The 42,392-nt window shown below is 68.9% G+C and carries 40 protein-coding genes (1 of these 40 only partly in view); 20 read left to right on the top strand and 20 right to left on the bottom strand.

The features are described from left to right. The first annotated feature begins 64 nt into the window (after window positions 1-64). The 3 genes from AC1DU4_RS07765 (at window position 65) to AC1DU4_RS07755 (ending at window position 3,848) form a co-directional block, all read left to right on the top strand. Window positions 65-1,012, top strand: a complete 948-nt coding sequence (locus tag AC1DU4_RS07765; protein ID WP_477838611.1) for an ABC transporter substrate-binding protein — start codon at window positions 65-67, stop codon at window positions 1,010-1,012. A gap of 169 nt (window positions 1,013-1,181) precedes the next feature. After that, on the top strand, window positions 1,182-2,330 hold the full coding sequence (locus AC1DU4_RS07760) for an acyl-CoA dehydrogenase family protein (protein ID WP_477838609.1): 1,149 nt from the start codon (window positions 1,182-1,184) through the stop codon (window positions 2,328-2,330). A gap of 207 nt (window positions 2,331-2,537) precedes the next feature. Continuing rightward, window positions 2,538-3,848, top strand: coding sequence for a plasmid pRiA4b ORF-3 family protein (locus tag AC1DU4_RS07755; protein ID WP_477838608.1), 1,311 nt, complete (start codon window positions 2,538-2,540; stop codon window positions 3,846-3,848). Window positions 3,849-3,861: 13 nt separating this feature from the next. On the opposite strand, the gene AC1DU4_RS07750 is transcribed toward AC1DU4_RS07755, so the two are convergent. After that, window positions 3,862-4,422, bottom strand: coding sequence for a dihydrofolate reductase family protein (locus AC1DU4_RS07750; protein ID WP_477838606.1), 561 nt, complete (start codon window positions 4,420-4,422; stop codon window positions 3,862-3,864). Window positions 4,423-4,499: 77 nt separating this feature from the next. Between AC1DU4_RS07750 and pepN the strand changes: the two genes are divergently transcribed. The 6 genes from pepN to AC1DU4_RS07720 all read left to right on the top strand — a co-directional run bounded on the left by pepN (window position 4,500) and on the right by AC1DU4_RS07720 (window position 12,528). Further along, window positions 4,500-6,983, top strand: a complete 2,484-nt coding sequence (gene pepN, locus AC1DU4_RS07745) for an aminopeptidase N (RefSeq protein WP_477838604.1) — start codon at window positions 4,500-4,502, stop codon at window positions 6,981-6,983. Window positions 6,984-7,310: 327 nt separating this feature from the next. Beyond that, complete coding sequence (locus tag AC1DU4_RS07740; RefSeq protein WP_477838602.1) at window positions 7,311-8,570, top strand: hypothetical protein; 1,260 nt, start codon at window positions 7,311-7,313, stop codon at window positions 8,568-8,570. A gap of 283 nt (window positions 8,571-8,853) precedes the next feature. Continuing rightward, entirely contained in the window at window positions 8,854-9,393 is a 540-nt protein-coding gene (locus AC1DU4_RS07735; RefSeq protein ID WP_477838600.1) for a DUF8176 domain-containing protein, read from the top strand. 536 nt (window positions 9,394-9,929) lie between these two features. Continuing rightward, window positions 9,930-10,988 carry a 2,3-butanediol dehydrogenase gene (locus tag AC1DU4_RS07730; RefSeq protein WP_477838598.1) on the top strand — a complete coding sequence of 353 codons (1,059 nt, stop codon included), beginning with the start codon at window positions 9,930-9,932 and terminating at the stop codon, window positions 10,986-10,988. A 41-nt stretch (window positions 10,989-11,029) separates the two neighbouring features. Next, a complete protein-coding gene (locus AC1DU4_RS07725) occupies window positions 11,030-11,563 on the top strand; it encodes a 2,4'-dihydroxyacetophenone dioxygenase family protein (protein ID WP_477838596.1) in 534 nt (177 codons plus the stop codon). A gap of 56 nt (window positions 11,564-11,619) precedes the next feature. Continuing rightward, the gene (locus AC1DU4_RS07720; protein ID WP_477838594.1) at window positions 11,620-12,528 is read left to right on the top strand and encodes a LysR family transcriptional regulator; all 909 of its coding nucleotides are present in this window, start codon (window positions 11,620-11,622) and stop codon (window positions 12,526-12,528) included. 85 nt (window positions 12,529-12,613) lie between these two features. Here AC1DU4_RS07720 and AC1DU4_RS07715 read toward each other — a convergent pair whose 3' ends face one another. Next, window positions 12,614-13,240, bottom strand: a complete 627-nt coding sequence (locus AC1DU4_RS07715; RefSeq protein ID WP_477838592.1) for a helix-turn-helix domain-containing protein — start codon at window positions 13,238-13,240, stop codon at window positions 12,614-12,616. Window positions 13,241-13,409: 169 nt separating this feature from the next. On the opposite strand from AC1DU4_RS07715, the gene AC1DU4_RS07710 reads away from it, so the two are divergent. Continuing rightward, a complete protein-coding gene (locus AC1DU4_RS07710; RefSeq protein ID WP_477838590.1) occupies window positions 13,410-14,738 on the top strand; it encodes an MFS transporter in 1,329 nt (442 codons plus the stop codon). A gap of 240 nt (window positions 14,739-14,978) precedes the next feature. Here AC1DU4_RS07710 and AC1DU4_RS07705 read toward each other — a convergent pair whose 3' ends face one another. Continuing rightward, window positions 14,979-15,881 carry a LysR family transcriptional regulator gene (locus AC1DU4_RS07705; protein WP_477838588.1) on the bottom strand — a complete coding sequence of 301 codons (903 nt, stop codon included), beginning with the start codon at window positions 15,879-15,881 and terminating at the stop codon, window positions 14,979-14,981. Window positions 15,882-15,989: 108 nt separating this feature from the next. Here AC1DU4_RS07705 and AC1DU4_RS07700 point away from each other — a divergent pair, with 108 nt between their 5' ends. The 3 genes from AC1DU4_RS07700 (at window position 15,990) to AC1DU4_RS07690 (ending at window position 18,146) form a co-directional block, all read left to right on the top strand. Beyond that, complete coding sequence (locus AC1DU4_RS07700) at window positions 15,990-16,574, top strand: cupin domain-containing protein (RefSeq protein WP_477838586.1); 585 nt, start codon at window positions 15,990-15,992, stop codon at window positions 16,572-16,574. Continuing rightward, window positions 16,575-17,357, top strand: a complete 783-nt coding sequence (locus AC1DU4_RS07695) for an SDR family NAD(P)-dependent oxidoreductase (RefSeq protein WP_477838584.1) — start codon at window positions 16,575-16,577, stop codon at window positions 17,355-17,357. 180 nt (window positions 17,358-17,537) lie between these two features. After that, the gene (locus AC1DU4_RS07690) at window positions 17,538-18,146 is read left to right on the top strand and encodes a TetR/AcrR family transcriptional regulator (RefSeq protein WP_477838582.1); all 609 of its coding nucleotides are present in this window, start codon (window positions 17,538-17,540) and stop codon (window positions 18,144-18,146) included. Between the two features lie 76 nt (window positions 18,147-18,222). On the opposite strand, the gene paaK is transcribed toward AC1DU4_RS07690, so the two are convergent. From paaK to AC1DU4_RS07645, 9 genes are all read right to left on the bottom strand, one after another. Continuing rightward, window positions 18,223-19,518 carry a phenylacetate--CoA ligase PaaK gene (gene paaK / locus AC1DU4_RS07685; protein ID WP_477838580.1) on the bottom strand — a complete coding sequence of 432 codons (1,296 nt, stop codon included), beginning with the start codon at window positions 19,516-19,518 and terminating at the stop codon, window positions 18,223-18,225. A gap of 66 nt (window positions 19,519-19,584) precedes the next feature. Beyond that, window positions 19,585-20,682, bottom strand: coding sequence for a 1,2-phenylacetyl-CoA epoxidase subunit PaaE (paaE, locus tag AC1DU4_RS07680; protein ID WP_477838578.1), 1,098 nt, complete (start codon window positions 20,680-20,682; stop codon window positions 19,585-19,587). 2 nt (window positions 20,683-20,684) lie between these two features. Beyond that, window positions 20,685-21,209: a 1,2-phenylacetyl-CoA epoxidase subunit PaaD gene (paaD, locus tag AC1DU4_RS07675; protein WP_477838576.1), complete on the bottom strand. Its 525-nt coding sequence runs from the start codon at window positions 21,207-21,209 to the stop codon at window positions 20,685-20,687. Between the two features lies 1 nt (window position 21,210). Continuing rightward, complete coding sequence (gene paaC / locus AC1DU4_RS07670; protein WP_477838574.1) at window positions 21,211-22,128, bottom strand: 1,2-phenylacetyl-CoA epoxidase subunit PaaC; 918 nt, start codon at window positions 22,126-22,128, stop codon at window positions 21,211-21,213. 48 nt (window positions 22,129-22,176) lie between these two features. Then, window positions 22,177-22,482, bottom strand: a complete 306-nt coding sequence (gene paaB / locus AC1DU4_RS07665) for a 1,2-phenylacetyl-CoA epoxidase subunit PaaB (protein WP_477838572.1) — start codon at window positions 22,480-22,482, stop codon at window positions 22,177-22,179. Next, entirely contained in the window at window positions 22,479-23,432 is a 954-nt protein-coding gene (gene paaA, locus AC1DU4_RS07660) for a 1,2-phenylacetyl-CoA epoxidase subunit PaaA (RefSeq protein WP_477838570.1), read from the bottom strand. The genes paaB and paaA overlap by 4 nt, the downstream gene beginning before the upstream one ends. Before the next feature lie 81 nt (window positions 23,433-23,513). Then, window positions 23,514-24,305: an enoyl-CoA hydratase/isomerase family protein gene (locus tag AC1DU4_RS07655; protein WP_477838568.1), complete on the bottom strand. Its 792-nt coding sequence runs from the start codon at window positions 24,303-24,305 to the stop codon at window positions 23,514-23,516. A gap of 43 nt (window positions 24,306-24,348) precedes the next feature. After that, window positions 24,349-25,203, bottom strand: a complete 855-nt coding sequence (locus AC1DU4_RS07650) for a 3-hydroxyacyl-CoA dehydrogenase family protein (protein ID WP_477838566.1) — start codon at window positions 25,201-25,203, stop codon at window positions 24,349-24,351. Then, complete coding sequence (locus AC1DU4_RS07645) at window positions 25,200-25,928, bottom strand: enoyl-CoA hydratase/isomerase family protein (protein WP_477838564.1); 729 nt, start codon at window positions 25,926-25,928, stop codon at window positions 25,200-25,202. The genes AC1DU4_RS07650 and AC1DU4_RS07645 overlap by 4 nt, the downstream gene beginning before the upstream one ends. 274 nt (window positions 25,929-26,202) lie before the next feature. Between AC1DU4_RS07645 and paaZ the strand changes: the two genes are divergently transcribed. Genes paaZ through paaI form a run of 3 tightly spaced genes read left to right on the top strand, consistent with a single transcriptional unit; the run spans window position 26,203 to window position 28,986 of the window. Beyond that, on the top strand, window positions 26,203-28,254 hold the full coding sequence (paaZ, locus tag AC1DU4_RS07640; protein WP_477838562.1) for a phenylacetic acid degradation bifunctional protein PaaZ: 2,052 nt from the start codon (window positions 26,203-26,205) through the stop codon (window positions 28,252-28,254). A gap of 1 nt (window position 28,255) precedes the next feature. Next, window positions 28,256-28,585 carry an EthD family reductase gene (locus AC1DU4_RS07635; protein WP_477838560.1) on the top strand — a complete coding sequence of 110 codons (330 nt, stop codon included), beginning with the start codon at window positions 28,256-28,258 and terminating at the stop codon, window positions 28,583-28,585. After that, window positions 28,582-28,986: a hydroxyphenylacetyl-CoA thioesterase PaaI gene (gene paaI / locus AC1DU4_RS07630; protein ID WP_477838558.1), complete on the top strand. Its 405-nt coding sequence runs from the start codon at window positions 28,582-28,584 to the stop codon at window positions 28,984-28,986. Before AC1DU4_RS07635 ends, paaI begins: the two co-directional genes overlap by 4 nt. On the opposite strand, the gene AC1DU4_RS07625 is transcribed toward paaI, so the two are convergent. The 5 genes from AC1DU4_RS07625 to AC1DU4_RS07605 all read right to left on the bottom strand — a co-directional run bounded on the left by AC1DU4_RS07625 (window position 28,970) and on the right by AC1DU4_RS07605 (window position 35,917). Next, on the bottom strand, window positions 28,970-29,743 hold the full coding sequence (locus AC1DU4_RS07625) for a hypothetical protein (RefSeq protein WP_477838556.1): 774 nt from the start codon (window positions 29,741-29,743) through the stop codon (window positions 28,970-28,972). The two genes, paaI and AC1DU4_RS07625, sit on opposite strands and share 17 nt — an antisense overlap. Before the next feature lie 85 nt (window positions 29,744-29,828). Continuing rightward, window positions 29,829-31,352, bottom strand: coding sequence for an acyl-CoA synthetase (locus AC1DU4_RS07620; protein WP_477838554.1), 1,524 nt, complete (start codon window positions 31,350-31,352; stop codon window positions 29,829-29,831). A gap of 57 nt (window positions 31,353-31,409) precedes the next feature. After that, window positions 31,410-33,002, bottom strand: a complete 1,593-nt coding sequence (locus AC1DU4_RS07615) for a GMC family oxidoreductase (RefSeq protein WP_477838552.1) — start codon at window positions 33,000-33,002, stop codon at window positions 31,410-31,412. Window positions 33,003-33,056: 54 nt separating this feature from the next. Beyond that, a complete protein-coding gene (locus AC1DU4_RS07610; protein ID WP_477838551.1) occupies window positions 33,057-34,775 on the bottom strand; it encodes an aldehyde dehydrogenase family protein in 1,719 nt (572 codons plus the stop codon). A gap of 140 nt (window positions 34,776-34,915) precedes the next feature. Next, complete coding sequence (locus AC1DU4_RS07605) at window positions 34,916-35,917, bottom strand: MBL fold metallo-hydrolase (protein ID WP_477838549.1); 1,002 nt, start codon at window positions 35,915-35,917, stop codon at window positions 34,916-34,918. Window positions 35,918-36,111: 194 nt separating this feature from the next. On the opposite strand from AC1DU4_RS07605, the gene AC1DU4_RS07600 reads away from it, so the two are divergent. Genes AC1DU4_RS07600 through AC1DU4_RS07590 form a run of 3 tightly spaced genes read left to right on the top strand, consistent with a single transcriptional unit; the run spans window position 36,112 to window position 38,989 of the window. Further along, window positions 36,112-36,858: a (Fe-S)-binding protein gene (locus AC1DU4_RS07600; RefSeq protein ID WP_477838547.1), complete on the top strand. Its 747-nt coding sequence runs from the start codon at window positions 36,112-36,114 to the stop codon at window positions 36,856-36,858. Then, on the top strand, window positions 36,855-38,369 hold the full coding sequence (locus tag AC1DU4_RS07595) for a lactate utilization protein B (RefSeq protein ID WP_477838545.1): 1,515 nt from the start codon (window positions 36,855-36,857) through the stop codon (window positions 38,367-38,369). The genes AC1DU4_RS07600 and AC1DU4_RS07595 overlap by 4 nt, the downstream gene beginning before the upstream one ends. Continuing rightward, the gene (locus AC1DU4_RS07590) at window positions 38,366-38,989 is read left to right on the top strand and encodes a LutC/YkgG family protein (protein WP_477838543.1); all 624 of its coding nucleotides are present in this window, start codon (window positions 38,366-38,368) and stop codon (window positions 38,987-38,989) included. The genes AC1DU4_RS07595 and AC1DU4_RS07590 overlap by 4 nt, the downstream gene beginning before the upstream one ends. A gap of 218 nt (window positions 38,990-39,207) precedes the next feature. On the opposite strand, the gene AC1DU4_RS07585 is transcribed toward AC1DU4_RS07590, so the two are convergent. The 3 genes from AC1DU4_RS07585 to AC1DU4_RS07575 all read right to left on the bottom strand — a co-directional run bounded on the left by AC1DU4_RS07585 (window position 39,208) and on the right by AC1DU4_RS07575 (window position 41,794). Continuing rightward, the gene (locus AC1DU4_RS07585; protein WP_477838541.1) at window positions 39,208-39,801 is read right to left on the bottom strand and encodes a hypothetical protein; all 594 of its coding nucleotides are present in this window, start codon (window positions 39,799-39,801) and stop codon (window positions 39,208-39,210) included. Window positions 39,802-39,883: 82 nt separating this feature from the next. Beyond that, window positions 39,884-40,717, bottom strand: a complete 834-nt coding sequence (locus AC1DU4_RS07580; RefSeq protein WP_477838540.1) for a hypothetical protein — start codon at window positions 40,715-40,717, stop codon at window positions 39,884-39,886. A 396-nt stretch (window positions 40,718-41,113) separates the two neighbouring features. Then, entirely contained in the window at window positions 41,114-41,794 is a 681-nt protein-coding gene (locus tag AC1DU4_RS07575; RefSeq protein ID WP_477838538.1) for an NUDIX hydrolase, read from the bottom strand. A gap of 60 nt (window positions 41,795-41,854) precedes the next feature. Between AC1DU4_RS07575 and AC1DU4_RS07570 the strand changes: the two genes are divergently transcribed. Then, window positions 41,855-42,392 carry the 5' portion of an ADP-ribosylglycohydrolase family protein gene (locus tag AC1DU4_RS07570; RefSeq protein ID WP_477838536.1) on the top strand. Its footprint extends 449 nt past the window's final position, so only the first 538 of its 987 coding nucleotides appear in the window; the start codon lies at window positions 41,855-41,857; its stop codon lies beyond the right edge, outside the window.

Raw genomic sequence — 42,392 nt, 5'->3', positions numbered from 1 at the left:
TCTCGGTAGTCCCCCTGCCGAGAAGGCGCACCGGCACTTCCAGTCTCGACTCAGGAGCAATCCCATGACCATTCGCGTCGGCTACTTCCCGCACAACAACTCTCTGTTCGTCCTGCGGCACCGCGGGATCCTCGAGCGCGCCCTGCCCGACGTGGAATGGGTTGACCTGCGCGACCTTCCGGAGCGCGCGCCGGTGGACGTCAGGACCGCGCTGCCGAGCCTGCACTCGGACTGGTTGTTCACCGAGGGTGGCTACGACGTCATCGGCACCGGCTTCACCCCGCCGCTCACCGCGCTCGCCAACGGTCGCGACGTGGTCTACGTCGGGATCTCGGGGCCGCGGATCGAGAACGGCCGCCTGGTCACCCTCGCCGGTTCCGGCATCGATACCGTCGCGGACCTGAAGGGCAGGCGCGTCGGCATCGCGCACGGRTCMTGGCAGACCAGCCTGCTGCTGCTCGCCCTCGACCGGGTGGGGCTGACGTGGGCGGACGTCGAGCCCGTGGACACCGGTGTGCACGAGGGCGGGGCCGCGCTGGTCGCCGGGGAGCTGGACGCCTGGGTCGGCGCGTACCCGGGCCTGGCCGCGGTCGAGAACGCCCACGACGTGCGCACGCTGGTCGACACGGAGTCGCTGTTCGGTCACCAGTCGCTGTGGTTCACCAGTCGCGACTTCGCGGAGCACAACCGCGAGGCGCTGGGGGCCGTCGTCGAGGCACTGCAGGAGTCCGACGCCTGGATCGAGGCGAACCCCCGCGAGGCCGCCCGGTACTTCGTCGACGACGCCGTCGCCCGCGGCGGGCAGGCCGACCTGGACACCTGGGAGCGGGCACTGCGCGGTCGCCCGTGGGGCATCGACCCGGTGAGCGAGTCGTTCCTCGACGAGCAGCAGCACACCGCGAACCTGTTGGCCGCCAACGGTCTGCTGCCGCGCACCGTCGACGTGCGGTCCGCGGTGGTGCCGTGGATCGGCGAGGCGGTGCAGGCCGGCAGGGCGGGCGCGACCGTCTGACGCGGTGGCCGGTTCGACGGAAGGGCAGACCGCACCGCCCGTCGAATCGATCTCGCCGAGGCGCGCCCGAGGCCGGCGTCGGTACCGTCGTGTGTAACGGTAGTGATCAGGCGCGCGCCCGTCGGCGGCACGCCATTGGTCCGGGCACAGCGGAGAAGGCGGTCAGTTCATGAAGAAGTACGTCCCCACCTGGCACGACGACGAGGTCCGTGCCCTGTCCGAGCTCGCGCTCGGGTTCTTCGAGCGCGAGGTGGTGGCGCACAACGAGAAGTGGGACGCCCAGCACCGCATCGACCGCGACGTGTGGCGCACGGCCGGTGAGCTCGGCCTGCTGCTCTGCTCGATCCCGGAGGAGTACGGCGGCGGGGGCGGCACCTTCGCGCACGACCTCGCCGTCTTCGAGGCCCAGGGCTACGCCGGCGACCTCGCCTTCGGCGTCTCGGTGCACAGCGGCATCGTCGCGCACTACATCGCCGAGTACGGCTCGGAGGAGCAGAAGCGGGCGTGGCTGCCGGGGATGGCGACCGGCGAGATCCTCGGCGCCATCGGCATGACCGAGCCCGGCGCCGGCTCCGACCTCAAGGCGATCAAGACCACCGCCATCCGTGACGGCGACGACTACATCGTCAACGGGTCCAAGACGTTCATCACCAACGGCTCGTCCGCCGACGTGATCGTGCTCGCCGTCAAGACCGATCCGAAGGCCGGCGCCAAGGGCGTGTCCCTGCTCATCGTCGACCTGCGGGACTGCCCCGGGTTCGTGGTGGGGCGGGTGCTGGACAAGGTGGGCCAGCAGGGCGCCGACACCTCCGAGCTGTCGTTCACCGACGTCCGGGTGCCGGCCTCGAACCTGCTCGGCGACGCCGAGGGGCAGGGCTTCGGGCAGCTGATGACGCAGCTGGTGCAGGAGCGGCTGATCATCGGCGCGCAGGCCGCCGGCGCGATGAAGCGCGCGGTCGAGGAGACCGTCGCCTACACCAAGTCGCGGCAGGCGTTCGGGCAGAGCCTCTTCGAGCTGCAGAACACCGCGTTCGAGCTGGCCGAGTGCCAGACCATCGCCCGCACCTGCGAGGTGTTCCTGGACCACTGCGTCCAGTCGCACCTGGCGGGCGAGCTCGACCCGTCCGAGGCGGCGATGGTCAAGTACTGGCTCACCGACAAGCAGTGCGAGGTGATCGACCGCTGCGTCCAGCTGCACGGCGGCTACGGCTACATGCGCGAGTACCTGATCGCGCGGATGTACCAGGACGCCCGCGTGCAGCGGATCTACGCCGGCGCCAACGAGGTGATGAAGTCGATCATCGCGCGGTCTCTGTAGGACGGACTTGTCGCACCCCAGGCTTAGCCTGGCGACATGGACGGCTACGGCACGCAGAAGCCCCCACACCGACGAGAACGCCCGCGCCTTCGGGCGGTACCCGCCACGCCCGAGGAGTTACGCCGATTCCTCGAGGACACGAAGGGCTATCGGATTGAGGACCGTCCTCGCCGGAGTACCCGCCCGCGCGGGGCGGTGGGCTATCAATTGCATGTCGAGCTCGACGGACTCGTTCCGAGGCTGTGGCGACGCATCGCGGTCCCGTCGAATCTGACGCTGGGCGAGCTGCATCCGCTGCTGCAGGCGACGATGGGCTGGGACGACACTCATCTGCACGAATGGCGGGGTGTCGACCGGCGTGCGTTGCTCGCAGACGCGCCCGAGAATCGGGAGACATTTGCGATGCGCGCGAACTGCGAGGACGTGTTCACGGCCGACGAGTTCGACCGCTGCGAGGACGAGGTGAGCCTGGACGACGTGCTCGTGGTGCCCGGCGACACGCTGATTTATCGGTACGACATCGGCGACGACTGGACGCACACAGTCGAGTTGGAAGCCGTCTTCGACGACGCGTCGCCGGTCTCGGCGGTCTGTCTCGCCGGTGCGCGTGCCTGCCCGCCTGAGGACTGCGGCGGCGTCCCCGGTTATCGGCAGCTGCTCGCCTCGCACACCGACTCGGACCATGACGAGGCGCGGACTCGGACGGGGCCCGACTTCGCGCCGGAACGGTTCGACCTCGCCGCCGTCAACGTCGACCTGGCTCGGCGGAGTGCCCTCGTCTGGCATCCGCCGGTGCTGGACTCGCATTTCGCGGCACTGTTGACGAGGATTCCGTATCGCGATGCACCGCAGCTGTATTCGATGATCCCCCGTGCCGACTTGCAGGGTGGCGTGGGCGTGAGCGACGAGTTCAGGAGATCCTGGGTCTTCCCTCGACTGCGGTGGCTGGTGCGACGCACCGGGCCGAGCGGCATCACGCTCACCGACACCGGGCACCTCCCGCTGTCCGATGTCGCGGCCGCTCACGACGAGCTCGACTGGCGTGGCGAGTGGCGCGAGCCGCGGTCGGCCAAGGTCGAGAACCCGCAGATTGCGGCGCTGCTGGCGGCGGGCCGGGCACTCGGGCTCACACGCAAGCATCGCGGCCGACTCGTCCTGACCAAGATCGGCAGGTCGGCGTTCCACGGGCACCTGGACTACTGGGTGCATGTGGTGACCGCGATGCCGCTGGGTGCGGGGCGCACCGAGCAGGAGGCCGGTCGGATCCTGCTTCTCGCCCTCGCAACCGGGGCGACGGAGCACGAACGTGGCGCGACGATGGCGGAGGCGTCGGCGGCCCTCGGCTGGCGCGGCCGCGACGGCCTACCGTGTACCGGGGACGCGGCGTTCGCGCTCGCAGGGCCGACATTGCGTTTCCTAGCCGCGATGGGGGCACTCGTCTCCGACGAGCGTCGGCGCACGGCCGCCAAAGAGTACGAGTGGGCGCGCGCGTTTGCCCGCATGGCGTTGTCGATGTAGTGGGAGCGGTCCGTCAGCCCCCGAACCGGTAGTGCAGGTGAACCGTGCCGCCGCCGAACCGGCGTTCCGCCACGAGTTCGAGCCGCGTCCGGACGCCGTCGGGCAGCGCCCGGGTCCCGCCGCCCACCAGGACGGGCACGAGGAACAGGTGGCACTCGTCGACCAGCCCGGCCCGGATCGCCTGTCCGGCCAGGCGCGGGCCGCCGACACTGAGGTCCCGCGTTGCCGACGCCTTCATCCGGCGGACCGCCTCGGGGTCGAACTCCCGCTCGACCCGGGTCCTGGCGCCGGGCGCCGACTCGAGCGTCGTGGAGTAGACCACCTTGTCCGCCGCCCGCCAGATCCGCGCGAAGTCCCGTATCTCGGCCGGCTCGTCCGGGCCGGTGGGCGCGGTCTCCCAGTAGCGCATCGTCTCGTACATCCGGCGCCCGTACAGGTTGGTGCCGACCGTCCTTTCGAGGTCGTTGACGGCGCCGTGCACCTCCTCGTCCGGTGTGGCCCAGTCGAAGTTGCCGTCCACGTCCGCCGTGTAACCGTCGATCGAGGCGATCGCCGAATAGATCAGCCTGCCCATGGTTGGCTCCCTTCTCGTCCGTCCAGTGAACCAACGGATGCGCTCTCGCGCCCGGATCGGTGGCAGGATCTACGGATGTGACCACCGCGAACCTGACCCGTGACGAAACCGCAGCGCGCTCGGCGGCGATTACCGTCCGCGCCTACCGCGTGGAACTGGACCTCGCGGCCGCCCCCGATCAGTCCCGGCCGGGCTTCGCGACCACCACCACCCTCGAGTTCGACGCGACCGCCGCGCACACGTGGATCGACTTCCTCGGCCTGTCCGTGGAGTCGGTGACGGTCAACGGCGAGACCGTGCCCGTGGAGTACGACGGCGCCCGCATCGCCGTCCGCGGACTGGGTCCGTCGAACGTGGTGACGGTGGCCGCGACGGGCGAGTACAGCCGTTCGGGGGAGGGGCTGCACCGCTTCCACGACCCCGTCGACGGGCAGACCTACCTCTACACCCAGTACGAGCCGGCCGACGCGCGCCGGGTGTTCGCCTGCTTCGAGCAGCCGGACATGAAGGCGCCGTTCACCTTTGCCGTGACCGCCCCGGCGGGCTGGGAGGTGGTCTCGAACCGGACCGTCGCCACCCGCGAGGCAGACGACGCCCGGCAGGTCGTCGAGTTCGAGCCGACCCTGCCCATCTCCACGTACCTCACTGCGGTCGTCGCCGGTCCCTACGCCCGCGTCGAATCCTCCTGGAGCCGAGGAGATCTCACGGTTCCGCTCGGCGTGCTGTGCCGCGCGTCGCTGGCGCAGTACCTGGACGCCGACACCGTCCTCGAGGTGACGGCGCAGGGCCTCGACTTCTTCGCCGAGCAGTTCGACTACCCGTACCCGTGGGGCAAGTACGACCAGGTCTTCGTCCCCGAGTACAACCTCGGGGCGATGGAGAACCCGGGCCTGGTCACCTTCACCGAGGCGTACGTGTTCCGGGGGGCCGCCACCGCCGCGCAGTACGAGGGCCGGGCCAACACGATCCTGCACGAGATGGCCCACATGTGGTTCGGCGACCTGGTCACGATGGTGTGGTGGGACGACCTGTGGCTCAAGGAGTCTTTCGCCGACTACATGGGCGCCCTCGCCAGCGCGGAGGCCACCCGGTGGACCGACGCGTGGGTGGCGTTCGCGAACCGCCGCAAGGCCTGGGCGTACTCGCAGGACCAGCTGCCGACGACGCACCCCATCGTCGCGGACATCGTCGACCTCGAGGCGGCCAAGCTCAACTTCGACGGCATCACCTACGCCAAGGGCGCCAGCGTCCTCAAGCAACTGGTCGCCCACGTCGGTCGCGAGGCGTTCTTCGAGGGCTCGCGCCGCTACTTCCGCGCGCACGCGTTCGGCACCGCGACGCTCGAGGACCTGCTGGCCGAGCTGTCGGCGACCTCCGGCCGGGACCTGACGGCGTGGGCGCAGGCCTGGCTGCAGACCAGTGGCGTCTCGACGCTGACGCTCGAGCGCCGCGGCAAGCGGCACGAGATCGTCCAGACCAACCCGCGGCCGCACACCCTCGCCGTCGGGCTCTACGACTTCGACGACGCCGGCTCGCTGGTGCTGACCGAGCGCCTGGAGGTGGACATCTCCGGTGTGCGCACCCCGGTCGAGCTGACCGAGACGCCCCTGGTGCTGCTCAACGACGGCGACCTCACCTACGCCAAGGTCCGGCTGGGCGGGTTCTCCCTCCGCACCGTCGAGGCCTCGCTGGACCGCGTCGTCGACCCGCTGGCGCGCGGGTTGGTCTGGTCGGCGCTGTGGAACGCCACCCGCGACGGCGTGCTCCCCACCGAGCGCTACCTGACGATTGCCCGCACCTTCGCGCCCACCGAGTCCAGCATGGCACTGCTCACCGCGGTGCTGGCGAACGCGTCCTACGCCGTCGGGCACTACCTGCGCCCCGAGGCCCGCGACCGGTGGCGCGGTGAGTGGCTCGAATCCTCTTGGGCCGCAATGTCCGCCGCGGAACCGGGATCGGGGGAGCAGCTCGCGTGGGCCCGGGCGGTCGCGGCGGCGGCCACCGTCCAGCGCGACCGGGCCGCGGACCTGCGGGCGGTGCTCGACGGCGGGGCGACGGTGCCCGGACTCCGGCTCGACCCCGACCTGCGCTGGTCGCTGTGGACCGCGCTCGCCGCGACCGGGGACGCGGACGCCGCGGACCTCGACGCCGAGCTGGCCCGCGACGACACCGCGTCGGGTCGCACGGCGCACCTGAAGGCGATGGCGGCGCGCCCGGACGAGGACGTGAAGGCGCATGCCTGGGCGTCCGCGCTGGAGGACACCTCGCTGACCAACGACCACCTCGACGCGGTCATCGGCGGCTTCCGGGCCGGCGCCCGGCGCGACCTGATCGCCCGGTACGACGGCGAGTACTTCGCCTCGATCGACGGCGTGTGGGCCACGCGCAGCATCGAGATCGCTCGCCGCATCGTGGTCGGGTTGTTCCCGGCCGCGGACTCCCTGCGCGCGGTCGACGGCTGGCTCGACGAGCACGCGGAGGCGCCCACGGCGCTGCACCGGTTGGTGCTCGAACAGCGTGACCACGTGGCGCGGGACCTGCGCGTGCGGGGAGTCCGCTGAGGCACGGCCGGCCTCGGTAGCCGCCTGTCGGCGGGGGCCGGTTTCGTCGACACCGGCGGCCGGTTTCGCCGGCACGTGCCTGTTGACGTGCGGGTTTGCCGTTCACCGCATTTCACTGCAGATCTCCTGAATGTCGCTTAGTATTCGCTTTCGTCGCGGGCTGGGTGGGGGCCCAGTTCGCGACGCGCGGCGTCGCAGATCGAAAGGTCCGCGGCGGCGAGAGATGAGGAGCAGCCGCCGTCGGACGACCGTCGGCGCGACGCTCCCTCCCGACACAGGAGCGTCCGGACAGATCCAGGGGGGATCATGCAGGACAGGAAATTCGGCGTGCGAAATCGGCGCCGACGCGTGCAGCGGGTGACATTGGCGGGGGCGGTTCCGCTCGCGATCACGATCGTGTGCACCGGGGTGGCCGTCGCCGCGCCGACGGAGCAACCCGGCGTTTCGGTGCCGGAGGAGTCGCAGCCCGGTGTGGTCACGGCCGAGGCCGACCAGCCCGGAGTGGCGCCCGCCGAGGAGCCCGCGCCGGAACCCGAGCCGGCGCCGCGTCAGTACTGGGTGGCGCCGCCGACGGAGTACCAGCAGATCGAGTACCAGCCGTACCAGGCGCCGAGCACGTACGACGTGCCCGCGTACGAGCAGCCGGCCGGGTACGGCGAGCCTGTGTACGAGGAACCGCAGGTGCTGCACATGCCGGCGGCGGTGGAGACGGTCGCGCCGATCCAGGCGCCCAAGAGCATGCTGCGCGCGGGCGACTTCATGGTCGACCAGCAGACGGTGCGGCTGAGCGACGACGACCTCGAGCGCACGAACAACCAGTTCGCCATCGCGGAGTCGCAGGTCGCGACCTTCTGGAAGTCCGTCGGCTTCGAACCGGAGCGGGCGCAGAAGGTGGCGGCGGCGACCACCGCGGGCGCGGCGAGCGGGGCGCTGGCCGGCGGCACCGCGCTGGGTGCGCCGGCGGCGGTGGTGGGTGCGGTCCCCGGCGCGGTCATCGGCGGCGTCGTGGGCAGCTTCACCGGCGGGGCGCTCGGCACGGTCTTGATTCCGGGAGTTGGCGCCGTTCCGGGCGGTGTGGTCGGGAGCGCAGGCGGTGCCGCCATCGGGGCGGCTGCCGGTGCGGCGGTAGTCGGCATTCCGGCCGCCGTCGTCGGAGGCGCCGCCGGCGGGCTCGTCGGCGGCGCGGCTGGCACCGCGTTCGGCGCCGGTGACGTCGGCGGCGAGCCGCTCGTCGACCTGACCCCTGATCCCGCCCCGGAGCCGGCCGCGCCCGCTCCGGTCGTGATCGACACCGCCGCGGTCACCGAGCAGACCCGGGCGGTCGTGGCGCGGGTGGAGGCCGGGCCCGGTGGTCCCGAGGTGGTCGATGGCGTGCGCGTCGTCGTCGACGCGGCGCCGCAGGCGGCCCGCGACGTGGCCGGCGCCGTGACCGGTCGGGTCGATGTCGTACGGACCGCGGCGATCTCGGTGCCCGGCGGGTTCGAGGGCGTGACCTCGCTCGAATCGGCCGTCGTGAATTCGCCGGTCGGCCCGGTGGGCGGCCAGGTCGCGGACGTCCTGACGGCCGTGCGCGCGGGCCTGGCGTAGCGGTCGCGGCGGGTAGGGGAGTTCCGGCATCGTGGGTACGCGTCCCACCTGGCAGAGCGCCCGCGACGACTGGTTCGCGGGCGCGGAGCCCACGCCGGATGGCGGGGGCGCTGGTGCACGCGAAACGGCGAACACGCTAGCGCCACAGGCGGATTCACCGGTCGGGCCCGAACCTGAGCGGATACCGCCGGTCGAGGGCGAGCTGACCGTCTACGTCGACGGGTCGGTGTCCGGGCCGCCGCCGGCGCGTCGACGGCGGCGGGGCGTCCCGGCGATTGCTGCTGTGGCACTCCTCGTCGCCGGTGGGGCGTTCGCGGCGATGACCCTCGGGGACCGGTCCGGACGGAGCGAGGACTCCGCGGTCGCGGCAGCCGAGCAGTCCGAGGTGGGCGTCGACGCCGGCGAATCCGGCTGGGCGGCAACGGTCCCCGCGTCGGCGGAGGATCTGTGGTGTGCGGGACTCGCGCCGGGCGAGCCCGCCACCGTGGACTCGCCGGATCCGGGGGCGGCCGCTATCGCGGGGTTCGAGGACGCGTACTACGGGGCACGGGACGGGGCCAAGGCCCGGACCTTCGTGTCCGAGAATGCGCGGGTCGGATCCGCGGAAGTCCTGACGCGGGGAATCGCCGAGTCGATCCCGGTCGGCACGACGCACTGCGTCGTGGTCAAACGGACGGGGGAGGGCGCCTACGCGGTCGACCTGTTCGAGCGTCGCCCGGACGGCGCCACCACGCAGTACCGGCAGGTGGTCACCACTGTCGGCAAGTCCGGGTCACCCACGGGCGAGGTCATCACCGGAATCAGCAAGCGGGTGGGGCAATGAGAGGTGAAGTCTTGATGAGTTCCAGGGCGCATGTCGCTTGGAGTCCGATATGCCCAGGTTTCCTGGACGGACATGCAGGACGCGGCGCCGAGGCGCCGGGGCCGGTCAGCCATCTGTCACCAACCTGATGGCCGGGTGCACCTAGCGGGTGAACGCAATTGGCGATCGGTGAACACCGACGTAGACCGGCAAGCAAGGCCGCGCAAATGGTGCGAGAGGGAACCCGCCGTCGATGTAGGCGCGTCGAGGTCGTCTACATCCTCTCCTCGATGCCCGTGCTCACCACCGATCCACAACAGGCCGCGGCCTGGGTCCGAGTCCCTGGGGAATCGAGAACCGATTGCACTGGGACCGTGACGTCGTCTTCGGCGAAGGCCGTTCCACCGTCCGCGTCGGCCACTCGACCTTTTTCCGATCGGTAAGCGCGGCTTATCGATACACGAAAGAAAGTACCTGGACTTCCCTGCCCGCCCGGTGCGATTGTTGTCTACATCACGTCGGAACCTGTATGAGTCTCGAACATGGGAGTTCTAAGAATGAAGGCAGCCCGCTATCACGGAGTTGGGGATATTCGCTTCGACGATATTCCGGAGSCTATTGCAGGTCCTGGTCAGGTAAAAGTTCGAGTTCATTTCAACGGCCTGTGTGGAAGTGATCTGCACGAGTATTATCACGCGCCCATGATGGCGCCGATCACACCGCATCCTCTCACGGGGGTGAGCGTCCCTGTCGTCCTCGGTCACGAGTTTTCCGGCGAGGTCGTGGCGATAGGTTCAGAGGTTGACGGGTTGTCGGTCGGCGACTCTGTGGCGGTAGAGCCCACCGTCAACTGTCGACGATGCGCGGCCTGTCTGGCCGGCTCGTACAACCTCTGCAGCAGCATCGCCGCAGTCGGCTACAGCTGGGCGGGTGGGGGTGGACTCGGCCAGTATGCAGTCGTCGACGCTGATCACGTCTATCGGCTTCCTGACGGGATGAGCACCCGGGACGGGGCATTGATCGAACCCCTCGCCGTGGCCCTGCACGCCGTGCATCGTGGCGATGTCGCGCCGGGGAACAGTGTCGCGGTTCATGGGGCCGGTCCCATCGGAATCGGGGTCTTCTTGGCGTTGCGGGCCAAGGGTATCGAGGACATCACCGTGATCGAGCCGTCGGCGGACCGGCGCGCGGCGATCAAAGCTGTCGGAGCGACAAAGGTCATCGATCCCGGGGAAACGGATGTCGTCGCAGAATTGCGCGCGAACACCGACGGAGCCGGTGTTGCGAGGTCTTTCGAGACTGCCGGTGTGCCCGAAACCTTCCTGAACGCAGTCCGCTCGACAGCCGGACACGGCCGAGTTGTGGTCGTCGCGGTGCATCAGCGGCCAGTCGAGTTCAATCCCACCGAGATCCTGTTCAGCGAGTGCGAAATCGTCGGCTCCATCGCATACTGCCGCGATTACCCGGAGGCCATCGAGCTCATGGATCGGGGGGCATACCCGCTCGACAGTTGGGTGGAGACGATCGCATTCGAGGACCTCATCACTGACGGGTTCGGCCCACTCCGGAACCAAACAGCTATCAAGATCCTGGTCGACATGACCGCAGTCGACTGACGGACCCGGCGCCCTTCACACCGAATAGAAAAGAGAAACCCATGACCGCTGGTTCGAACCTCGGGCCAACATTCTGGATGACCAACCCCGGCGTCACGCCGAAGGGAGCAAGGAAGGAATTCGTCAACCCCGACGAGATTCCGTGGACCGACTGGCTGATGCCGGGAACCCGATTCAAGCTCCTGTACTGCAACCTCGTATCCGGCGCATTCACGCTCATTCTGAAAGTGGATCCCGGAACTGTTGCCACTCCGCATTGGCATATGGGAAATGTGCAGGCATATCTGCTGGAAGGCGGATTCTATTACGAGGAGGACGATCCAGGCATGGCCGGTATGTACACCTGCGAGGTGGCTGGTGCCGTGCACACGCCGATTGCGCCGGACGGCTGTGTCATGATCGCCATGGTCGAAGGTCCGATCGCCGGCTACCTGCCGGATGGCGCACTCGCGGTCGTCGCCGACGCCCGACTGCACTACTACATGGCGCGTGACAACGACGCCGTCGGGCAACTCCAGCTTGTCGACTACGCAACCGATCCGTCTCAGGAGATGCACGTCCAGGCGACCGGGTAGCCGCGAATCGGCTAGCCTGGCAGTCAATTCTCAACCAATGGCGTGCGAGGTGAAGCATGTTTGTCCCGCCGCAGGCGCTTCGATGCTTCCTCGCTGTTGCGGACGAGCTGCACTTCGGACGCGCCGCCGCGCGGCTCCACATGACTGGACCGGCGCTGAGTCAGCAGGTGTCCCGGTTGGAGAAGGACCTGCGTTTCCTGCTCTTCGAACGCAACTCCCGACACGTCGAGCTGACCGAAGCCGGGCGCGCGCTGATCCCGCAGGCACGCGCCGTCGTGGCCGCCAACGAGAGCCTTCTGCGGTGGCGTGAATCGGTCCGCCTGGGCCGTCGCAGCATCGACATCGGGTTCATGGCAACCGGTGCCGGTCAGCTCACCACGGCCGTATTGGATCGGCTCCGCTCCGCCGATCCGGATCTGCAGGTGAGGTTGCATCATCTCGAGTGGAGCCAACAACTGGCGCCACTGCTGGCCGGCGCCATCGACGCGGTCTTCGTTCGCGAACCGTTTCCTGCCGAGGGAGTCCGGCGCCGGCGACTCCTGTCCGAGCGACGGGTGGCCGTGCTTGCGCACGACCACCCGTTGGCCGCCCGGGAGTCGATCCGGTTCGCCGAGATTGCCGCAGAGCCGTTCATCAGCAGCAGCGGCGGGCCGCCGGAATGGACCGACTTCTGGATGGTGAACCCGCGGCCGGACGGCACCCGGGCCGAACCGAGCCTTGCGGTGTCGACCGTGGAAGAACTACTCGAAGCGGTCGCCGCCGGCGCAGGGGTCACCACCACGCCGGAGTCGCTGCCCATGTACTACCGCCATCCGTTGGTCAGCTTCGTGCCGATCGAGGACATCAGCCCGAGCGTGGTCACCCTGTGCACATTGGAAGGCAACCGCAGGCCGGAGCTGGCAACGCTTCAGGATGCGATCGGTGAGGCCTGTCGCCAGGTAACGCTCGAGCGGCCAGTGGGGTGAAGCTCGCGCTTCGTCGCGGAGGAGGACATCGCCGCGTTCGAGGGCGGCCCCGTCTGTCTCTTCGGAACCACTCGGCGGCACGCGCTCACGGCGTGCGATCGGCGCGGTGGAATTCGGCCTCGGGGGTGGGTGCGGCTGATGATCGCGTGCGGACGACAGCCTGTTCGCCCCGCGGTCCGAACAGGTGCAGGATCTCGACTGCGTTCGAGTCCCCGGGGCCGAACCAGTGCGGCTCACTGGTATCAAACTCGGCGACTTCGCCTGGGCGAAGGATGAATTCGCGCTCACCGAGGATGAGGCGCAGTTCGCCCGCCAGGACATACAGCCACTCGTAGCCCGCGTGGGTCACCAGCTTCGGCTCGCGGGGGGCGAGCACCTCCTTGAACACCTGCACGCGGCCCGGGAATTGCGTCAGCGGTACCAGGGTGGTGCCGCGGCGTTTGCGGATCGGGGTGAGGTGGACACGGGGATCTCCCGTGGCGGGCGCGGCGATCAGCTGTTCGATCGCGACGCGATGTGCGCGCGCGAGCGGAATCAACAGGTCGAGGGTGGGCCGGCGCTTGCCGGACTCGAGCCGGGACAGCGCGCTGACGGAGATCCCGGTCTCGTCCGACAGGGACTCCAAGGTGAGGCCTCGGTCGTTGCGCAGCCTGCGTAGCCGGGGGCCGATGTCGTCGATGATCCGTTCCACGTCGCCGTCCACGACCACCATTTTGCGGTCTTCGCAAAATCGCTGGGCCGTCGGCGGGCCACACCGCGACCATTCGGGGATGGACAGACACCGCCGGGTACGGCAGATGACGAACGAGACGACACTCCTCGCCCCACCGGGGTTGAGCCCGCGTCGACAGTGGACGGTGCTGGCGGTCTGCTGTTCGAGCATGTTCGTCGTGGGGATGGACACGACAGTCGTCAACGTTGCCCTGCCCGCGATCGGGCAGGACCTGGGCGCGGACATGCGCAGCCTCGAGTGGATCGTGGATGCGTACACCCTTGCCCTTGCCGGCCTCCTGATCTCTTCCGGGGCCCTGGCCGACCGATTCGGACGACGGCGGGTGTTCCAACTCGGATTGGCGGTGTTCGCGGGCGCCTCGTTGGCCTGCGCACTCGCCCCTTCGCTCGGTGCGCTCGCCGCGGCCCGCGTTGTTCAGGGTGCGGGCGGATCGATGCTCAGCCCTGTGGCCCTTGCAATCGTCGTGAATGCGTTCTCCGATCCGAAGCAGCGGGCACGGGCCATCGGTGTCTGGGCGTCGGTCTTCGGGCTCAGCATGGCGGTGGGGCCCGTCGTGGGTGGTGCGCTCATCTCGGCTTGGGGCTGGCGATCGGCGTTCTGGATCAACGCGCCGATCATCGTGACCGCTCTGGTGCTGAGCGCGGTGTTCGTGCCGGAGTCGCGAGCGCAGCAGCCCCGGAGCCTGGACGTGCCCGGTCAGGCCCTGCTCGCGGTCATTATCGGTGTGTCCGTCGGCGTGCTGATCGAGGGGCCGCGAATCGGTTGGGTTTCGCCGGCGGCGCTGGCCGCGTACGCCGGCGTCGCCGGTGCGGCAGTCGCGTTCGGCAGGCTCGAATCTCGCCGACCCGAGCCGTTGATGGATCTGCATCTGTTTCGCAGGCCGGCCTTCACCAGTGCGGTGGTGGGGGCGGTGGCTGTGTTCGTCGCGCTGAACGTGACGTTGCTGATCAACACGCTTTATCTGCAACATGCCCGCGGATTGACGCCACTGGCTGCCGGCACGGCCACCCTGCCCCTCGCCCTCGGGGCGACCGTGTGTGCACCACTGTCGGGCCACCTGGTCGGGCGCCTCGGACCGCGACCACCCCTCGCGCTGGCCGGCGGCTTCATCACGGCCGGGGGACTGTTGCTTCTCGCTCGCGACAACGGCACCGGAGTCATATGGCTCCTGACGGCCTATCTGCTCATCGGCATCGGTTTCGGTTTCGCCAATGCCCCGATCACCAACACCGCGGTCGGCGGGCTCCCGCCGGATCGCGCCGGTGTCGCCGGCGCGATCACATCCACTGCTCGCCAGTTCGGTGCGGCGGTCGGTATCGCCGTCGCAGGCAGCATTGTCTCCGGCGTCGGTCCGGCGCAATTCGCACACGCGTCAGGCCCCGCCTGGCTTCTCGTCACCGCCTGTGGGCTCTTCCTGTTCGTCGTCGCGCAGGCATCGCGCCCCGTCGCGGACTCCGTCTCCGGTTCGGGTCGGTGATGCGGAGGGCGTGCTGTCAGGGATCGTCGGAGTCGCGGTCGGCGAGCTAGAGCCCGATCCGCGTCAGATCGCCCGATGATCTGCGGGAACCCTTGCCTCGCAATGACGCCGCGCGCGCCAACTTCGAGAAGTTCCCACGAACATCCGCGCCCATCCCCATCCGGTGCCAGGTAGCCGACCGTCCCAGCCAAGTCGGAAGATCCAGTTCGGGGGCCCGGAGACGGGGCGCCGCCCTGTGGGTCAGCGGGTGCCGAGGACTGCGCTCAGCCCGAGCGCAACTGCCACGAAACGTTCGACGGCGCGGGGCATGTCCGTGGCCAGGAAAACGAGTTCGACGGTCGACGGTGCGGCGTCCACGATCGGTCGTGCGGTGGTGTCCGCTCGCCGGAACAGGCTGGCCACGCCTGCGCCGGTGATCGCAACCGCATCGGTGGTCGCGACGACTTGGACCATCTCCTCGATGCTGTTCACCATGGGGCCGTAGGTGGGACGTGTGCCGTCCGGCCGCGGATCGATCGACCACCAGTTGCGCCAGTCCCGGGTGCCCTCTCGGGTGTCCACCTGGACGACGTCGGCGAGGTCGACGATTCGTAGCTTCCGCCTGCGGGCCAGCGGGTGGTCGTGTGCCATCAGCAGGACACGAGGCTCCTCGAACAGAACGACCCGGCGTAGCCGGGGGTGCGACTCGAGAGGCGGGCGAGCGACGACCATGTCGACCCGACCGGAGGTCAACGCCGTCAGCTCGTCCCCCCACGCCAGCTGTGTCAGTTCCAGTTCCACTTCGGGTTCTCGTCGGTGGAACTCGTCGACAATCGGACGGGTCAGCTCCCCGGCGCCGCCGGCCAGGAATCCGAGGCGCACCTTCCCGGACGAGCTGCGCTTGTGGCGACGGGCCGCGCCGACCGCAGATTCGGCGGCGGCCAACAGCTCCCGGCTCTCTTCGAGGAAGTCCTGCCCGGCCTCGGTGAGGCGAGCTCCGCGGTGGTCACGCTCGAGCAGTGAGACGCCCAGCGTCTCTTCGAGCTTGCGTATCTGCTGACTCAGTGACGGCGTCGCAATGTGCAGTTGCTCAGCTGCTTTCGTGAAGGTCCCGGCGTCGGCGACAGTCACGAAGTAGCGCACGAGCCGTAGATTCAGATCCATCGTGCACGACCTTAGGTATTCGTCTAACGATCGGGTGAGAATACGTCATGGACGTGACGGCCACCACATCGGAGCATGGGTGAGTCCCCGAATCCAGGAGGAAATCCGATGTCTGTCAACGCCACTCACCATGATGATGCCCGTGTGGTCGATCCGATCCGCCCGCAACTGACGGGTCCCGAGATCGACCCGCAGTCCAACGCTCCGGTCGCAGAGGTCTTCGCTCGCGCGAGCTCCCCGGTGACCGGGCCGACGCTCAGTCTCGCCTCCCGGGTCAACAACTGCGACGACATCCCGTGGACCCCGTTCCCGATGCCGGGTACGTCTTTCAAGCTCCTGAACATCAACGAGACCACCGGTGCAGCCTCGATCCTGCTGTACGTGGCGGAGAATGCGCAGGCGCCGCTGCACATGCACTGCGGCGCCGCGGAGGCGTTCAACATCTTCGGCCGCTGGGCGTACGAGGGCGAGGCCGAATCCATCGGCCCCAACCACTACATCTACGAACCGGCCGGAATCGTGCATCTGCCCAAGCAGGAGGTGGAGTCCCTGATGTTCGGTATCTTCCACGGTCCGATCGTCGGGTACAACGAGGACGGCACCGTAGCCGGGGTCATCACGCACGAGCTGCTCTACGACCTCGCCGCGGCGAACGACGCGGTTGCACATCTGCCTGCTCGGACGGGCCGCTAGATGGCGGGCGCGGTCCTCGTCACGGGTGCCGGAGGCGGCCTCGGGCGCGGTGTCGCCGAACGGATGTCCGCCGACGGTCGGGGTGTGGCACTGATCGACATCGACAAGGAGCGGTTGGCGGAAACCGCTGCCGCAGTGGGGTCCCGCGGGGTGACAGTGACCACCCACGTGGTGGACATCTGCGACGTGGGTGCGCTGCAGGCGGCCGTCGCGGAAGCCTTCGCCGCCCACGATGACCTCGACGGTCTCGTCAACGTGGCCGGGCTCGGCGGATTCCGGCAGTACGACGCACTCGACGTGGACACCTGGGACAAGACATACGCGGTCAACGTCCGTGGGGTCTTCTTCGCCATCCAGGCCTTCGCCGCGGAGCTGGCCACGCTTGGTCGCGAAGGGGCCGTGGTCAACTTCTCCTCGATCGCGGCCCGGAACGGGCACGAGTTGCTGACCGCGTACGGCTCGTCGAAGGCGGCCGTGCTGGCGTTGACCCAATCATCGGCCCGTGCGCTCGCCCCTTCCGTTCGCGTCAATGCGGTTCTGCCCGGCCTGATCTGGACGGACATGTGGCGACAGTCCGCCGGCTGGCTCGCCGAGTACGACCCGGCTCTCGCCGGGGTGGCGCCCGAGCAGATCTTCGGCGGGATGGTCGACCAGCTCATCCCGATGAAGCGCCCGCAGACCGTCGAGGACGTCGCCGGAGCCGTCGCGTACCTGCTCTCGGCCGACGCTGACAACGTCACCGGGCAGTCTCTGCACGTGGACGGCGGCGCGGTGCTCCCGTAGCCCCGGATCCCGGCACGACCACTCCCTCCGCGCACATCACGCGGGGGGAGTGGTCGTTGTCGTGCCCGGGGACATCCCGATCTCGCGGTCGGCCCACGGTGATTACCGAACCTTCGGTAGGCTGACGTCGAGCCGCACGTTCTGAGGCGGGGTGTCCACTTCCTGGGAGGAACGCGCGAGATGGCGGCGGCAGGTCCAGTCCGAAGAACGGGGTCGCCCGGGCGACCGGGATACGATCTCGACTCGTTGCTTGCCGTTGCGGTGAAGGTGTTCAATGACAAGGGGTACGACGGCACCAGCATGGAGGCGCTCGCTCAGCGGCTCGGCATCACGAAGTCGTCGATCTACCACCACGTATCCGGCAAGGCGGAGCTCCTGGAACTCGCGCTGGCCCGGGCCCTCAACGCGCTCTTCGCGGTCACGACCGAAGATCAGGTGACCAGCGGTCGGTCCATCGATCGACTCGAGTACCTCGTGCGGCGAAGCGTCGAGGTGCTTGTGACCGAGCTTCCCTACGTGACATTGCTTCTCAGGGTTCGTGGGAACACGGCCGTCGAGCGACGTGCCCTCGCGCGCCGACGGGAATTCGATGCCTTCGTCAGTGATCTGGTGGTGGCCGCTGCCGGAGAAGGCGACCTCAGACCGGGGATCGACCCGGCGCTCACGAGCCGGCTGGTATTCGGGATGGTCAACTCGCTGATCGAGTGGTACCGGCCGCGTGGGGGTGAATCGGTCTCCGAGCTCGCCGATGCGGTAGTCGCGCTGACCTTCGACGGGATGAGGGCCTGACCCCGGGGGTTCCCGGTGACGGACGTACCGACAAGACGGGGCGCCTCGGATCGGATCCGAGGCGCCCCAAGCGTTTTCAGGAAGATCGATTGTCGATCAGGCGACGAGCTTTGCCGATCGATCGGTCCAGGCTCCCCGGGGACAGGACCTCCACGGCGACGGTGACACCGATGCGGTCCTTCACCAACTGCCGCAGCCTGCCTGCCTGACGGTCGGCCTCGAGGGTCGAGGTGTTCGGCCGGGACTCGACGCGGACGGTCAGCTCGTCCATTCGGCCGGGCCGGTCGAGAACGCACTGGAACTGGGGGGCCAGACCGGCTACCGCGAGAATGAGTTCCTCGATCTGGGTCGGAAAGAGATTGACTCCGCGCAGGATGATCATGTCGTCGGTTCGGCCGGTCACCTTCTGAATGCGGCGCATCGTGCGCGCAGTGCCCGGTAACAGTCGTGTGAGGTCGCGGGTGCGGTAGCGAACGATCGGCATCGCCTCCTTGGTGAGCGAGGTGAAGACGAGTTCGCCCTCCTCGCCGTCGGGCAGCACCTCGCCGGTGACGGGGTCGATCACCTCCGGGTAGAAGTGGTCCTCCCAGATGTGAAGGCCGTCCTTGGTTTCCACGCACTCCATCGCGACCCCAGGGCCCATGACCTCGGAGAGTCCGTAGATGTCGACCGCGTCCATCTCCAACTGTTGCTCGAGTTCGCCGCGCATTTCCTCGGTCCACGGCTCCGCTCCGAAGACGCCAGTGCGCAGTGATGTCCGGGCCGGATCGATTCCCTTGGCGAGCATCGCATCGACGATCGTGAGCATGTATGACGGGGTGACCATGATCGCATCCGGACGAAAGTCCTCGATCAGCTGGATCTGACGCTCGGTCATCCCTCCGGACATCGGAATGACCGTGCAGCCGAGCCTTTCCGCGCCGTAGTGGGCGCCGAGTCCACCGGTGAACAGTCCGTACCCGTATGCGACGTGGACCTTGTCGGACGGCTTCACGCCGCCGGCGCGAAGGCTCCGCGCGATCAGGTCGGCCCAGTTGTCGAGGTCGGTAGCGGTGTACCCGACCACGGTGGGACGTCCCGTCGTTCCCGACGATGCGTGAATTCGTGACACGTGATCCTGTGGCACTGCGAACATCCCGAACGGGTAGTTGTCCCGCAGATCTGCCTTCGCGGTGAACGGGAACTTCGCGAGATCACCGAGGTCCTTCAGATCGCCGGGGTGGACCCCGGCGTCGTCGAACGCCTTCCGGTAGTGCGGGACGTTCTCGTAGGCGTGGCGCAGCGACCACTGGAGACGCTCGAGCTGCAGGGACGAGATGCGGTCGCGCGTTGCGAATTCGATGTCCTGTGACGGGGTGACGGTGCTGGTCATAGTGGTCTCCGGGTGCCGCGGTCAGGCGCGACTGGGGTCGATGTGGTGAAGGGCGGGGCCGGGCGGTCAGGCGTCGAAGTCGACGGTCACGTCGGCGCTGTCCGGATAGCTCTGGCACGTGAGGACGAAGCCGGCATCGACCTCGTAGTCCTCGAGCGCATAGTTGCGCCGCATGTCGACGTCTCCGTGGGTGACCTTCGCGCGGCAGGTTCCACACACTCCGCCCTTGCAGGCGAACGGCAGATCCGATCGGTACTTCTCTGCTGCGTCGAGGATCGTCTCGTCCCGGGGCAACCTCGCGGTGGTCGAGCGTCCGTCGAGGACGAGGGTGACCTCGCTGCTGGGGCCGGTGACCCCCTCGTCACGGTGGCGGACAGGGGGAGGGGGCACGTCGTCGACATAGAACAATTCGTGGTGGACGCGCTTCGGGTCGACGCCCAGCTCGCCGAGTACGACTTCGGCATCTGTGACCATGCCGTACGGCCCACACAACCAGAAATGATCGACACCGGCGATCGGCACCACGGCGCCGAAGATCGCGCGGAGCCGGTCGGCGTCGAGACGGCCGGTGAAGAGTTCCACCTCACGGGGCTCCCGAGACAGGACGTGGACGACATGGAAGCGCGCACTGTATCGATCCTTGAGGTCGGCGATCTCCTCGGCGAACATCACCGAACGCGTGCGCCGATTCCCGTAGAGGAGAACCACTTCGGTTTCGGGGTTGACGAGCATCGTCGCGGCGATCGAGAGCATCGGGGTGATCCCGGAGCCCGCCGCGATCAGGACGTGCCGGCCACCGGCGGCGGGGTCGGCGACGAACGATCCGGAAGGGGGCTGGACATCGATCCTGTCGCCCCGGCGTACCTGGTGGACCAACCAGTTCGAGAAGAGCCCGTCGGCGACTTCGCGGACCCCGACGCGGGGGCTGGAACCGATTGGGGCGCAGATGGAGTACGAGCGGCGGTGCTCGACGCCGTCCACGGTGCGACGGAGCGTGAGGGATTGGCCGGCGCCGAACGCGAACTCCCCGGAAAGGTCGGCAGGAATCTCGAAGGTGACGGCGGCGGCGTCGTCGCACAGCGCCTCCACATCTGCGACCATGAGGGTGTGGAAGGTCCTGTTGCGGGTCGAGACAGCGGGTTTCGTGGTGTCCACAGTGTCCATGTTCAGATCTCTTTCACATGATCGAAGGGCTCCAGGCAATCGAGGCACCGGTAGAGGGCCTTGCACAGTGTCGCCCCGAATTCGGAGTCGAGGCGGGTGTCGGCGCCACCGCACCGCGGGCATTCGATCGTCCGAGGCGGGGCGGTGAGAGTCAACGGCACCGGGCCCGCACCGCGGCGTGGAGCCGGGCCAGGCGTGGAGTAGCCGTTCTCGTACAGCTTCCGACGTCCCTCGTCGCTTATCCAGTCGGTGCTCCAGGGAGGCGAGAGCGTGGTCCTCACCTCGACCGACGGGAAGCCCGCGAGCTGCAGACGGTGCCGGATGTCGTCGCGCATCGTCGCCATGGCGGGGCAACCCGAATAGGTGGGGGTGATGGTCACGACCACGGCACCGTCTGCTCCCACCTCGACATCGCGCAGGACACCGAGATCCGCGAGGGTCAGCATCGGCATCTCGGGGTCGAGAACCGACTCCGCGATGCGCCGCGCGTCGCGGACGTGCAGCTCGGCGTGTGTGGAAGCGGACATGTCACCACACGCCTTCCGGATGTGCCCGGGCGACCACCTGCATCTCGGCCAGGAGTAGTCCGAGCGCTTCGCTGTGCAGGCCCTGACGGCCCGCGCGTCCTCCCACCGTGCCGGCGACGCGGCCCGTCGGCGCGGACAGGTCGGCAGCGTGCAACACCTGACCGAGAACCGTTTCGAACTCCTCCCGTAGTTCGCCGGGATCGACCGCCACACCCACCGCAGCGAGCGCGCGTTCCTCGCTGGTGGGAACGAAGAGCTCGTCGACGTACGGCCAGACACGGTCGAGGGCCGATTCCATCCGCGCCTTCGATTCGGCTGTGCCGCAACCGAGTGTGACGGCCCAGCGGGCGGCGTAGTCGCGGTGGTAGGTGAGTTCCTTGACGCCTTTGACGGCCACGGCGGCAAGGACCGGATCACGTGACACCCGTAGCCGGTCGAGGAGTGCGAGTCGCCACGTCGAGAACACCAGCAGGCGAATAACGGTCTGCGCAAAGTCGCCGTTGCCGATCTCGGCGAGTCGGACGTTGCGAAACTGGTTCTCCTCGCGGAAGAAGGCGAGCGCATCCTCGCCCGGAATCTGTGCCGTGTCGGAGACGTGGGGCACGACGGCCGCATCGGCCGCGGCCGCCCGCGCCAGGAGAAGGCGCGCCTGGCCTAGCAGGTCGAGCGCGAAGTTGGCGAGAGCGACCTCCTCCTCCAGTTCCGGTGCACGCGTGACCCACTCGGTCAGTCGCTGCGAACTGATCAGCGCATCGTCGCCGAGCATCAGACAGTAGGTGGCCAGCGCCGAGAGATCGACGTCGTCGGGGACCGTGGTGTCGACGCCGGCCAGTGGGTCGTCGAAGCTGGTGCCGAAGGCCCACTGGCCGTGGCTGTCCTCGTCGACAAGGCTGTCGTAGGGATGGTCGTGGTCGGTCATCGTGCATCCTCGAAGATTATGGACGGCCGCGCGAGCGAGCCGGCCGGATCACATGTGGGGAACGTTGTCGGGGATTTCGTAGAAGGTGGGGTGGCGGTAGACCTTGTCGCCGCTGGGCGCGAAGTACGGATCCTTCTCGGACGGACTGGATGCCGCGATCGAGTTCGACTGCACCACCCAGATACTCACGCCTTCGTTGCGCCTGGTGTACACGTCGCGGGCGTGCCTGAGAGCCATCTCGTCGTCGGCGGCGTGCAGCGAACCGACGTGGACGTGATTGAGTCCGCGCTTGCCGCGGAGGAATACCTCGTACAACGGCCAGTCGGCGCTGGTGACTCGGTCGACTGCATTCATCGTGCGTTCTCCTTCGTGCTCGCCCGGCGGGCGAAGGCGGTAGCGGCCTCGCGTACCCAGGCACCGTTCTCGTGCGCGGCCCGGCGGTTGGCGATGCGCTCGACACTCGACGCACCGTTCCCGGCGATCACCTGCATGAATTCGCTCCAGTCGGGTTCGCCGAAGTCGTACGCACCGCGCTCGGCGTTCCATCTCAGATCCGGGTCCGGGAACGTCACGCCCAGTGCTTCGGCCTGCGGTATCGACATGTCGACGAACCGCTGGCGGAGTTCGTCGTTCGTGTGTCGCTTGATGCGCCACTTCATCGACTGCTCCGAGTTCGGCGATCGGTCGTCGGGCGGGCCGAACATCATCAGGGCCGGCCACCACCAGCGGTCGACCGACTCCTGCACCATCTCGCGCTGGGCGTCGGTGCCGCGCATCATCGTCATTAGCAGCTCGTACCCCTGCCGCTGATGGAACGACTCCTCCTTGCACACCCGGATCATCGCCCGCGCGTACGGCCCGAAAGAACTGCGACACAACGGAACCTGATTGCAGATCGCGGCACCGTCCACGAGCCAACCGATCACGCCGACATCGGCGAAGGTCAGGGTCGGATAGTTGAAGATCGACGAGTACTTCTGCCGGCCGTCGAGCAGCTTGTCGGTGAGGTTGCCGCGGTCGGCACCGAGTGTCTCCGCCGCGGAGTACAGATACAGGCCGTGCCCGGCCTCGTCCTGTACCTTCGCCGTCAGGATCGCCTTGCGGCGCAGTGACGGCGCCCGAGTGAGCCATGCGCCCTCGGGCTGCATGCCGATGATCTCGGAGTGTGCGTGCTGCGCGATCTGCCGGATCAGGGTCTTGCGGTAACCCTCGGGCATCCAGTCCCGCGGCTCGACTCGCAGGTCGGCCGAGATGGTCGCCCCGAAGTGGCTCTGGAGCTCATTTTCTGCGATAGACGAGGTCATATGTCCTGCTTCTAATACCGAATGATCGGTTGGTGGGAGTATGCATGGAAGTGACGCGCGGCACAAGCGCGCGCGGCGCGGTCAGTTGCCTTCGAAGGCCGGTGCGCGTTTGGCGAGGAAGGCGTCGACCGCGGCGCGATGATCCGCCGAGCGGCCCAGGTCTTCTTGCGCCTCGCGTTCACGCTCGAGCGCCTCGGTGAGGCCCGCGGACGACGCGGACACGAGGCGCTTCACGTGCACGTGGGCCGCGGTCGGTCCGGCCGCGAGCTCACGCGCCAGCGCCCGGGCCGCGTCGGCGAGGTCGCCGTCGGGCACGACCCGGTGGACCAGACCCCACTCGAGGGCCTGGGCCGCCGAGAATCGGTCGCCGAGCATCAGCAGGCCCGTGGCACGGCTCGGACCGAGCATCTCAATCAGTGTGTGGCTCAATCCGGAATCGCCCGCCAGTCCGATCCCAGTGAAGGCGGTGGCGAACCTGCTGCCCTCCCCGGCGATTCGGATGTCTCCTGCCAGCGCGATGCCCAGCCCTGCCCCCACGCACGCGCCGTTGATCGCGACGACCACCGGTACGCGTACCGCGGCGAGCGCAGTGAGCAGCGGGTTGTAGTGTGTGCCGACGGTGTCCATCGCCCGTGCGGGGTCCGCCGCCAGGCCCGCGGCATGCTCGGCGAGATCCTGACCGACGCAGAAGTTCCTGCCCTCGGCTTCGAGGAGGACCGCGCGCACCGTTTGGTCCGCGGCCACCGCCTCGACCGCAGCCGACAACTGTTCCTTCACTGCGCGATCGAGCGCGTTGGATGCGCCGGCCCGGCGCAGGGTGATCGTCGCCAGGCCCGCAGTCGTGGTCAGCCCGACCGTCTCGATGCCGCTCATGGAATACGCCTCCTGTCAGTGGGATACGGGCCCGAGTGTCGTCTCAGGACCAGGTGAAGAAGCCTCGACCCGACTTGCGGCCGAGTTTGCCTCGCGCGACCTTCTCGCGGAGCAGGGCGGGAGGCCGGAAGCGTTCGCCGAGCGTCTCCGTCAGGTGCTCGGCGATGGCGAGTCGAACGTCGAGGCCCACGAGGTCGGTCGAACGCAGCGGACCCATGGGGTGTCGATATCCCAGTTCCATTGCACGATCGATGGACTCGGCATCGGCGACACCTTCCTCGAGCATTCGGATCGCCTCGAGCCCGAGGCAGACACCGAGCCTGCTCGTTGCGAAGCCGGGCGAATCGTTGACGAGTACTCGGGACTTGCCGAGCTGGGAGACCCACTCGCACACCCGTGCCACGACGTCGGTGTCGGTGGAGGGAGTCCGGATGATCTCGACGAGCGTCGACGCCGGTACCGGATTGAAGAAGTGCATGCCGATCAATCGGCGGGGATCGTCCAGCACCGCACCGAGATCGGCGATCGAGATGGAACTGGTGTTGGTTGCGATCACCGTCGTCGGATCGACGGTCTTCTCCACGAGGGCGAGCACGCCGAGCTTGAGCTGCAGTGCCTCCGGGACGGCCTCGACCACGAGATCGAGTCCGGCGGGCAGCTCGTCCGGTGCGTCGACGAGCGACACGCGTCCGAGCACGGTCGCCGGGTCGGATTCGCCGAGCCTTCCGCGTTCGTGGGCGCGGTGCAGTCCGTCCGAAACTCGGGTGAATGCCGCCTGTCGATCGCCGCTCTCGGCGATGGTGACGGTGGACCCGAGCGTCGCGAACACCTGCGCGATGCCGGCGCCCATTCGTCCGCCGCCGACGACACCGACACGGCCGGGGATTGTGCTCGTCATTTTTTCTTCTCCAGAAAGGCCGTCATACGGTCGTGTTTGTCCCGGCTCTCGAACAACACCGCCTGCGCGATGTCGTCGGCGAAGGGGTGGGATCCGGGTGCATCGGCGATCAGCTTGCTGAGCCTGAGTGCGAGTGGTGCGGAGCGGTTGATGCGATCGACGATGTCGTGCGCGGCGGCAACGTGTTCGCCGCGGGGCACGACGCTGATCACGAGCCCGGAACGCAGCGCCGCCGCCGCGTCGAGGTTTCGGCCGGCGAGGAGCACCTGCTTGGCGATCGACGTGCCGACCAGTTCCTGCAGTCGATAGCTGGCACCGGCGGCGGCCATGATGCCGAGACCCGGCTCGGGGTTGCCGAACACCGCGGTGTCCGTTGCGACCCGGATGTCGCAGGCGYACGACAGTTCCGCGCCGCCGCCGAGCGCGAACCCGCTCACCGCCGCAACAGTGGGCATCGGCAGGCCTGCGACGCGATCGAAGAGATTGCGATTGACACCCGCGAGCGCCTCGTCGCGACCCCGTTCCCGGAGCTCCGCGATGTCGGCCCCGCCCGCGAAGTGATCACCGGATCCGCTGATCAGCAGCGGCTTTGGCGTTTCCTCGAGAAGCGCGCACACCTGGTGCAGCTCCGAGACCATTTCGGCGTTGATCGCGTTTCGCTGCTGCGGACGCTGGAGAGTGACCACCATCCGGTCCGCTCGATCGTCGATCGTCAGGGTGTTCACGGCGCCTCACTCGGCAGGGGGAGCCGGGCGAGGCTCCGGCCTGAGTACTCGTGTGGGATGCGGGCTCCGCGCATCGGGACTGCTTGCACCACTTTCGTCTCCTTCGCAGCGTGCTGGTTTCCATTAATAACCGAACCTTCGGTCGGTGCGCAAGGGTTCGATCGATTCGGTCGAGAAACGTGCTGGTCGTCGGAATATGTATCGGGCCTTGACAATCTGGCGAGGTTCTGGCGATCCTAATTACCGACCGAACGTACGGTAGAAAGAGGTTGTCGTGAGCAGGTTAGTGCAAAGTTACGTAGCCGGGAGCTGGTACACGGCACCCGATGCCGGAACGCCGCTGCTGAGCGCAGTCGACGGTTCCGAGGTGGCGCGCAGCTCGTCGACCGGGCTCGACGTTGCCGGGATGGTGACGTATGCCCGTGCGGTCGGTGGGCCCGCCCTGGCCGAACTGACCTTCCACGAGCGCGCCGCAGCGCTGAAGGCGTTGGCCCTGACGCTCATGGCCGGCAAGGACGAGTTCCACGAGCTGTCCACGGCCACCGGTGCGACGCGACGCGACTCCGGTGTCGACATCGACGGTGGCTTCGGAACCCTGCTGAGCTACGCGAGCAAGGCTCGGCGCGAACTGCCGAACGACACCGTCCACCTCGACGGGCCCCACGAGCAACTGGGCAAGGCGGGGACGTTCCTCGGTCAGCACGTCTACACCTCGCGTCGCGGTGTCGCCGTTCAGATCAACGCATTCAATTTTCCCGTGTGGGGCTTCCTCGAGAAGCTGGCGCCGGCGTTCATCGCCGGAGTGCCGTCGATCGTCAAGCCGGCAAGCCAGACGGCCTATCTCACCGAACTGGTGTTCCGTCGCATCATCGAGTCCGGACTGCTACCGGAAGGGTCGGTCCAGTTGCTCTCGGGCAGCGCGCGCGATCTGCTCGACCACCTCGGTGGGCAGGACTCGGTCGCGTTCACCGGATCCGCGGACACCGCGGCGCTGTTGCGGGCCCATCCGAGGGTTGTCGCCGAGGGCGTGCACTTCAACGCCGAGGCGGATTCGCTCAACGCCTCCATTCTCGGTGCGGACGTCGAACCCGGCAGTGAGGAGTTCGATCTCTACGTCAAGCAACTCGTCACGGAGATGACCGTGAAGGCCGGCCAGAAGTGCACCGCGATCCGCCGTGCCTTCGTTCCGTCGGGCTTGGTCGACGACGTGGTCGAGGCCGTGCGGGGCCGCCTCGCGCGGGTCGTGGTCGGCGCCCCCGATGCCGAGGGGGTCACCATGGGCGCCCTGGCGAGCGTCGAGCAGCGCGACGAGGTGCTGAAAGCGCTACGCGGACTGACGAAGTCGGCGCAGATTGTGGTGGGGGACCCGGAGGACTTCGAGGTCGTGGGAGCGGACCGGTCGACCGGCGCGTTCCTACCCCCGATCCTGCTGCGTTGTGACGACAGGACCGCCGACGAGCCGCACGACATCGAGGCGTTCGGGCCGGTGAGCACGGTGATCGGATACGACGGCACCGACGAACTGCTCGAACTCGCGGCCCGCGGAAAGGGCAGCCTCGTCGCCTCCCTCGTCACCCGCGACCCCGGGCTCGCCCGCGACGTCGTGCTGGGGCTGGCGCCCTTCCACGGACGTGTCCTGGTTCTCAACCGGGACGATGCGCGGGAATCGACCGGGCACGGCTCGCCGCTGCCGGTGCTCGTGCACGGCGGCCCGGGCCGCGCCGGCGGCGGTGAGGAACTCGGTGGCATCCGTGGAGTCCTGCACCACATGCAGCGCACCGCGGTCCAGGCGACCCCCGACATCCTGACCGCCGTCGGCAACCGTTGGGTTCCCGGATCACGGCGAACCGACGAGGGTGTCCACCCGTTCCGGAAGAATCTGGCGGAGTTGCGGATCGGGGACACCGTCGTCGGAGGACCGAGGCAGGTCACACTGGCGGACATCGACCATTTCGCGGAGTTCACCGGTGACACCTTCTATGCGCACACCGATCCCGATGCCGCGGCGGCGAACCCCCTCTTCGGCGGTATCGTCGCACACGGCTACCTCGTGGTCTCGCTCGCGGCCGGGCTGTTCGTCGAGCCGAACCCGGGACCTGTCCTCGCGAACTTCGGCGTCGACAGCCTCCGTTTCCTGACCCCGGTCAAGGCGGACGACAGTCTGACCGTGATGTTGACGGCGAAGCTGATCACACCGCGCAGCAGCGCCGACTACGGCGAGGTGCGGTGGGACGCCGTGGTCGCAAATCAGAACGGCGATGTGGTGGCGACCTACGACGTCCTCACCCTCGTCGCCAAGGGAGCGTCCGACGATGGAGGGCTCTGACATGGGCTTCAAGGTGGTGGTCTGTTACGGCCATCCCGAGGATCCCGACGCCTTCGATGCTCACTATCGCGCCACGCACATCCCGTTGGCGCGAAGGATTCCCGGACTGTCGGGCTACACCTGGGGGAAGTGCAGCGCGCTCGACGACGGCAGCCCCGCCTACTATTCGATTGCGTCGCTGTCCTTCCCCGATGCCGAGACGATGCACGCCGGACTGGTGTCGAAGGAGATGCGGGAAGCCGGCAGGGACGTCCGCAACTTCGCCACCGGAGGGGTGACGATGTTCACCCAGGAAGTCGAATCGGTCCAGGGGCCGGTGGGAGGCGTATGACCGTCGAATGCCGGTCGGCGCGAGAGATGTTCGATGCCGACGTGGCGTCGCAGGCGCTCGGGATCGAGCTTAGGGAGCTGGCCCCGGGCCGTGCGGTCGCATCGATGACGGTCGGCGAGACGATGGTGAACGGGCACGGAATCACGCACGGCGGATTCGTTTTCGCCCTGGCGGACACGGCATTTGCGCTTGCGTGCAACGGATACGGTGAACCTGCGGTCGCAGCGCGGGCGGACATTCGGTTCCTGGCCCCCACACGCCTGGGAGACGAGCTCGTCGCCGAGGCGGTCGAGCGAGAAAGATATGGCCGCAACGGTATCTACGACGTCACGGTGCGTGTTCGTGGCCGGTCTGTCGCCGAGTTCCGCGGCGACAGCCGCTCCGTCACGCGCTCTCGGTGAGTCGGTTCGCCGGTCCGCTCGAGCCGAGGGAACCGTCGCCGCCGGTCTGGCCGGGCGCCGAGCCGCCGGCGGGTTCGCGCACGTAGGCGTACATCTGCGACGGGGAGGTAGACGTGCCGCCGAAGTAGAAGCCGGCGTACCACTTGCCCGTGCTGGTGGGGTTGGCGGGACAGGACCGGGGCAGCGTGGCCGTCTCGTGGATGTCCCGGCCGCGGATGGTGCCGTCGATGGCGAAACGGTAGACGGACCCGTCGATCTGGATCGAGTACCGCAGCGGCGCATTCGCCGCGAGGTCGTCATGGGAGAGGGTGATGAGCGCGCTGTCCGGGTACTGGTGCACGCCGTCGGCATTGGCGTACGGCACCAGTTCGAGCACACGGGGCGAGGTGTCGGTGCGCCACCGCCACCCGAACATGGCGCCGTTGCGTGCCAGGTCGATGTCGCCGCAGTCCGAGAAGCCGGGCAGCTTGTTCCAGTCGAACTGGTCCTCGGGTTGGGTGGGCGCGGTGAGCACGTACTCCGCCGTGGGGGTCAGCACGAAGTCGTACGTCCGCGACGCTCCACCGGGGCTGACCCAACCCGCCAGCGGGCCGGCAACCCCGGCGGGGCTGCCCACCGTCGCGCTGTGCGCGCCCCGCTCGATGGTGTAGCTCGACCAGCCGGGGGGCGTGCCGGGGGCCAGGCAACCGGTGAGCCCGGTGGCCATCGCCAACACTGCGGTGGCGATGCCGACCTTGCGGACGATCGTGCGGCTCACGGCTGCCCCTTCCGGTTTCGTCCGGCCACCCTCCCACACGGTCCCCGCCGGCTGCGCCGTTTCCGCGCAGGCCCGTCGCGGACGGTCAGGACCGGACGGTCCGCAGCTCCCGCTTGAGCAGCTTGCCGCTCTGGTTCCTCGGCAGCTCCTCGACGAACACCACCCGCTTGGGCACCTTGAACGGCGCGATCCGCTCCTTGACGTGCGCGATCAGCGACTCGGACGTCACCTCGCCGCCCTCGCGCAGCACCACGACCGCGGTGATCGCCTCGATCCACTTCTCGTCCGGGGTGCCGATGACCGCGACCTCCGCGACCGCGGGGTGCGTGTAGATGGCGTCCTCGACCTCGCGCGAGGCGACGAGGATCCCGCCCGTGTTGATGACGTCCTTGATGCGGTCCACCACCGTGATGAAGCCCTCGGCGTCACGGGTGACCAGGTCGCCGGAGTGGAACCAGCCGTCGCGGAACGCCTCCGTCGTCGCCTCCGGGTTCTCCCAGTAGCCCTGGCACAGCTGCGGCGACCGGTAGAGGACCTCGCCGGCGACGCCGTCGGGGACGTCGTTGCCCTCGGCGTCCACCACCCGGGTCTCCACGAAGAACACCGCACGCCCGCAGGACGACGGCCGGTCCCGGTGGTCCTCGGGGCCGAGCACCGTGGCGAGCGGCCCGATCTCCGACTGCCCGAAGCAGTTGTAGAACCCGAGATCCGGGTACTTCTCGCGCAGCCGGTTCAGCACCGTCACCGGCATGATGGACGCGCCGTACTGCGCCTTCTTCAGCGACGAGAGGCCGCGGGTGTCGAGGTCCGGGTGGTTCGCCAGCGGCACCCACACCGTCGGCGCGAGGAACAGCGACCCGATCCGGTCGGCCTCGATGCGGCGCAGGATCTCCGGGATGTCCGGTGCCGCCATCAGATTCACGGTCGCGCCGACCGACAGGTACGGCATCATGAACACGTGCATGCCCGCCGAGTGGTACAGCGGCATGCAGATCAGCGGGTTGTCGTCGGCGGACAGGCCCAGCGCGATCACCGACGACACGTACTCGTGGACGAGCGCGCCGTGGGTCATCATGGCGCCCTTGGGCTTCGAGGTGGTTCCCGACGTGTACAGCAGCTGGGCCAGGTCGGTCGACGCGGCCTGCTGCGGCAGCTCCGGCACCTCGCCGTCGCCGCCGACCGCGACCAGCGAGCCGTCCGCGTCACGCAGCGCGAGCACGTGCTCGACGGCGAGATCAGGGCGCACCGAGTCCAGGGTGCCGGAGAGCGCGGGGTCGACCAGCACCGCCCGGGCGCCGGACTGCGCGACCAGGTACCGCAGCTCCTCGCCCCTCAGCGCGTAGTTGACCGGCACCTGCACCAGTCCCGCCCGCGCGCAGGCGAGGAACCCGATCACGTACCCGTCGGAGTTGGTGCCGTACGCGGCCACCCGGTCGCCGTGCTCGAGTCCGAGCGAGAGCAGGTGGCCGGCCGCGCGGGTCACCGCGGCGTCGAGCTCGCGGTAGGTCCAGCTGCGACCGTCGAAGGTCAGCGCCGTGCGGTCGGGGAACTTGGCGGCCGAGCGGCGCAGCACGCCGTCGACGGTGTTGGTGCGCGGGTCCATGCTCATGCGCGCCAGATTATAGGACGTCCAACTATTTCGGAAGGGCTCCGAAGGGACTCGTGGTCAGGCCGCCGCCCGGATCATGTCGGCCGCCTTCTCCCCGATCACGACGGACGGTGCGTGGGTGTGGCCGCGGATGAGGGTCGGCATGATCGACGCGTCCGCCACCCGCAGTCGCTCCACCCCGCGCACCCGCAACTGGGGGTCGACGACGCTGCCGTCGTCCTTGCCCATGCGGCAGGTGCCCGCCGGGTGGTACAGGGTGTGCGAGTTCCGCTCGAGCGCGACCGCGAGCACCTCGTCGAGGGGGGTGTGCGCCGGCAGGTCGGGCCGGAGCATCGCGCCGAGCCGGGACCTCAGCGCGGGGGCAGCGGCGAGGGCGGTGCACAGCCGCAGACCCTCGAGCATCGCGCGACGATCCGCGCCGCCGGCGTCGCTGAGGTAGCGGGGGTCGATGACCGGCTTGTCCTCCGAGAACGCCGACCGCAGCGTGATCTCCCCGCGGCTCTGCGGCCTGAGCAGGATCGTGCCGATCACCGCGGCGTGCTCGGTGGCCGGCACCAGGCCCTCGTCGAAGTACGGCGCGGGGGCGAAGACCATCTCCAGGTCCGGCAGCGTGAGTTCCTCACGGCTGCACGCGAACCCGTACGCCTCGCCGACGTTCGAGGTGAGCATCCCGCGCCGCCGGGTCAGGTAGTTCGCCAGTTCGGGGAGCCTCTCGGCGGCGAACAGCGAGTCGGCCTCGACGCGGTAGCCGAGCATCGAGACCAGGTGGTCGGCGAGGTTGCGTCCCACCTCCGGCAGGTGGTGTCGCACCGCGATCCCGTGCCGGCGCAGGTGCTGCTCGTCGCCGATGCCGGAGAGCATCAGCAGTTGCGGCGAGTTGATCGCGCCGCCCGCGAGGACCACCTCCCTGCGGGCCCGCACGGTGCGGCGCGCGCCGTCCTTCTGGTACTCCACCCCGACGGCGGCCGTGCCCTCGAAGATCACCCGGGTGGCCTTGGCCTCGGTGAGCACCGTCAGGGTGGGGCGTCGGCGTGCGGGCACCAGGTAGGCGTCCGCGGTGCTCCACCGGGCGCCCCGCTTCTGCGTCACCATGGTCTGCGAGAAGCCCTCGGGCCGAGCGGTGTTCGCCCGTTCCACCGGGTACCCGCACTCGCGCGCGGCCTCGAGGAACGCCGCGGTGAGGGGGCGTGGGCTGCGCTGACGGCTCACCGAGAGCGGTCCGGAGGTGCCGGCGTCGTCGGACGCCGCGCCCTCGACGTTCTCGATCCGGCGGAAGTACTCCACGACGTTGTGGAAGGCCCAGGACCGGTCGGCCAGGTCGGCCCACTCGTCGTAGTCGGCGGCGAAACCGCGTATCCACATCATCGCGTTCATCGACGACGACCCGCCGAGCATCTTCCCCCGGGGCCAGTAGACCCGGCGGCCGCCGAGCCCGGGTTGCGGCTCGGTCAGGTAGTCCCAGTCGAGTTCGCTGCGGAACAGCTTCGAGAAGGCCGCGGGGATGTGGACGAATCTGTTCTTGTCCGGCGGCCCGGCCTCGAGCAGGACGACGTCCTTGTGCGGGTCGGCGCTGAGCCGGCCGGCCAGCGCGGCGCCGGACGACCCCGCCCCGACCACGACGTAGTCGGCGACCGACTTCTCGCTGTTCATTTGTTGGCCTCCACTTCGAGAAGTACTGGGGAGAACCGTCTATCCGCCCAGCACTTATCCGCGCAGCGCCGACGCGAAGATCGCCGGCAGCTTGGTCCACGACGGCGCGCCCGCGAAGCCGGTCAGCAGTCGCCCGGTGCGGGCGGCGGTGCGATTGTCGACGAACCACGGTGGCTTCGGCGAGATCGACGCCTCGCGGTGCAGCAACGACCGCGGCGACGGCCGGAACGGTCCGCGCACCACCGTGCGCTCCGGGCTGTCGATCAGCAGGGCGTTGTGCACCACGCCGATGCCGCTCTGCACGTCGTCGAGCGTGTGGCCGGGGAAGGCGCCCCAGGTCGCGGTGGGGGTCAGGTACCCGACGCCGGTCCAGGCGTTCACGGCGATGGTGCCGTACCGCAGGGACTCGAGCAGCGAGTCGAATCCGTTACCCATCGCGTCGATGGTGCCGGGCTCGGCGATGATGTTGACGCCGAGCGTGCCGACGAACTGGTCGTTGACCATTTCCGCTGCGCGGGTGGCGAACTCGGTGCCGTCGTGCGGCAGGTCGATCACCCCGAGGACCGGGGCGAAGTACTCGGTCTGCAGCAGCGGGGTGCACTCGTCCGGCGGCAGACCGCTCACGAGGACCCGGCCGCCTCGATCGCCGAGTTTCTCGGCGCGCGGGAAGGTCTCGGTCGCCGCGGCCACCCGGTTGTCGCTGCCCGGGTAGTAGGGCGCGCGGGCCGGGGCGCGGTCGACGGCCTTGCGGAGCGCCTCGACGAACTCGTCACGCTGGGGCCATGCCGACGAGAGCACCACCACCTGCGCCGCGACGCAGTTGTAGCCGCCGTTGTGCAGGCGTTGCGTTGCGACGTGGTCGGCCTGGAACTCGATGTCGGACCGGCTCCACTTGCCGGGCAGCACGATGGTCGGCGACACCCCGCCGAGTTCGCTGGAGATGGCCTTGTCGAGCACCGGCTCGCCGGCGGCCTTGCGGCGCGCGCCGTCCTCCCCGGTGCCGAACACGATCGCGTCGTGGGTGAGCGCGCTGCCGGTCATGTGCACGTGGTCGACGAGGCGGTGCCGCGTCAGGTACGTCCCGACGTCCGCGCCGCCGGTGAGCAGGCGGACCACGCCGATCGAGACCAGCGGTTCGAGCACCCGCTCCAGCACGGGCAGCAGTGGGTCGGTGATCGGGTTCAGCTTGAGCGCGACCACCCGGTTGTGGGCGATCAGCTCGTACAGCGTGTCGAGCGGGGCGATGGAGGTGATGTTCCCGGCGCCCAGCACCACGCCGACGCCGTTGGTCCGGGTCGGGTCCAGCTCGGCGAGTCCGGCGTCGCGCTGGGCCGTCGCCTTGTCGATGCCCGGCTGCAGCCACACCTCGGCGCTGAACCCGCTCAGCAGCAACCGGTCGAAGATGTTCAGGGGCAGCACCCGCACGGTGGTGCGGCCGCCGGGGGCGGTGCCGAAGTCGGCGTCGGCGAGCGGGCTGGCGCCGGACTCGAGGGCGGCGAGGCTCGACGACAGCGCGGTGAGCGAGGTGGCCATCGGGTACGGGCCGGACATCCACTCCTCGCCGACCAGCGGGGAGTCCGGGTCGAGCCGCTTGATCGCGACCGCGGCGGCCACCCAGTCGGCGGCGTTCGCCACCGTGAGCTCCCGCACCCGGTCGAGCAGTCTGCGGCGCTCGCTCAGGGGCAGGCCGGCCCAGGTCTTCTCGCCCTCCACCAGGTCGGTGAGGGCCTGGTCGACCTCCGGGTAGGCGGTCGGGGTTGCGGGATCACTCACTGCGGACTCCTGTCTCCGGGGACGGAAGCCCCCGCGGGGCGTCCGTCCGGTCGAGGGCGTGGGACGACCACGCCCTCGAAGGACCTACAGCCTCGATCTTCGTCGCTTTGGCAGGGATGCGCCATGGATCGGCGCAGTGGCTACCGCCGCGCGACGAACAGCGCGGGCTCGGTGCCCGGCACCTGCGCGACCTGCTCGCGGGTCACCAGGTGCCGCAGGTGCGCGGCCGCCTCGGACAGCGCCATGCCCTTGGCCATCGGGTGGAAGTCCGTCCACGGCCGGTACCACTTCATCCGCTGGGCCACCTCCCACACGGTGATCTGGTCGTCGGCGAACGCCTCGTACAGGTGGTCGAGCCGCTCCTCGTGGTGCTCGATCAGCTCCACCGCCCGGCCCGCGACGTCGTCGATCGGCAGGCCGTGCGCGCCCAGGCCGCGGGTGACGTCCATCGACTGCACGCGGCGCAGCGAGTCCAGGAACTCGGCGAGGCCGTCCCGCTCCTCGAGCGGGTAGACGAAGTTGCCGACGTGCGGGGTGGTCTTCTGCAGCACGTGGTCGCCGGTGAACATCACGTCGGCGTCCTCGAGGTAGAAGCACACGTGGCCCGGCGTGTGACCGGGGGTGAACACCGCGCGGAGCCCGCGGCCGGTCAGTGCGATGACCTCACCGTCCTCGAGCTTGCGGTCGGGTGCGGCCTCGGGGCCGACCGGCGCGTCGCCGCCCGATGCCTCTTCGAACGCGGCGAGGTCCTCGGGTTCCGCGCCGGCCCGGGCCAGGTTCGCCAGCTGGTAGTCCATCCAGTCCTGGTTGCGCCCCTCCGACATCTTCTCGAACATGTCGTGGTCGGACTCGTGCATGGCGATCCACGCGCCGGACGCCTCCCGGACCCGCCCGCAGAGGCCGGTGTGGTCGGGGTGGAAGTGGGTGAGCACCACGCCCTCCACCTCGGAGACCGAGTGCCCGATCGACTCGAGGCCGGAGGTCAGGCCCTGCCAGCCCTCGTCGTCGCCCCAGCCGGTGTCGACCAGGACCAGTCCGCCGGGGGATTCCATCGCGTAGACGAGGGTGTTGCCCAGGGGATTGTGGGACATGGGAACGGGAATCTGGAAGATGCCATCGCCGATGGCCGTAGCTTCGCTCATCTGAGGTACCTCGTGACTAGTTAATATCGCTAACCCTTTCCGTCATCATGACCTCTCGGGCGTCGCGGTGGGAGGCGGGGTCCCGCGTCGCGGGAAACTTGCCGGCCCGGGGCCCGTGAGCCGCGTCGGCCTGCACGACGGCGGGCTCCGGTCCTACTGTGGGCGAAAGGCACCCGACGACTCCGGAGTACCGCATGCGAATCGCGCTGTTCGCCACCTGCATCGGGGACACGATGTTCCCGGACGCGGCCAAGGCCACAGCCCTGCTGCTCACCCGCCTCGGACACGAGGTGGTGTTCCCGCCGGGGCAGACCTGTTGCGGGCAGATGCACGTCAACACCGGGTACCAGCCCGACGCGCTCCCGCTGGTGGAGAACTACGCCGAGAACTTCGGCGACAGTTCCGTCGACGCGGTTGTCGCCCCGTCCGGTTCCTGCGTGGGGTCGGTGCGCCACCAGCACCAGATCGTCGCCGAGCGCTACGGCAGCGTCGGCCTGTGCGAGCGGGTCGAGACCGTCAAGGCCAAGACCTACGAGCTCTCCGAACTCCTCGTCGACGTGCTCGGGGTCACCGACGTCGGCGCCCACTACCCGCACCGCGTCACCTACCACCCCACCTGCCACTCGCTGCGGATGCTGCGGGTCGGGGACAAGCCGCTGCGGCTGCTCCGGGCGGTCCGCGAGATCGACCTCGTCGAGCTGCCGGAGGCCGACGTGTGCTGCGGGTTCGGCGGCACGTTCGCGATCAAGAACGCGGAGACGTCGACGGCGATGCTGGGGGACAAGATCCGCAACGTCGCGGCCACCGGCGCCGAGTTCTGTTGCGCCAGCGACTCGTCGTGCCTGATGCACATCGGTGGTGGCATGTCCCGGCTGCAGATGGGGACCCGGACGGTGCACCTCGCGGAGATCCTGGCGTCGGTCGGGCCGGTGACGGCGTGAGGGGTGTCGCGCTCGGGCTGCCGCCGTTCCCGCCCCGCGCGCCGAGGGGCGCCGGGTTCCTGCGCGGCACCGAGTCGTTCCCGGACGCCGCGCACCACGAGCTGGCCAACGCGCAGCTGCGCCGCAACCTCGGCAAGGCCACCCACACGATCCGCGCCAAGCGCCTCGCGGTCACCGGGGAGCTGCCGGACTGGGAGGCGTTGCGGGACGCGGGATCCGCGATCAAGACCGACGTGATGAACCGGCTGCCGGAGCTGCTCGAGCAACTCGAGGCGGCGGTGATCGCGCGCGGCGGCGTCGTGCACTGGGCGGCCGACGCGGACGAGGCCAACGACATCGTCACCCGGCTGGTGCGTGCGACCGGCTCCGACGAGGTGATCAAGGTCAAGTCGATGGCGACGCAGGAGATCGCGCTCAACGAGCACCTCGAGGCCCGCGGCATCCGCGCGTACGAGACGGACCTGGCGGAGCTGATCGTGCAGCTCGGCCACGACAAGCCCTCGCACATCCTGGTGCCGGCGATCCACCGGAACCGCGCCGAGATCCGCGAGATCTTCCTGCGCGAGATGGCCGACGTGGACCCGGACCTCGACGACGACCCGGCGCACCTCGCGGCCGCCGCCCGGAAGTTCCTGCGGCACAAGTTCATGACGGTGCCGGTGGCGATCTCCGGGGCCAACTTCGGGATCGCCGAGACCGGCACCCTCGGCGTGGTCGAGTCGGAGGGCAACGGCCGGATGTGCCTGACGCTGCCGCGGACCCTGATCACGGTGATGGGCATCGAGAAGGTGGTTCCGGAGTACCGGGATCTCGAGGTGTTCCTCCAGCTGCTGCCGCGCTCGTCGACGGGGGAGCGGATGAACCCGTACACGTCGCTGTGGACCGGCGTGAGCACCGGCGACGGCCCGCAGGCCTTCCACCTGGTGCTCCTCGACAACGGCCGCACCGCCGCGCTCGCGGATCGGGTGGGCCGCGCCGCGCTGCACTGCATCCGCTGCTCGGCGTGCCTGAACGTGTGCCCGGTCTACGAGCGCACCGGCGGGCACGCCTACGGCTCCACCTATCCGGGGCCGATCGGCGCGGTGCTCACCCCGCAGCTCGCCGGGATGGACGGCGCCGACGACCCGAACTCGACGCTGCCGTTCGCGTCGAGCCTGTGCGGGGCGTGCTTCGACGCCTGCCCGGTCAAGATCGACATCCCGTCGTTGCTGGTGGAGCTGCGGCACCAGAAGGTGGAGCAGTCGGGTTTCGGCGTCGAGGCCGCCGCGATGAAGGCCGCGTCCTACGCGATGACGAAGGCGCGGCGGTTCACCGCGGCGCAGAAGGCCGCCGGCCTGGGGCGGCTGCTGGCGGGGAAGAAGGGCAGGATCTCCACCCTGCCGCCGCCGCTCAGCGGGTGGACCGCCGCCCGCGACATCCCGGCGCCGCCGAAGCAGACCTTCCGGCAGTGGTGGGACTCCGAGGAGGGGCGCGCGGCGATCGAGGCCGCGCGACGGGAGGGGCGGTCGTGAGTTCACGTGAGGTGATGCTGGCGCGGGTGCGGGACGCGTTGACGTTGGCGCCGCCGGCGGCGCTGGAGATCCCGCGCGGGTACCGGACCGGCCGGACCATGCCCGACGAGCAGCGCCGGGCCCTGCTGGTGGACCGGCTCGTCGACTACAAGGCGCAGGTCCACACGTGCGAGGCGGGGGAGTTGGCGTCCGTGCTGGCCGGGGTGCTCACCGATCTCGGCGCGACGCGGGTGGGAGTGCCTGCGGGACTGGACGAGTCGTGGCTGGCCTCGTTCGGCGGCGAGGTGGTGGTGGACTCGGCGGACGTGCCGGCGCCGGAGCTGTCGACGCTCGACGCCGTGGTGACGTCCTCGACGGTGACGTGCGCGGAGACCGGGACCATCTTCCTCGACGGCAGCCCCGATCAGGGCCGGCGGGCGCTGACCCTGGTGCCGGACGTGCACGTGTGCGTGGTCGCGTTGGCCAGCGTCGAGGTCGGGGTGCCGGAGGCGTTGGCGCGGCTGGTGCCCGAGCGCCCGACCACCATGATCAGCGGGCCGTCGGCGACCTCGGACATCGAACTCGAACGGGTCGAGGGGGTGCACGGCCCGCGGAACCTGCACGTGGTGATCGTCGGGTGAGGCGGCATGGTGCGTGCGCCGCCCGCGCATGAGAGTCGGGCGTATTCCAAAACGTACGACACGCCGAGAACGTACGAAACGCGGAAAACGTACGACACGCCGAATCCGTACGGATTGAGCGAGTCGTACGTTCTCGAGCCGCGGCGAGGTCGTCGTGTCCGGCAGGAGCCCGGGGCCGGACGGTCGGTCCCGTCCGGCTGTTCCGCAGACACGGGGCGTCACGATCGGGTGTTGCGCATGTGCTTGTGCGGGCCGACGAAGCCGATGTGCACGGCCGCGGTGCGCGGGTCGACGGTGAAGTAGATGCGAGGGGCGAGGTCGCCGCCGCCCTCGGCGATCTTGAGGTGGGCCTGCATCAGGACCGCACCCGATGCATCCACCTCGGTGGCGACCGGCAGGATCCGGGAGCGGTAGAGCTTCGGGCTGTTCATCACGGTCTGGGACTCGCGCATCGCCAGCTTCTTCGGGGTGGCGGGCCAGGACTGCGGGTGGCCCGAGGTCCTGCACCACTGGAAGAAGCCGCCCGCGAATCCATCCTCCACGGAAGCCGAGTAGGCACCGAGTGCGCTGAGGGCGCGCTCGATTGCCTTGCCCCAGGCGGTCGCCTGCGGGGCGCAGTCCAGGTCTCGCAGGCCGTGGCAGGCGTCGGGGTGGATCAGGACCCGGTCGCCGAGACTCTGGCGGGCGGTCTCGACGGCGGCCGAGCACGGGCCGACCGGCCGGCCACACCGGGCGCCGGCGGGCCGGACGGTGCTGCGGCCCTTGCCGAGCAGGCTGTGGGTGGACCGGCTGTTGCTGCGCGCGATGGTCATGGTGTGCCTTTCGGTGGTGGGCTGAGGTGCTGGGCTGGGCTGGGTTGTGGTGCTGGTGCGTTCGGGTGCTGCGGGCTGGCGGTCAGGCCGCGTCGGTCTGGGTCTGCACCTGTCCGGGGCTGATGTCGGCGATGGCGGTCTGCAGCCCCGCCGTGATGCCCTGCCAGTAGATGTCGTCCGCGCAGAGTTCGCGCATCACCTTCTCGAGCAGTTCGGTCGCCAGGAGCAGGACGTCGGCCGTCGTGTGCCACAGCAGCTGTGAGGTCTCGTCGGGTTCCGCGTGCCCTGCGAAACGCGGGTCGAGGTCCTGCGGCGGAAGTGCCTGCACGGCTGCGTCTCTCCCGAGGTGGATCGCCACGAGCGCCTGGGACAGGGCCTCGCTCTTCGGTTCGTTCTCGGGTGGCCCCGGGCTCTCGAGGCCCAGGAGGGCGAGTTCGAGTTGCAGGTCCGGCAGGTTGATCCGGCAGTCCCTGCGGTGCCCGAACGCGGCCGCCTCCGTCGACGACCCGATCGCGATCTTCGCCCTGGCGATGGCCCAGTCCGGGTTGAGTTCGGAGAGAGCCAGGTTGACCAGTTGCCCGCTCATGCCCCCGAGGACGTGCCAGGCCGAGTCGCCGCAGCCGAGCTTCATCAGCGCGGCGACGGCGATGGACTCGTCGATCAGGCGTCGGTACTGCCCGATGGCGACGGTCATCGCGAAGCTGTTGCCGGAGAACCAGTTCGGGTCGGACGGCATGATGTGGTCGCGCTCGTTGAGGACCACCTCGGTGAGGCCCGAGCACAGGATTCGCTTGATGCCGTGGGCCACGACGAGCAGTGCCTCGGCCGGGTAGTCGTCGGTGAATTCCTCGTCCGGCATCTCGTCGACGATCGCGTCGTAGAGTTCGGCGCCGGACTGGGTCAGAGGGTCGTTCATGATCACTCCCATTCACTGTGAAATTGACAGAGATATGGCCTGATGGAAATTCGTAATTGGTCAGACTTGCGTTGTTCGGCGTGCACTCCGTGTTCGCTGGCATGACGTTAGATCAATGGGTAGCCCCGCGTCAACCGTTTCTCGAGAATTGCCCGGAGTGGTCGGATCGTCGTCGTCACCGCAGGTCGTGGCGCCTTTGGTGGGAATTCTTTTCGAAATTAAAGGCTAGTTTGAAGCGACCCAGGGATATGCCTTTAAATTGCCGAGAGATCTTTCCGGGACGGAATTAACTTATCTCCAATAGCCGTGGAAATATTTCGGAGTCGTTCTTTTGGATCTGAATTAAATCGCCGGCCCTTCGGCGGTGTCCCTGGGGGGGGCGGGCAGGGGGTGGGCTCAGCCGGCGAACAGCACGGCGGCCTGCGCGGGCAGCAGGGCGTCGCCGCGGCGGCGGAAGATCTCGGCGGGTCGACCGTTGCCGGGGTTCGACCACTCCCCGGTGTTCTCGAGCGCCTTGCTGACGTGCCGCCGGAACGAGTCCTTCTGCAGGTCCCGGTCGAACACGGCCTCGTAGAGTTGGCGTAGTTCGAGCACCGTGAAGGTCTCGCCCAGAAGTCCGGCCGGATCGACCTGTGTCGCGTACCGCTCCCGCAGGTCCTCGACGGCCAGTCGCACCATGTCGGCGTGGTCGAACGCGAGGTCCTGGGCGGCCCTCCCGTGGTGAATCGGGACGAGGATGGCGTCGGCGGGGAGGTCGCCGACCGGGATGGCGGTGGCGTGCGCCATCGACAGCACCCAGCCGCGGTCGTCCCGGGCGGGATCGTCGAACATGGCCAACTGGTGGAACTGTGTGCCCGGCAGTGCGGCCTTGTCTCGCAGCGCGCGTTCGGCGGCGTCGGTGAGCAGTTCGCGCTCGTGCAGGAACGTGCCGGGCAGTGCCAGCGAGCCGAGGCGGTGCTCGACGACGAGCACCTGCAGTGCACCGGAGGAGTAGGTCAGCACGGCGACATCCACCGCCACCGACGGGCGTGGGTAATCCTCCAGGGACTTGCCGCTCGGTACTGTCGATTCGGTCACCGTTGCATCTTATCTCAATAATGATCTATTGTTAGCGCACAGTTGATCAAAGGGGACCTCATGAACGTGAAGTTGTCGACGCAGCAGGGCGATCGTGCGGCGGGGGTGCTGCTCGCCACCGCCGCCGGTGACGCGCTCGGTGCCGGGTACGAGTTCACCCACCCGGATGCCGGCGCCGCGATCGAGATGATCGGCGGCGGCCCGTTCGACTGGGCCCCGGGGGAGTGGACCGACGACACCTCGATGGCGCTCGCCATCGCCGAGGTCGCCGCCACCGGCGCGGACATCGGCCGCGGCGAGGGACTGGACGCCGTTGCGGCGCAGTTTGTTCGGTGGTTCGACTCCGATCCGGCCGACATCGGAAACCAGACCCGGGCGGTGCTCTCGCGGCGTCCGGCGGACGCCGCCGCCATGCAGGCCCGGGCCCGGGCACTGACCGGGCGCAAGGGCGGAAACGGGTCGCTCATGCGCACCGCGCCGGTCGCGCTGGCCTACCTCGGGGACGAGGCGGGCTGCGTCGATGCCGCGGCGCAGATCGCCTCGCTGACCCACGACGACCCGCAGGCCACCCAGGCCTGCCAGCTGTGGAGCCACGCGA

The sequence above is a fragment of the Rhodococcus sp. P4_F5 genome, assembly GCF_056401315.1.
The sequence above is the reverse complement of the archived record's forward strand: the minus strand, read 5'-3'. Positions and strand labels throughout refer to the sequence as shown.

Excerpts from the sequence above, each read along its gene's own strand:
- AC1DU4_RS07760 (WP_477838609.1), top strand. The coding sequence starts at position 1,182 with ATGAAGAAGTACGTCCCCACCTGGCACGACGACGAGGTCCGTGCCCTG.
- AC1DU4_RS07750 (WP_477838606.1), bottom strand. The coding sequence starts at position 4,422 with ATGGGCAGGCTGATCTATTCGGCGATCGCCTCGATCGACGGTTACACG.
- AC1DU4_RS07725 (WP_477838596.1), top strand. The coding sequence starts at position 11,030 with ATGACCGCTGGTTCGAACCTCGGGCCAACATTCTGGATGACCAACCCC.
- AC1DU4_RS07720 (WP_477838594.1), top strand. The coding sequence starts at position 11,620 with ATGTTTGTCCCGCCGCAGGCGCTTCGATGCTTCCTCGCTGTTGCGGAC.
- AC1DU4_RS07715 (WP_477838592.1), bottom strand. The coding sequence starts at position 13,240 with ATGGTGGTCGTGGACGGCGACGTGGAACGGATCATCGACGACATCGGC.
- AC1DU4_RS07710 (WP_477838590.1), top strand. The coding sequence starts at position 13,410 with ATGTTCGTCGTGGGGATGGACACGACAGTCGTCAACGTTGCCCTGCCC.
- AC1DU4_RS07705 (WP_477838588.1), bottom strand. The coding sequence starts at position 15,881 with ATGGATCTGAATCTACGGCTCGTGCGCTACTTCGTGACTGTCGCCGAC.
- AC1DU4_RS07700 (WP_477838586.1), top strand. The coding sequence starts at position 15,990 with ATGTCTGTCAACGCCACTCACCATGATGATGCCCGTGTGGTCGATCCG.
- AC1DU4_RS07695 (WP_477838584.1), top strand. The coding sequence starts at position 16,575 with ATGGCGGGCGCGGTCCTCGTCACGGGTGCCGGAGGCGGCCTCGGGCGC.
- AC1DU4_RS07690 (WP_477838582.1), top strand. The coding sequence starts at position 17,538 with ATGGCGGCGGCAGGTCCAGTCCGAAGAACGGGGTCGCCCGGGCGACCG.
- paaK (WP_477838580.1), bottom strand. The coding sequence starts at position 19,518 with ATGACCAGCACCGTCACCCCGTCACAGGACATCGAATTCGCAACGCGC.
- paaE (WP_477838578.1), bottom strand. The coding sequence starts at position 20,682 with ATGGACACTGTGGACACCACGAAACCCGCTGTCTCGACCCGCAACAGG.
- paaD (WP_477838576.1), bottom strand. The coding sequence starts at position 21,209 with ATGTCCGCTTCCACACACGCCGAGCTGCACGTCCGCGACGCGCGGCGC.
- paaC (WP_477838574.1), bottom strand. The coding sequence starts at position 22,128 with ATGACCGACCACGACCATCCCTACGACAGCCTTGTCGACGAGGACAGC.
- paaB (WP_477838572.1), bottom strand. The coding sequence starts at position 22,482 with ATGAATGCAGTCGACCGAGTCACCAGCGCCGACTGGCCGTTGTACGAG.
- paaA (WP_477838570.1), bottom strand. The coding sequence starts at position 23,432 with ATGACCTCGTCTATCGCAGAAAATGAGCTCCAGAGCCACTTCGGGGCG.
- AC1DU4_RS07655 (WP_477838568.1), bottom strand. The coding sequence starts at position 24,305 with ATGAGCGGCATCGAGACGGTCGGGCTGACCACGACTGCGGGCCTGGCG.
- AC1DU4_RS07650 (WP_477838566.1), bottom strand. The coding sequence starts at position 25,203 with ATGACGAGCACAATCCCCGGCCGTGTCGGTGTCGTCGGCGGCGGACGA.
- AC1DU4_RS07635 (WP_477838560.1), top strand. The coding sequence starts at position 28,256 with ATGGGCTTCAAGGTGGTGGTCTGTTACGGCCATCCCGAGGATCCCGAC.
- paaI (WP_477838558.1), top strand. The coding sequence starts at position 28,582 with ATGACCGTCGAATGCCGGTCGGCGCGAGAGATGTTCGATGCCGACGTG.
- AC1DU4_RS07620 (WP_477838554.1), bottom strand. The coding sequence starts at position 31,352 with ATGAGCATGGACCCGCGCACCAACACCGTCGACGGCGTGCTGCGCCGC.
- AC1DU4_RS07615 (WP_477838552.1), bottom strand. The coding sequence starts at position 33,002 with ATGAACAGCGAGAAGTCGGTCGCCGACTACGTCGTGGTCGGGGCGGGG.
- AC1DU4_RS07605 (WP_477838549.1), bottom strand. The coding sequence starts at position 35,917 with ATGAGCGAAGCTACGGCCATCGGCGATGGCATCTTCCAGATTCCCGTT.
- AC1DU4_RS07600 (WP_477838547.1), top strand. The coding sequence starts at position 36,112 with ATGCGAATCGCGCTGTTCGCCACCTGCATCGGGGACACGATGTTCCCG.
- AC1DU4_RS07585 (WP_477838541.1), bottom strand. The coding sequence starts at position 39,801 with ATGACCATCGCGCGCAGCAACAGCCGGTCCACCCACAGCCTGCTCGGC.
- AC1DU4_RS07580 (WP_477838540.1), bottom strand. The coding sequence starts at position 40,717 with ATGAACGACCCTCTGACCCAGTCCGGCGCCGAACTCTACGACGCGATC.